Source organism: Endobacter medicaginis, from assembly GCF_014192375.1.
Lineage (GTDB): Bacteria > Pseudomonadota > Alphaproteobacteria > Acetobacterales > Acetobacteraceae > Endobacter > Endobacter medicaginis.
In genome coordinates this window covers 168,842-225,966 of the sequence record NZ_JACHXV010000005.1, presented here as the reverse complement: position 1 = coordinate 225,966, position 57,125 = coordinate 168,842, and the positions used below count along the sequence as shown (strand labels likewise).

The 57,125-nt window shown below is 68.4% G+C and carries 51 protein-coding genes (2 of these 51 running past the window's edge); 33 read left to right on the top strand and 18 right to left on the bottom strand.

The genetic code is table 11. From position 1 onward, the window contains the following. Positions 1-109, top strand: the 3' portion of a protein-coding gene (gene dksA / locus FHR90_RS08555; RefSeq protein ID WP_176622023.1) for an RNA polymerase-binding protein DksA. It extends 305 nt beyond the left edge of the window; only the last 109 of its 414 coding nucleotides appear in the window; its start codon lies beyond the left edge, outside the window; it ends in the stop codon at positions 107-109. Between the two features lie 33 nt (positions 110-142). Here the strand turns inward: dksA and flgH are convergent, their stop codons facing one another. From flgH to flgF, 4 genes are read right to left on the bottom strand one after another with little or no spacing between them, the layout of a single operon-like run. Next, positions 143-862: a flagellar basal body L-ring protein FlgH gene (flgH, locus tag FHR90_RS08550; protein WP_266152830.1), complete on the bottom strand. Its 720-nt coding sequence runs from the start codon at positions 860-862 to the stop codon at positions 143-145. Positions 863-873: 11 nt separating this feature from the next. Further along, a complete protein-coding gene (flgA, locus tag FHR90_RS08545) occupies positions 874-1,914 on the bottom strand; it encodes a flagellar basal body P-ring formation chaperone FlgA (protein WP_176622025.1) in 1,041 nt (346 codons plus the stop codon). After that, a complete protein-coding gene (gene flgG, locus FHR90_RS08540) occupies positions 1,911-2,696 on the bottom strand; it encodes a flagellar basal-body rod protein FlgG (RefSeq protein ID WP_176622026.1) in 786 nt (261 codons plus the stop codon). Before flgG ends, flgA begins: the two co-directional genes overlap by 4 nt. 23 nt (positions 2,697-2,719) lie before the next feature. Next, a complete protein-coding gene (flgF, locus tag FHR90_RS08535) occupies positions 2,720-3,448 on the bottom strand; it encodes a flagellar basal-body rod protein FlgF (RefSeq protein WP_176622027.1) in 729 nt (242 codons plus the stop codon). 166 nt (positions 3,449-3,614) lie between these two features. On the opposite strand from flgF, the gene FHR90_RS08530 reads away from it, so the two are divergent. The 9 genes from FHR90_RS08530 to FHR90_RS08490 all read left to right on the top strand — a co-directional run bounded on the left by FHR90_RS08530 (position 3,615) and on the right by FHR90_RS08490 (position 12,850). Continuing rightward, a complete protein-coding gene (locus FHR90_RS08530; protein WP_183275049.1) occupies positions 3,615-4,082 on the top strand; it encodes a flagellar basal body-associated FliL family protein in 468 nt (155 codons plus the stop codon). Then, a complete protein-coding gene (gene fliM / locus FHR90_RS08525; protein WP_176622029.1) occupies positions 4,079-5,134 on the top strand; it encodes a flagellar motor switch protein FliM in 1,056 nt (351 codons plus the stop codon). The genes FHR90_RS08530 and fliM overlap by 4 nt, the downstream gene beginning before the upstream one ends. 10 nt (positions 5,135-5,144) lie before the next feature. Next, entirely contained in the window at positions 5,145-5,645 is a 501-nt protein-coding gene (locus tag FHR90_RS08520; RefSeq protein WP_176622030.1) for a DUF6468 domain-containing protein, read from the top strand. After that, complete coding sequence (locus tag FHR90_RS08515) at positions 5,642-6,418, top strand: MotE family protein (RefSeq protein WP_183275048.1); 777 nt, start codon at positions 5,642-5,644, stop codon at positions 6,416-6,418. Before FHR90_RS08520 ends, FHR90_RS08515 begins: the two co-directional genes overlap by 4 nt. A gap of 13 nt (positions 6,419-6,431) precedes the next feature. Then, positions 6,432-6,815: a response regulator gene (locus tag FHR90_RS08510; RefSeq protein ID WP_176622032.1), complete on the top strand. Its 384-nt coding sequence runs from the start codon at positions 6,432-6,434 to the stop codon at positions 6,813-6,815. A 442-nt stretch (positions 6,816-7,257) separates the two neighbouring features. Then, a complete protein-coding gene (locus FHR90_RS08505) occupies positions 7,258-9,390 on the top strand; it encodes a tetratricopeptide repeat protein (RefSeq protein WP_176622033.1) in 2,133 nt (710 codons plus the stop codon). A 162-nt stretch (positions 9,391-9,552) separates the two neighbouring features. After that, positions 9,553-10,512 (top strand): hypothetical protein, encoded by a 960-nt coding sequence (locus FHR90_RS08500; protein WP_183275047.1) that lies wholly within the window; start codon positions 9,553-9,555, stop codon positions 10,510-10,512. 182 nt (positions 10,513-10,694) lie between these two features. Then, positions 10,695-11,819 (top strand): S-methyl-5-thioribose-1-phosphate isomerase, encoded by a 1,125-nt coding sequence (gene mtnA / locus FHR90_RS08495; protein ID WP_176624335.1) that lies wholly within the window; start codon positions 10,695-10,697, stop codon positions 11,817-11,819. Between the two features lie 161 nt (positions 11,820-11,980). Continuing rightward, complete coding sequence (locus FHR90_RS08490; protein WP_176624343.1) at positions 11,981-12,850, top strand: DUF2272 domain-containing protein; 870 nt, start codon at positions 11,981-11,983, stop codon at positions 12,848-12,850. Positions 12,851-12,857: 7 nt separating this feature from the next. On the opposite strand, the gene FHR90_RS08485 is transcribed toward FHR90_RS08490, so the two are convergent. Continuing rightward, entirely contained in the window at positions 12,858-13,262 is a 405-nt protein-coding gene (locus FHR90_RS08485; RefSeq protein WP_176624337.1) for a rhodanese-like domain-containing protein, read from the bottom strand. Between the two features lie 101 nt (positions 13,263-13,363). Between FHR90_RS08485 and FHR90_RS08480 the strand changes: the two genes are divergently transcribed. After that, positions 13,364-14,389: a cysteine synthase A gene (locus FHR90_RS08480; RefSeq protein WP_394367841.1), complete on the top strand. Its 1,026-nt coding sequence runs from the start codon at positions 13,364-13,366 to the stop codon at positions 14,387-14,389. Positions 14,390-14,392: 3 nt separating this feature from the next. Here FHR90_RS08480 and FHR90_RS08475 read toward each other — a convergent pair whose 3' ends face one another. Together FHR90_RS08475 and FHR90_RS08470 are read right to left on the bottom strand one after the other, a co-directional pair. Further along, positions 14,393-15,676: an MFS transporter gene (locus FHR90_RS08475; protein ID WP_183275046.1), complete on the bottom strand. Its 1,284-nt coding sequence runs from the start codon at positions 15,674-15,676 to the stop codon at positions 14,393-14,395. Continuing rightward, positions 15,673-16,506: a hypothetical protein gene (locus tag FHR90_RS08470; RefSeq protein ID WP_183275045.1), complete on the bottom strand. Its 834-nt coding sequence runs from the start codon at positions 16,504-16,506 to the stop codon at positions 15,673-15,675. The genes FHR90_RS08475 and FHR90_RS08470 overlap by 4 nt, the downstream gene beginning before the upstream one ends. Positions 16,507-16,764: 258 nt before the next feature. Here FHR90_RS08470 and FHR90_RS08465 point away from each other — a divergent pair, with 258 nt between their 5' ends. From FHR90_RS08465 to FHR90_RS08450, 4 genes are read left to right on the top strand one after another with little or no spacing between them, the layout of a single operon-like run. Beyond that, the gene (locus FHR90_RS08465) at positions 16,765-17,484 is read left to right on the top strand and encodes a response regulator (protein WP_176624550.1); all 720 of its coding nucleotides are present in this window, start codon (positions 16,765-16,767) and stop codon (positions 17,482-17,484) included. 59 nt (positions 17,485-17,543) lie between these two features. Continuing rightward, complete coding sequence (locus FHR90_RS08460; RefSeq protein ID WP_246330126.1) at positions 17,544-19,040, top strand: ATP-binding protein; 1,497 nt, start codon at positions 17,544-17,546, stop codon at positions 19,038-19,040. A gap of 5 nt (positions 19,041-19,045) precedes the next feature. After that, a complete protein-coding gene (locus FHR90_RS08455) occupies positions 19,046-19,381 on the top strand; it encodes a YnfA family protein (RefSeq protein ID WP_176624552.1) in 336 nt (111 codons plus the stop codon). Between the two features lie 57 nt (positions 19,382-19,438). Beyond that, complete coding sequence (locus FHR90_RS08450; RefSeq protein ID WP_176624554.1) at positions 19,439-20,017, top strand: YqaA family protein; 579 nt, start codon at positions 19,439-19,441, stop codon at positions 20,015-20,017. A 3-nt stretch (positions 20,018-20,020) separates the two neighbouring features. Here the strand turns inward: FHR90_RS08450 and FHR90_RS08445 are convergent, their stop codons facing one another. The 4 genes from FHR90_RS08445 to FHR90_RS17735 all read right to left on the bottom strand — a co-directional run bounded on the left by FHR90_RS08445 (position 20,021) and on the right by FHR90_RS17735 (position 24,321). After that, positions 20,021-20,410, bottom strand: a complete 390-nt coding sequence (locus FHR90_RS08445) for a hypothetical protein (protein WP_176624556.1) — start codon at positions 20,408-20,410, stop codon at positions 20,021-20,023. Between the two features lie 76 nt (positions 20,411-20,486). After that, positions 20,487-21,434 carry an MIP/aquaporin family protein gene (locus tag FHR90_RS08440; RefSeq protein ID WP_183275044.1) on the bottom strand — a complete coding sequence of 316 codons (948 nt, stop codon included), beginning with the start codon at positions 21,432-21,434 and terminating at the stop codon, positions 20,487-20,489. Then, positions 21,434-22,321, bottom strand: a complete 888-nt coding sequence (locus FHR90_RS08435) for a 4-(cytidine 5'-diphospho)-2-C-methyl-D-erythritol kinase (RefSeq protein WP_456305514.1) — start codon at positions 22,319-22,321, stop codon at positions 21,434-21,436. The genes FHR90_RS08440 and FHR90_RS08435 overlap by 1 nt, the downstream gene beginning before the upstream one ends. 5 nt (positions 22,322-22,326) lie before the next feature. Next, complete coding sequence (locus FHR90_RS17735) at positions 22,327-24,321, bottom strand: tetratricopeptide repeat protein (protein ID WP_183275042.1); 1,995 nt, start codon at positions 24,319-24,321, stop codon at positions 22,327-22,329. A gap of 177 nt (positions 24,322-24,498) precedes the next feature. Here FHR90_RS17735 and FHR90_RS08425 point away from each other — a divergent pair, with 177 nt between their 5' ends. Both FHR90_RS08425 and FHR90_RS17640 read left to right on the top strand, forming a co-directional pair. Beyond that, entirely contained in the window at positions 24,499-25,398 is a 900-nt protein-coding gene (locus tag FHR90_RS08425) for a uracil-DNA glycosylase (protein ID WP_183275041.1), read from the top strand. A gap of 227 nt (positions 25,399-25,625) precedes the next feature. Beyond that, positions 25,626-27,734, top strand: a complete 2,109-nt coding sequence (locus FHR90_RS17640; RefSeq protein ID WP_183275040.1) for a lytic transglycosylase domain-containing protein — start codon at positions 25,626-25,628, stop codon at positions 27,732-27,734. Between the two features lie 18 nt (positions 27,735-27,752). Here the strand turns inward: FHR90_RS17640 and FHR90_RS08415 are convergent, their stop codons facing one another. After that, a complete protein-coding gene (locus FHR90_RS08415) occupies positions 27,753-29,000 on the bottom strand; it encodes an NAD(P)/FAD-dependent oxidoreductase (RefSeq protein ID WP_176625190.1) in 1,248 nt (415 codons plus the stop codon). A gap of 253 nt (positions 29,001-29,253) precedes the next feature. Between FHR90_RS08415 and FHR90_RS08410 the strand changes: the two genes are divergently transcribed. After that, on the top strand, positions 29,254-30,150 hold the full coding sequence (locus FHR90_RS08410; protein WP_176625192.1) for an MBL fold metallo-hydrolase: 897 nt from the start codon (positions 29,254-29,256) through the stop codon (positions 30,148-30,150). Between the two features lie 23 nt (positions 30,151-30,173). Here FHR90_RS08410 and FHR90_RS08405 read toward each other — a convergent pair whose 3' ends face one another. Further along, positions 30,174-30,950, bottom strand: coding sequence for an IclR family transcriptional regulator (locus tag FHR90_RS08405; protein WP_183275039.1), 777 nt, complete (start codon positions 30,948-30,950; stop codon positions 30,174-30,176). Between the two features lie 115 nt (positions 30,951-31,065). Between FHR90_RS08405 and FHR90_RS08400 the strand changes: the two genes are divergently transcribed. Together FHR90_RS08400 and FHR90_RS08395 are read left to right on the top strand one after the other, a co-directional pair. Continuing rightward, on the top strand, positions 31,066-32,526 hold the full coding sequence (locus tag FHR90_RS08400; RefSeq protein ID WP_183275038.1) for an NAD-dependent succinate-semialdehyde dehydrogenase: 1,461 nt from the start codon (positions 31,066-31,068) through the stop codon (positions 32,524-32,526). Next, positions 32,526-33,677 (top strand): iron-containing alcohol dehydrogenase, encoded by a 1,152-nt coding sequence (locus tag FHR90_RS08395; protein WP_183275037.1) that lies wholly within the window; start codon positions 32,526-32,528, stop codon positions 33,675-33,677. Before FHR90_RS08400 ends, FHR90_RS08395 begins: the two co-directional genes overlap by 1 nt. Positions 33,678-33,692: 15 nt before the next feature. Here FHR90_RS08395 and FHR90_RS08390 read toward each other — a convergent pair whose 3' ends face one another. Further along, positions 33,693-34,085, bottom strand: a complete 393-nt coding sequence (locus FHR90_RS08390; RefSeq protein ID WP_176621894.1) for a VOC family protein — start codon at positions 34,083-34,085, stop codon at positions 33,693-33,695. Positions 34,086-34,219: 134 nt separating this feature from the next. On the opposite strand from FHR90_RS08390, the gene FHR90_RS08385 reads away from it, so the two are divergent. The 6 genes from FHR90_RS08385 to FHR90_RS08360 are packed head-to-tail and all read left to right on the top strand — an operon-like array spanning position 34,220 to position 42,913. Continuing rightward, positions 34,220-34,993: a TetR/AcrR family transcriptional regulator gene (locus tag FHR90_RS08385; RefSeq protein ID WP_176621893.1), complete on the top strand. Its 774-nt coding sequence runs from the start codon at positions 34,220-34,222 to the stop codon at positions 34,991-34,993. A gap of 28 nt (positions 34,994-35,021) precedes the next feature. Further along, complete coding sequence (locus tag FHR90_RS08380) at positions 35,022-37,532, top strand: acyl-CoA dehydrogenase (protein ID WP_176621892.1); 2,511 nt, start codon at positions 35,022-35,024, stop codon at positions 37,530-37,532. Continuing rightward, the gene (locus FHR90_RS08375; protein ID WP_176621891.1) at positions 37,532-38,941 is read left to right on the top strand and encodes a 3-oxoacyl-ACP reductase; all 1,410 of its coding nucleotides are present in this window, start codon (positions 37,532-37,534) and stop codon (positions 38,939-38,941) included. Before FHR90_RS08380 ends, FHR90_RS08375 begins: the two co-directional genes overlap by 1 nt. Before the next feature lie 16 nt (positions 38,942-38,957). Continuing rightward, positions 38,958-39,851, top strand: a complete 894-nt coding sequence (locus FHR90_RS08370; protein WP_176621890.1) for a MaoC/PaaZ C-terminal domain-containing protein — start codon at positions 38,958-38,960, stop codon at positions 39,849-39,851. A gap of 19 nt (positions 39,852-39,870) precedes the next feature. Further along, positions 39,871-41,157, top strand: coding sequence for an acetyl-CoA C-acetyltransferase (locus FHR90_RS08365; RefSeq protein ID WP_176621889.1), 1,287 nt, complete (start codon positions 39,871-39,873; stop codon positions 41,155-41,157). Between the two features lie 25 nt (positions 41,158-41,182). Then, on the top strand, positions 41,183-42,913 hold the full coding sequence (locus tag FHR90_RS08360) for an AMP-binding protein (RefSeq protein ID WP_176621888.1): 1,731 nt from the start codon (positions 41,183-41,185) through the stop codon (positions 42,911-42,913). An 18-nt stretch (positions 42,914-42,931) separates the two neighbouring features. Here the strand turns inward: FHR90_RS08360 and FHR90_RS08355 are convergent, their stop codons facing one another. Both FHR90_RS08355 and hpnH read right to left on the bottom strand, forming a co-directional pair. After that, positions 42,932-44,230: a hemolysin family protein gene (locus FHR90_RS08355; protein ID WP_176621887.1), complete on the bottom strand. Its 1,299-nt coding sequence runs from the start codon at positions 44,228-44,230 to the stop codon at positions 42,932-42,934. Between the two features lie 169 nt (positions 44,231-44,399). Then, a complete protein-coding gene (gene hpnH / locus FHR90_RS08350) occupies positions 44,400-45,590 on the bottom strand; it encodes an adenosyl-hopene transferase HpnH (RefSeq protein WP_176621886.1) in 1,191 nt (396 codons plus the stop codon). 310 nt (positions 45,591-45,900) lie between these two features. On the opposite strand from hpnH, the gene dxs reads away from it, so the two are divergent. The 7 genes from dxs (at position 45,901) to FHR90_RS08315 (ending at position 54,991) form a co-directional block, all read left to right on the top strand. After that, positions 45,901-47,922, top strand: coding sequence for a 1-deoxy-D-xylulose-5-phosphate synthase (gene dxs / locus FHR90_RS08345; RefSeq protein ID WP_176621885.1), 2,022 nt, complete (start codon positions 45,901-45,903; stop codon positions 47,920-47,922). Positions 47,923-47,943: 21 nt separating this feature from the next. Continuing rightward, positions 47,944-48,588: an ABC transporter substrate-binding protein gene (locus FHR90_RS08340; protein ID WP_176621884.1), complete on the top strand. Its 645-nt coding sequence runs from the start codon at positions 47,944-47,946 to the stop codon at positions 48,586-48,588. Positions 48,589-48,646: 58 nt separating this feature from the next. Continuing rightward, complete coding sequence (hpnI, locus tag FHR90_RS08335) at positions 48,647-49,900, top strand: bacteriohopanetetrol glucosamine biosynthesis glycosyltransferase HpnI (protein WP_266152840.1); 1,254 nt, start codon at positions 48,647-48,649, stop codon at positions 49,898-49,900. Then, positions 49,897-51,321, top strand: a complete 1,425-nt coding sequence (hpnJ, locus tag FHR90_RS08330) for a hopanoid biosynthesis associated radical SAM protein HpnJ (RefSeq protein WP_176621883.1) — start codon at positions 49,897-49,899, stop codon at positions 51,319-51,321. Before hpnI ends, hpnJ begins: the two co-directional genes overlap by 4 nt. Positions 51,322-51,461: 140 nt before the next feature. After that, positions 51,462-52,322 carry a hopanoid biosynthesis-associated protein HpnK gene (gene hpnK / locus FHR90_RS08325; RefSeq protein ID WP_183275036.1) on the top strand — a complete coding sequence of 287 codons (861 nt, stop codon included), beginning with the start codon at positions 51,462-51,464 and terminating at the stop codon, positions 52,320-52,322. Between the two features lies 1 nt (position 52,323). Next, on the top strand, positions 52,324-52,956 hold the full coding sequence (locus FHR90_RS08320; protein ID WP_176625049.1) for a glutathione S-transferase family protein: 633 nt from the start codon (positions 52,324-52,326) through the stop codon (positions 52,954-52,956). Positions 52,957-53,356: 400 nt separating this feature from the next. Next, a complete protein-coding gene (locus FHR90_RS08315; protein WP_176625052.1) occupies positions 53,357-54,991 on the top strand; it encodes an autotransporter outer membrane beta-barrel domain-containing protein in 1,635 nt (544 codons plus the stop codon). A 95-nt stretch (positions 54,992-55,086) separates the two neighbouring features. Here FHR90_RS08315 and trxA read toward each other — a convergent pair whose 3' ends face one another. Next, positions 55,087-55,413 carry a thioredoxin TrxA gene (gene trxA, locus FHR90_RS08310; RefSeq protein WP_176625054.1) on the bottom strand — a complete coding sequence of 109 codons (327 nt, stop codon included), beginning with the start codon at positions 55,411-55,413 and terminating at the stop codon, positions 55,087-55,089. Between the two features lie 64 nt (positions 55,414-55,477). After that, positions 55,478-57,125, bottom strand: the 3' portion of a protein-coding gene (addA, locus tag FHR90_RS08305) for a double-strand break repair helicase AddA (protein ID WP_183275035.1). It continues 1,913 nt past the right edge of the window; only the last 1,648 of its 3,561 coding nucleotides appear in the window; its start codon lies beyond the right edge, outside the window; it ends in the stop codon at positions 55,478-55,480.

Sequence of the window (57,125 nt, the reverse complement as noted above, 5' to 3'; positions counted from 1 at the left end):
CGGAGAACCAATCGGCCTGCGCCGACTCGAGGCCCGGCCGATCGCCACACTGTCGATCGAGGCGCAAGAGCGCCACGAGCGCTTCGAGAAGGTCCATCGGGACGATTGAAGCGTCCCGAACCTTGGCTCGTGATGTGCTGCGTCAGAACGGCAGCAGGATGTCCATGAGCTGTTGGCCGTAGCGCGGGGTCTGCAGATCGGTCAGCTGGCCCTTGCCACCGTATGAAATACGCGCTTCTGCCAACCGGTCATGGGTGATGGTGTTGTCCGCACCAATATCCTGTGGACGGACGATCCCCGAAACAAGCAGGACACGTAATTCGCTGTTGACCCGCATCTCCTGTCGTGCGGCAATCACGAGATTGCCGTTCGGCAGTACCTGCGTCACCACACCCGCGAGACGCAGTGTCACGACCTCGGCACGGGATATCTTGCCGGTGCCGGCATTGGCGTTGTTGCTGTTGGTCGAGACAAGGTCCTGGCCGGTCGCTGCCTCCAGAATCTTGAGTTTGCTGGTCAGGCCGAACAGGCTTGGAACCCCCAGCCCCTCGGAGCCTGTCCGACTGGCGGTGGTATTGTCGTTGACGGTCGCGGCATCGGTGATGTTGACCAGGATGGTCAGGATGTCACCCACCTGCGCAGCACGCTCATCCTTGAAGAATGCGCGGCTGCCGGGGCGCCAGAGGCTGGCAATTTCGGTGGGCGATGCCTGGAGCGGCGGCATCGGCATCGTCAGCGGTCGGTAATCGGGGGCCTGGGTCGGATCGGACATCTGGGTCATCGCCGGCGGCCTGCCAATATCGGACAGTCTGTCCGCGACCCCGCAGCCCGACAGGGTGACGCAGCAGATCAGCAGTGAAATCCTCGATTTGGTCACAGGCCCGCCCCCCCGCGCATGTCAGCGATCGTCGTGCCAAAACCAGCCGCGCCGCCGGCGCTCTGGAGAATCTGACCCGGCCTGGCCACTCCGATCGGCATCGAGCCGGGCTGTGCTTCCGCCGAGCCGTCGGATCGCACACGGGCCACGATGATCGCGCCGGACGATGGATTGACCAGACGGATCTCATCGCCGACCGCACCACCCTGCATAGCCTGCATCGTGGTCCCAAGTGTCAGTCCGCCGCTTACCAGCGATACGCGAACGCCAGCGCCGCGGCGCACCAATGGCAGGCGGATGGTGTCTTGCGCACGCAGCGGCTGCCCGGCCACGACCGGACGACGAAGCGAAAGGCCGATGAGAGCGCCCGGGTCCTCAGCAAACCGGTCCTCAGCCGGTCCCGGACGCTGCGAAACGGTATCTAGCCTGAGATCGGCCGGCCCCAGTGTCTCGCCTGCCTGCATGTCATGCACCGCCACCGTGACGGTCACATCACGCTCAATATGTCCGGTCAGACGGACGGCACTGCTGCCGTCGCCATCGGTGCCGATCTGCAGTCGCGCCGCGAAACGCCCTTGCCGAGGATCGTAATCGAACTGCTCCACCGCAGGCTCGGCATGATCGTCGAGCGCGACCATCGGTGCGACGAACGGATCGAGGCGAATATGCATGTCACTTGGCGCGCCAGCCCCGATCAGCGCCTCGCGCAGGGGCTTGTCGAAGGCAACGTCCCGCAAGGGGCGTCCAGACCGTGTCAGACTCAGACGCGTCGTGGGCCTCACGGCGAGATCGACCCCGAACTGCTCAGCAATCGCCGCGATCTGTTCGGCGCCTACCGAGATGCTTCGCCCGGGACCGGGCGCAGGACCAATGTCGCAGTCCTGACCGGGCTCGAGCCCGATGAACAGATCCGACAGACGTACGGTCGGGCCGACGACAGTGCCACGGTGGTTGATTTCCGCGGCGGCGGCGCCCCCAGCGAGGAACGCGCAGACGAAGGTCGAAGTCGCGATCAGAAGTCTCGTCGATGCGCTCATCGCAGGTTCGTCAGGGTCTGCAGCATCTCGTTCGATGCCGTGATGACACGACTGTTCATTTCATACGCGCGCTGCGCCGTGATCAGGCTCGTCATTTCGCTCACAACGTTGACGTTCGAGCTCTCGACGAAGCCCTGCATCACGCTGCCGAACCCTGGAGAACCCGGCGCGCCGGTCACAGGATTGCCCGATGCTGCGGTCTGCAGAAAGAGGTTGTCACCCTGGGCATCGAGCCCAGCCTCATTGGCGAATCCGGCCAGCTGTATCTGGCCGAGGGTGGACGGCGCGGTCTGGCCTGCAATCGACGCCTGCACCTGGCCGGAGGCGTTGATGGTGATGCTCTGGGCATTTGCAGGCACGACGATTCCGGGCGCCACCGCATATCCGCTCGACGTCACGATCGTTCCGTCGGCCGCCAGGCCGAACGTACCATCGCGTGTGTAGGCAGTGTCACCGGAGGGCAATGTGATCTGGAAGTAGCCATTGCCCTGGATCGCCACATCGAGGCTGTTCGACGTCTGCTGGAGGTTACCCTGTTCATTGATGCGATAGACCGCACCGGTCTTGACGCCGAGCCCGACCTGGGCACCGGACGGCAGCACCGTGTTGTTGTCGGAGCTGCTGGAGCCGACACGACGCAGATCCTGGTAGATCAGATCCTGGAACTCCGCACGCCGGCGCTTGAAGCCGGTGGTGCTCATGTTTGCGATATTGTTGGAAATGACGTCGACATTTGTCTGCTGGGCCTGCATGCCCGTAGCTGCAATATCGAGAGATCGCATCTGCCTGCTCTTCCGTGCTGTTCTCAGGTCGTCTGTCTGGTCAGCGCATCGATCGCGCTCTGTTCACGCGTCGCTTCCGACTGCACGAACTGCGTCGTGAATTCGAACTCCCGCTGCTCGCGCATCATGCGCGTCATCTCAAGCACGGGCTGGACGTTGCTGCTCTCGATGGCGCCTTGAACGACCTTGGGTGCGGCAATCGTGTCGAGTGTCGCGTTACCGGGATTGAGCAACCCGCCGCCCTCGCCTTTGATTTGCGCGGGGTCGGCCACCGAAACGATACCGATCCGTGCGATCCGTCCGTTCTCACTGCTGAGCACACCGTCTGCCGACATGCTGAGCCGAGTATCGCCGGCGGCAACCGAGATCGGACGTCGCGCGTCGTCGAGCAGGGCATTACCGGTGGCATCGGTGATGGTTCCGTCGGAGCGCAGCGTGAATTGTCCGGCGCGGGTCAGGCGCAGGCCGGCATCGGTCTGGACCGTAAAATACCCGCTTCCCTGCACGGCGAAGTCGAGCGGGTTCCCGGTCTGCGTCAACGCGCCTTCCTGCTGCTGGCGATAGGTTGCACGGTCCTGGACGAACTGGATCGGCGCGGCGCCATGGTCCTGGCGCGAGATCCAGTCGGAGAAAAGCATGCGTTCCGACTTGAAGCCGGCGGTATTCGCATTGGCGATGTTGTTTGCGGTCACGTCGATGGATCTCTGCTGGGCAACCAGGCGCGAGAGCGTGATGTAGGTCGGGTTATCCATGCCGGTTTCCTCAACGGAGGGCTTCCGGGGCATGTTGGCAGACGATTGCTACCAAATACTTACCGCCGGAGCGTGAAACGGCCATCGCTGGGGAAACGGCTCGTTAACCTTCTTGCTCCACAATGACCGCCACACCCGCTGGGGGTGCCAGATGATGGAAGCGGACATGTCGGAACAAGCCTCGGAAAATCCGGCGGCAAAAAAGAGGCCCAAATGGCTGATCATGGGTGCAGCGGCACTTGTCGTCGTCGCGCTCGGGCTCGGCGGGGCCTGGAAAGCGGGCCTGTTCGCCCACAAGGCGGGACACGAAGCGCCCAAGCTGGCGGTCGCGCCAGCGCTACTGGAGATCCCCGACATCGTCACCAACCTCGATACGGGCAGTCAGCGCACGCGATTCATCAAGCTTCATGCGCGCTTGGTGCTCCCCAGCCCGGACGACCGCATAGCTGCCGAGAAGCTGGTCCCGCAGGTCACCGACACCATCCAGACGTATCTGCGTGCAGTCACCGCCGATGATCTGCGTGGCGCGGAGGGCACCTACCGGCTGCGTACCGCCCTGCTCAACAGGATATCGGTAACGATTGCACCGGCGCACATTACCGATGTGCTGTTTTCAGAATTGCTCGTCCAATGAGCGGCAGCTCCGACACGCCAGCCGAGGCAGACTGGGGGCCGCAGGCGCTGCCCGACGACGGCGAGGGCGCGGGACGGGTACTCAATCAGGCCGAGATCGACAGCCTGATGGGCTTCGAGGTGACACCCGGCGAGACGGACCGCTCGTCCGGCATGCAGCGGATCATCAACTCCGGCCTGATCTCCTACGAGCGTCTGCCGATGCTGGAGATCGTGTTCGACCGGCTGGTCCGGATCATGTCGACCAGTCTGCGCAATTTCACAAACGACAATGTCGAGGTCTCGATCGATACCGTCAGTTCGTTGCGGTTTGGTGACTACCTCGACACTATTGCGCTCCCGGCCATGCTCGCCGTCTTCAAGGCGGAAGAGTGGGAGAACTACGGACTACTGGTCATCGATTCGACCATGATCTACTCCATCGTCGACGTCCTGCTGGGGGGGCGGCGCGGCTCGGGGGCGACGCGGATCGAGGGACGCCCCTACACGACGATCGAGCGCGGCCTGATCGAGCGAATGATCCATATCGTTCTCGCAGATCTGTCGACGAGCTTCGAGCCTCTCTGCCCGATCAATTTTCGCTTCGAACGACTGGAGGTCAACCCGCGACTGGCGGCCGTTTCCCGGCTGTCGAACGCCACGGTGCTGGCACGACTCGATATCGATATCGAGGACCGCGGCGGCCGCATCGAGCTGCTGCTGCCATATGCGACGCTCGAGCCGGTTCGCGAACTGCTGCTGCAGCAGTTCATGGGCGAGAAATTCGGCCGTGACTCGATCTGGGAGAACCACCTCGCCGATGAGCTGTGGGGCACGGAAGTCGAGCTCGATGTCCTTTTGGATGAGCAGACCATGCGTCTGAGTGACATCCTCGCACTGCAACCGGGCAGCACCATCATCCTGGGTCGGGGAAGCGATGTCGGCGTCACGCTGCGCTGCGGACCCATCGGCCTGTTCAAAGGCCAGGTCGGACGGCGCAAGGATCGGGTCGCGGTGCGTATCGGGACTCCACTGCTCCGGCAGTCCGGCCACGTTGAATCGCGCAGAAGCTGAGGGAGGCGAGATGAGTATGCTCCAATGGGGTCTTGAGGGGGCCGTTGTCGTGCTTCTTCTTGTCACCCTGCTGCATGTCAGCCGCCTTCAGCGCGCACTTGGCGTGCTGCGACGCGACCGCACCGCCCTAGAGGCGCTGATTACCGGCTTCAACGACAGTACACATCAGGCGGAACGCGGCATCGAACGCCTGCGGGCCGCGTCCGAAGGAGCGGGACGCCAGATCGTGCGTCACATCGACCAGGCCAAGGCCCTTAAGGATGATCTGATCTTTCTCGCCGACCGCGCCGAGCAGGTCGCCGACAGGATGGAAGGTCTGTTGCGCCATGGCCGACCGGGCGAGACGAATGCTGCCGTGCCAGTCCAGCCTTTACACCAGGCTTCGCCGCAGCCGCTCACGCAGTTTCAGGCCGCGGCGCCTTCGCTCGCGCGGAGTGACGCCGACGATCGCGAGCGGGTGCGCAGCGAGGCCGAACGCGATCTCCTCCGCGCCTTGAAACTTGCGAGATGACGATGAGCAACCGACTGCCGGCGATACGGCCGCTCCCTTTGACCATGCTCGCCCTCTTTGCTCTTCTGGTCTGCAAATCTGCCGGTATCGTCTATGCAGCAACCGCGCTGCTGCAGTCGGCGACCGACGGCAAGTCGGACGGGCGCGCACCGGCAGCTCCAGGCGATAGTGTCCGGGCGTCTGATGCACTGACGGGACTGCCTGCCCGGTTGGCGCCCTCACCTGCCGGCCCGGCGACAAGTCAGGGCAAGCCTGGCGCAGCTCCTGCGTCCGCTCAGCCGCCCGCGTCAGACGAGCATGAACTCGCCGATGAGCTCGCACGGCAACGCCAGGAGCTTGCCTTGCGCAGTCCGGCCGCGGATGCGCGCGACGATGTTCTGAACACCGCCCAGAGCCGTCTGCAACAGAAGCTCGATGACCTCGCGCAGCGCCAGAAAGCCGTCGATAGTGCCGAGAGCAGGCGCGCCGATGTCGACGCAGAGACGTGGACCAACCTCGCCAAAATGTACGAGGCCATGGCTCCGAAGAGTGCTGCCGGTATTTTCGACGTGACCGAACCCCGGCTGCTGGTCAACATCGTGGACCACATGAATGTCCGTAAGGCAGCCGCAATCCTTGCGGTCATGCAGCCCGAGCGGGCTCGGATTGCCACGCAGATGCTTGCGCTGAGTCAGTCGAATGCGCGTCCGGCACCCGTCGCAAGCGGGGAGAGTGCCGCCCAGACGGCCGCTGCCAAGCCTGCGACAGACGTCCAGTCTCCTACGGGACAATAAGGCGCGAGCAAGTATGTTTGACCAGAACATGCAGGTCCTGATTGTCGATGACTACAAAACCATGCTGCGGATCATCCGGTCGTTGCTCAAACAGATTGACCTTCACGATGTCGACGAGGCCTCCGACGGCAACGAGGCCCTGCGCAAACTTCGCCAGAACCGCTATGACTTTGTGATCAGCGACTGGAACATGGCGCCGGTCTCGGGCCTCGATCTGCTCCGTGAAGTCCGCCGGGAACCGACTTTGCGGCATCTGCCATTCATCATGGTGACTGCCGAGGGCAATCTGGACCGTGTGGTTGCCGCCAAGCAGGCCGGCGTCTCCACCTATATCGTCAAGCCGTTCAATGCCGAGACACTGCGTGACAAGATCGAGAAGATTTTCTGCGATGTCTGAATGCAGATGCGACCGCCATCGGCGCCGCAGGAACTTGTCATGCCTGGTCGCGATCGCCGCTGGTGTTTTCCTGGGCGGCCCGGCAATGGCATTCCCGGCTCAGACGGACGACGGTTCGGCCTTGCCGTATGCAGATACCGACGCCAGACATGCCGCTGTCGCGGGCGCACATCTCGTCTTCGTCGCCCCTGCGACAAACGATCTCGACCTTGCCGCAAGTGCCAAAGTTACGACGCCCGGATCGCCGGCCGACGCAGGGCTGCTGCCTGGTCTGCCTGAGGGATTTGTCGCGACTGTATCCAACGCCGTTTCGACGCCCCGGGCTGCGACGACGAGTCTGGCGCCCACTGAGACGCGGAGCGGGGATTCCGATTCAACAGGCGGACATGCGCAAACCGCCGCACGATCAGAACGGCCGCGGCCGCAACCCCCAGGGGCGGGCATGCTGCTGCCGTTCGGCCCCGAGGTGGGTGCGGCCATGCTACGACACGGCGACCTGTTCCTAGTCTATCTCGACACCGCAGCCGAACTCGCGCTGCCGCCGGATCATGGCCTCTTTGTGAGCGCGACGGTCGAGCGCTCGGCGAATGCGATGCTGCTCAGATTGATGATGGCCAGTGGCTCCGATCTTCGCCTGTGCAGGGTCGAGACTGGCTGGCTGCTGTCACGTGCGACGTCTGCGCCTTGCGATGCGCCACCCACCATCACGCTTGACCGTGCGGACGGAGCACTGCGCCTCCATGCAGGCCACCCGGGTCGCGTGGTTGCTGCACGCGACCCTATCACGGGCCAAGACTTGCTGATCGAAACCGCAGGTGACGAGCGCTTCGGGCGTGTAGCTGATCCGTCTCGATCACCCGCCGCGATGGTGCCGGGGACAGAACTTGGGATCATTCTGGCGGAAGCTGGGGATGCGGTCCGGCTTGACCGCCAGGCGGACGGTGCGATCGTTCGGCCATGGGGTGGAGACGCCACGGGCTTGCTGCCCGCTGACGCCATGACGCACGTTCTGGATCTGCCGCATATGGACGCATTGCAGGCACGCCAGCGTCTCGAACAAGCGCAGACCCTGCTGCGCCAGCATGCCGCGCCGTCACGCGCCATGCTGATCGAGGCAGCCGAGGCGGCGCTCGGTGCCGGGAACGGATGGCAAGCGCTTTATTTCGTTCATCAGGCCCAGGCATGGCAGACTCCCGGCGACTCGAACGAGCAACGCCGGATCGCCATGATCGATGAAGCAGCGCAGCTCCTCGAACATTTCCCCTTAGAGACGACGCGCGCATCGACAGAGGCGGCCAACTCCGCCTTTGCCGACAGGAGCGACGAGGCAGCGAGTTGGCGCGCGCTGGCCGGCTGGCAGCGCGATCCACCGGCCGGAGAGAGATGCAGCCGATTGCAGCAGGCTGTGCAGCTCCTGTCCGATTATCCGGCACCGTTGCGCGAGCGACTGCTGCCGGCGGCCGGCGAGGCGCTTTCGGCCTGCGGCACCGGGCAGGAGCTGAGCTGGCTGCAGCATCTACCCGACGATGACACATTGCGGCTGGCGAAGGCACAGGCGCAGGCGCGCGGAAATGATCTTGCCGGCCCCCTCGACGGGCTCGACAGATTGACCCGCGATCGTGACCCGGTCGTCGCCTACCGCGCCGAGAAACTGGATATCGATTATCGCGTCCGCCGCCATGAAATGGATGCGCGCCAAGCGGCCGATCGGCTCGAGCCGCTGGTGTTCGCAGCACGCATGGCCGGCGACGAGGATGCCTGGGCACGCGATCTCGCCGAATTACGCCTGCAGGCGGGACAGTTCGACCAAGCGCTCGATGCACTGAGCCTGCTCCCCGCGTCAGCAGGCGGAACGAATGAATTGCTGCTGCACCTGGTGCAGGCGCTGGCCACCGGGGATGAACCGAAGGATCTGGTCGCTTGGGACAGCCAGCTGCTGAAATGCGCGAAACTGTTGGAGCGTCAGGGCTCGAGCGACCCGCGGACCCGGGTGATGTTGGCGGAGGCGCTGTTGCGCGGCGGGCTCGCTCGCAAGGCGATCGAAGTGCTGCCGTCATCCGATGCGACGACTGACGTTGACCTGCGCCTGCGTATCCTGACCACCCGGGTCAAGGGGCTTGTCGATCTTGGCGACATCGAAGGTGCTCGGGCGGCACTGAGTGCGGCGCAGGACGCGCAGTCAAACCTGCCGAACCCGATTATCGTCCTGCAGGCCCAGATCGCCATGCGCGCTGGCGACTGTGCAGGTGCGCTGCAGAGTCTCGATCGAATGACGCAGTCTGCGAGCGGGGATCACGACCGAGAGATCTCACGACTGCGTGCGCTCTGCCAGACAAAAACAGCACGCTGGTCGGAGGCGGAGACGTCGTGGCAGGGGTTGCTGCCCAACGCAGCCCCCCGTGATGCGCTGCCCGCCGCGGACCAGGAGATTGTCTTGCGTTACCTTGAAGCAGCGACGCGCGCGGGAGATACCGCTGCTGTCGAGCTTGGCATACGACAGTTCTCCGACCGGATGACATCCGAGAACCGTATCGCACTGTCAGCCCTGCAAAAAACCGTAGTGGCTGTTCGGTAAGCCTCCTCGCAACGCACCGGTGCCGATGGTACTCACCGGTGGCGTTGGTGGACATGGGCAGGATCGCCCATGTCCACTTTCAATCAGACGTCTTCAGGTACGGTGGTCACCAGAACTTCAGTGACCGGGGCGGTGCTGTAGGACTCTTCGACGGCCGGGGTCTTGGCGACCCGCGGCGTGCGCTTGCGTGCCGTCGCCGGCGTCTTTTTCGCGGTGGCCTTGACCGTAGGCTTCGGCGTCGCAGGGGTGCGCCTTGCCGAGCTCGCCGCCTTGGGGGCAGCGCGGGATGTCGTCGAGGGCCTGGTCGCGGTCTTGCGCGCGGGGGTCGCAGCCTTCGCCGCGGCACGCGGTGTTTTCGCTGCCGCACGCGACGGCGTCGCGACCCGGCTACGCGCAGGCGCGGCCTTCGGAGCGGTGCGGGCTTTCGTCGCGGCACTCTTGCGCTTGGTCGCCGACGTCGTCTTCCGTGTGGTGGCAGCCCTGCGGGTCACGACCTTTGCAGAGGCCGCCTTGCGGGCCGCCGTGCCCTTGGTGGCAGCAGACTTCGACGCTGCACTCTTCGTCGTCGTTCGCTTGGCTGCGACCTTGCGCGCCGGCGCCTTGGCCGTTGCCGACCTCGTGGTCGCGCTCCTGACAGCCGGCGCCTTGCGGGCCGCCGTCTTGCGTGTGGTGGCGACCTTTGCCGCCGCGGCGGTCCTCGTGGTCGTCTTCCTTGCAGCCGGTTTTGCTGCTGTCTTCGCCGCGGCCGTCTTCGGCGCCGCTTTCGCCGTCCTGGCCCTGGTTGTGGTCACCTTGGGTGCGGCAGCCTTCTTCGCCACAGGCTTTTTCGTCACCGCCTTCGCCGGTTTGGCCGTGGCACGCGCAGTGCGGGTGGCGGTCGGACGCGTCGTCGCCTTGGCAGGTGCGCGACGGGTCGACGCGCGCACTGCCAATGCCTGCGCCTGCCGGCCTTCCTTGGGAAGATCGTTGCTCATGACTAAGCCTTCTTGCTGTGACAGTCTTGGATCGAGGCGGACAGGGCCACGAAGCACGACGGCGCGACACTGCTTGCGAATCGGCGTAAATGCTGCGTTTCCAAGTCTTGAATCGCTCTTCGGCGTTTCGACCCATATCTGTCAATAAAAAGCAACGGGATGAAAAAAGTTCCTTGACCGATCCGGTCCGATTGTGCGCTGCGGCAAGGGTCTTGAATGCACGCGACGAAGATCTCATACAACGCCGGCGGGATCGAACTGCGCGGCAATACAGCGCGCGTGCAGGTGTCGATCGCGATGATCTGTTCAGCAAACAGCCGGGCCCGTGACATGAAAATCGACAACGTCGCCTATCGCAGCGTCTGGGTGGATCCGCAGGACGGGTGGACCGTCCGCATCTTCGACCAGACGCGACTGCCCTGGTCGATCGACGTCCTGCGGCTGAGCACCGCCGACGAAGTTGCGCATGCGATCCGCACCATGCAGGTCCGCGGCGCGCCGCTGATCGGCGCGGTCGCCGCCTATGGGCTGGCGCTGGCGCTGCGCGAGGATGCGTCCGATACGGCGATGGAACGTGAGGCGGCGATGCTGGCCGAGACACGCCCGACGGCGATCAACCTGCGCTGGGCGATCGGGCGGATGCTTGCGCGCCTGCGCGGCGTCGCGCCGCACTCGCGCGTGCAGGCCGCCTATGACGAAGCGGCCGCGATCTGCGACGAGGACGTCGCACAGAACGAGGCGATCGGCCGCAACGGCCTGTCATTGCTGAGCGAGATTGCCGCAAGGCGCGGCAATCGCGTCGATGTGCTGACGCACTGCAATGCCGGGTGGATCGCCACGGTGGACTGGGGCACCGCGCTCGCGCCGATCTACATGGCGCATGACCAAGGCATCGACGTGCATGTCTGGGTCGACGAGACGCGGCCGCGCAATCAGGGCGCGCTGCTGACGGCCTGGGAACTCGGTCGTCATGGCGTGCCGCACACGGTGATCGCCGACAATGCCGGTGGTCATCTGATGCAGCACGGCAAGGTCGATGCGGTGATCGTCGGCACCGACCGCGTCACGCGGCAGGGCGATGTCGCCAACAAGATTGGCACCTACCTCAAGGCGCTGGCGGCGCATGACAACGGCGTGCCGTTCTGGGTCGCGCTGCCGTCGACCACCATCGACTGGACCATCGGCGATGGCGTGCGCGAGATCGAGATCGAGGAGCGCAATGCCGACGAGGTCGGCGCGATCACCGGCCCGCTGGTGGGCCCGGGCGACGTCGACCGCGAGGGCGAGGTTCGCACCATCCGACTGGTTCCGCCCGGCAGCCGCGCGGCCAATCCCGCCTTCGACGTCACGCCCGCACGTCTGGTGAGCGGGTTGATTACCGAGCGTGGCGTGTGCGCGGCCAGCGAGGCCGGGCTGCTGTCGCTGTTTCCCGAGCGGCGCCAGACGGCCGCCTGAGCGCGGCGAAACGATACGATCCCCTTCTCAAACGTTCGCACACCCCGTAGGTCAGGACGGACCATGCCGGACAGAGGACGTTCATGACCGTGTCACCCCCCTCGCCCCGCCCCCGTCATCGCACCCGCATGGCGGCCGTCGGCGGGGCGCTGGGGCTGGCGATGCTGCTGTCGGGCTGCGATGATCCCTCGACGCAGGCGAACGTCTCCGCGCGGCCGATCCCCACCCCGACGGCGCAGTATCGCAACGGCACGACCGGGCCCTATGCGGAGAACCCGCATGTGCCGGACTTCGCCAATCGCAATTTTGTGCCCTTCAACCGGCTCGATGCCGTCGCGATCGCGATGCGCGAGTGGCGCCTGTTCGGCGAGCCCGTCGACGATGACGACCCCGAGGAACGCCCCGAGCCGACCTCCGCCCTGGTCAAGCCGGAGCGGCTGCCGGGGTTGTGGGAGCGGGTCGGCGAATACTGGTGGATCGGCCAGGACCCCTACGAGACGGAGGCCTCCTGGACCGGCAAGCACAACAGTTCCGGCACGCCTTTCGCCTTCGAACATGACGGGCACTACGCCTGGTCGGCGGCGTTCATCTCCTATGTGATGCGCGTCGCCGGTGCCGGCGACCGCTTCGCCTATTCGCCCAACCACGCCACCTACATCAACGCCGCCGCCTCCGGCACCGAAAGCGGTGTACGCGCGCAGGCACCGGGCGAGTATGCGCCGAGCCTCGGCGACCTGATCTGTGCGGGGCGCGGCGGAGCGCGCGCGGTGCGCTTCACCGACCTGCCGACGCGCAGTTCGTTCCCGGCGCATTGCGGTCTGGTGGTGGCGACCGCGCCGCGCGGCCAGCCGGGACGCATCTCGATCATCGGCGGCAATGTCGATGACGCGGTGACGATGACGCATGTGCCCGTCGACGCGAAGGGCATGATCTCCGGGCCGGACGGCCAGTCCTACGACACGCGCTATCCGTGGCTGGTGGTGCTGCAGGTGCTCTACACCGCCAATGACGAGGGCGGCGGCGAGGAATAGGACTCGGTCAGCCCTGCCGCCAGGGCAGACCTTCCGCTTTCCATCCCGACACCACGCCGCGATGACCGAGCTCGTCGGCGTCGCCCTCGAACCCGCCGGCGACATTGAAACAGTGCAGGTAGCCGCCGTTCAGTGCTGCACGTGCGGCCGCGGCGCTACGCGCCCCGCTGCGACAGATGAAATACAGCGAGCGCTCCTCCGCGAGCCCGGCCTCGCGCAGCTCATCGACGAAGCGCGGATTGACCACGCCGCCCGGCCAGCCTTGCCAGGCGATCAATGCGAGCCGATTGCCCGGCGCGAGCGGCAGGCCGACGAACTGCCACTCCGCCTCGGTACGCACGTCGATCAGACAGGCGCCGGCATCCGCCTCCAGCGCCGCGTAGGTCTGGGTTGCGGAGACATGCTCGACCATCGGCTGGGTCCTCCCTTGCGGCGGTCGGGTTTGCGACCGATCCTGCCGGGTGTTCCTGTTTCGGATGTTGCGGAAGGTGAGGCCATATGGCGCCCGACACAATTGGTGAAAATGCAGACCCCCTGCCCGCGGCCGTGGACCGCGACATGCTGGCCGCGATCGGCCACACGCCGCTCATCCGGCTGCGGGCGGCGTCGGAAGCGACGGGATGCGACATCTACGGCAAGGCCGAGTTCATGAATCCCGGCGGTTCGGTGAAGGACCGCGCGGCCCTGGCCATCATCGCCGATGCGGAGGCGCGCGGCGTGCTCGCACCGGGCGGCATCGTCGTCGAAGGCACCGCCGGCAATACCGGCATCGGGCTGACGCTGGTGGGTAATGCGCGCGGCTACCGTACGGTGATCGTGATGCCCGAGACCCAGAGCCAGGAGAAGATCGACTTCCTGCGCATGATCGGCGCCGAGCTCGAGCTGGTGCCGGCGAAGCCCTATCGCGACCAGGGCAACTACGTCCATGTGTCGCGTCGCCGCGCCGAGGAGCTGGGCGGGGTGTGGGCCAACCAGTTCGACAATCTCGCCAACCGCGAAGGCCACCGCCAGACCACCGCGCGCGAGATCTGGGCGCAGACCGGTGGCCGTGTGGATGCGTTCACCTGCGCCTGCGGCACCGGCGGCACGCTGGCCGGTGTATCGCTCGGTCTCGCCGAGCTCGCCGCCGCCGAAGGTCGGCCCGCGCCGCGCATCGTGCTGGCCGATCCTGAAGGCTCGGGCCTGGCCGGCTGGATCACCTCTGGCGACCTGTCGATCGAGGGCGGCTCGATCACCGAGGGGATCGGCCAGTCGCGGGTGACCGGCAATCTCGAGGGCGTGCGGATCGACGATGCCGAGCGGATCTCCGATGCCGAGGCGTTGCCGCTGATCTTCGATCTGCTGAAGGACGAGGGGATCTCGGTGGGCGGCTCGTCGGGCATCAATATCGCATCGGCGATCCGCACCGCCCGTAAGCTCGGCCCGGGCCATACGGTGGTGACGATCCTGTGCGATGGCGGCGCGCGCTACCAGTCGAAACTGTTCAATCCCGAATTCCTGCACGGCAAGTCGCTGCCGGTGCCATCCTGGCTCGGCTGAGCGTCAGCGGCGCGCGGCCCGGCGCAGCTTCGCCGCCTGCGACCCCGGCAGCGCGAAGCCGAGCAGCACGCTGAACCCGCCGACCGCGGCCAGCAGCAGGAAGGCCTGCGACAGCGACGAATCGGCGATGTCGCCGGCGACCGAGGTCGACAATGTCGCACCCAGCCCCATGCCAAGGCCGAGGATGCCCAGGCAGAGATTGAAATGGCCGGTGCGGCGGGCGATGTCGGCGGCCACCAGCGGCATCATCACGCCGAACGTCGCCGAGCTGATGCCGTCGAGCAGTTCGATCGCCACCACCGCATAGGGATCGGTGGTCAGACTGAGCAGCACCCCACGCAACGGCAGCGCGGCGAACCCCGCCACCACCACCGTGCGCATCCCCCACACGCCTGCATAGCGCCCGATCAGCGGCGACAGCACCGCGACGATGAGCTGCGGGATCAGGATGCAGGCGCCAATCACCAGGGCTGCGACATTGCCGGCCTGCTTGGTGATCTGTCCCGCAGCGAGCGGCAGCATCGCGGCATTGGAGAAATGGTAGGCCACCGCGCAGACGAGAAACACCAGCAGGGTACGATCGGAGAGCAGATGCGGGATATGCTGCCAGAACCCCTCCTTGCCGGGTGCGGCGTCGCGGGCGGGCGGCGCGGGTGGCGGCGGCACGTCGCCGATCGCCCGCAGCGCCCACAGGCCCGGAGCAGCGAGCAGCGCCCCGAGCAGGAGGGTGGCGCGCGCCGACACCAGATAGCCCACCGCCGCCATCAGCCCGGCGGCGAAAGCGTTGCCGATCGAGGCGAAGCTGGCATTGCGGCCGAACCTCGCGCCGGTGAGGGCGACGGTGCCGTCCTGACCATCGGCGCGATGGCCGCCCACCCCGTCCAGGTGCAGTGACGCGTTGGCCTGGAGTGCGACCACGCCGAGGGTGACCGCGGCGATCGCCGGGTTGAGCATGCAGCTCGCGAACCCGTGCAGCACCTCGGCGACCGCCACCGGCAACTGCACCGGCAGGGCGGCGAGCAGCAGGCAGGACAGCATGATCGCCCCGATCGCCCACCCTGCGGCGCGGCGCTTGTTGGGCAGCGCATCGACCACCAGCCCGGCCGGAACCTGGCTCGCCATGGCGGTGATCGAGCCGATGCTCAGCGCCCAGCCGATCTGGCCCTGGGTCCAGTGCGCACCCGTCAGGTAGATGGCGATGAACGGCCCGAACGCGGTCTGCAGGTTGGCGACGAAGAAATTGAGCCAGTCCAGGGCCCTGCCGCGGGAGCGGAGGGTGTGGCTCAATCGCCGCTTCCCTTGCCGGAGGGCAATGACTGCCCCGGTGGCCTGGCTCCCGAGGCGGGCGTAGGGCTGGCGGGGGCGGACGGCGCAGGCGGCACCTTGGCCGCTGCGGGCGTTCCGGCCGGCGCCGTGACGGGGGACGCGGCCACGCCGGGCGCCGGTGTGGCCGCGGCCGGAGCGGCAGTGGGTTTCGGCGCCTCGGCATGGTCCGGATGCGGCTCGGCTGCGGTCTCGGCACCGGAGACCACGGTCACCACGCCGGGCTTCGCGTCATAGGTCGGCGCCGAGCGCAGTTGCGCCGGGCTCAGCGCGGTGCGGAGCGCTCCTTTCAGATCGGGTGGAATGGTCAGCAGGTCGATGGCCAGCGCGATATGGCGGTTGCCGACGCCCATGAAGCCGGCGATCTCGATCACCACCGCCGCGGCATCACCCTTCTCGTCGACCAGCACGTCGATGACATGGCCGATCTCGGTATGGTCCGAGCCTTCGACCGCATGGTCGACCAGGCCGAGCAGATGCACGCTGCTGACCCGTAGCGACGCCTCGGCCGCACTCGACGGCGCGCTCACCGGCACGCCGCCGGACAGCGCGGCCTGCGACGGCTGCGACGGTGCGGGGGGCTGCCAGGCGGTCTGACCGAAGACGCTGCTGATCGGGGCGGGCGGGGTCGGGGTGGCGGCCGGGGGCGCGGGAGGGCTCGATATCGCCGGTTTCGATGGTGCTGCAGTCGCATCCGGCGCGGCCGCCGATGCCGGCGCGGCGGCAGCCGACGGCTCCGCGCGTGCCCCTTCCGCGACAGCGCCCGCCAACCCGCAGAGCGACGCCGCCAGCATGCAGGCCCGACCTGCCGTCCGGACGGATCGCTGCCGTCGGCCCATCCCCATGCGACCCGTCCCGTTCGACACGCGCCCGTGTTCCTCTTCCCGACCCGGCGACACGATAGGCGTGCGGCGCCCGTCACTCAAACCGGGCTCGCGAACCCTACGCCGTGTAACAGAATCGCCGTCCGCGGAGTTTTCACAGACACGCAAAATGCAACACAACGCAACACCCACTCGCACCACGTCCCCGGGCGGCCTATTGACGATGCCATGGACAACCTTCCGCACGTTCTGGTCGTCGATGACGATCGCGAGATCCGCGAGCTGCTGGCCCGGTTTCTCGAACGCAACCGCTTTCGCGTCACCACGGCCCGCGACGGGCGCGAGGCGCGGCGGGCCTGGTCGGCGGCCCATTACCAGCTCGTGGTCCTCGACCTGATGCTGCCGGGCGAGAGCGGTCTCGACGTGGCGCGCTGGCTGCGCAGCCAGGGCAACGTGCCGATCGTGATGCTGACCGCGATGGGTGACGAGACCGACCGAATCATCGGCCTCGAACTGGGTGCGGACGATTATCTGCCCAAGCCGTTCAACCCGCGCGAGCTGCTGGCGCGCATCCGCGCGGTGCTGCGCCGGACCACGGAGCGCGACGAGAAGCGCGCCGACAACGACCAGCGCACCATCCGCTTCGCCGGCTGGACACTGGAGCCGATCCGGCGCCGGCTGCTCAACCCCGACGGCGCCGAGGTGGCGCTTACGGGGGGCGAATACGAGCTGCTGATCGCGCTGCTCGACCGCGCCAACCGGGTGCTGACCCGCGACATGCTGCTCGACCTGCTGCGCGGACGCCAGGCCGGCCCGTTCGACCGCGCGATCGACGTCGCCATCTCGCGCCTGCGCCGCAAGCTCGAGGATGACGGCCGCAACGCACAGGTGATCAAGACCGTGCGCGGCGGCGGCTATGTGCTCGCCGCCGACGTCGAACGCATCTGAAAACGTCGTTCGGGGCCGCGCAGTCTCAGCGATTGCGGGCTTATGGAGGAGGCGGCACCATGGCGGGCACGATGCTGTCGCGCCCCGATCAGGACATGCTGCCAGATGACCTGCCGCGTGGTGCGGAGCGGGGGATGGAAGCGCCTGCGAGAGGCTGGCGAAGGTTTGCGCCTCGACATTGGCCGATCTGGCCGCGCTCGCTCGCGGCGCGCACCGCGCTCGTGCTGCTGCTGGGGCTGGTGTTCATCGAGGCGATCGGGCTCGGCATCCATATCTATGACCGCATCAGCCTCGAACGCATCGCCGACCAGCGCGAGGAGGCCTCGCGCATCGCCTCGATCTATCGCGCCGTTGCCGAGACCGTGCCCGACGAGCGCGAGGCCGAGATCGTGCGGCTGCACATGCCGCCCAAATACCATGCATCCATCGGCCCGGGCCCCGACATCGGCGACCTGATGCTCGCCCCGGCCTGGGAGCAGCGCGAGCTCGACAACAACATCAACGCCCTGCCCTTTCCGGCCAGGCTGCACCCTACCCAGCGGGTGATCGGTGCCGCCGGTGTCCACCGCTTCGCCATCGCGTTGCGCCTGCCCAACGACGATCGCTGGCTCAACATCCAGTTCTACCGGCCTTCGCCCAACCCGCTGCGCGAGCCGCTCGCACCGATCACCTTCGTGCTGATCACGCTGGCCGGCGGCGGCCTGACGCTCTGGGCGATCCGGCGTCTCACCCAGCCGCTTCGCACCCTGGCCGCCGCCGCCCACCAGCTCGGCCGCGACGTCTATGCGCCTCCCCTGCCCGAGCGCGGACCGCTGGAAATCGCCACCGCGGCGCACGCCTTCAACCTGATGGCGAGCCGCATCCGTCGTTTCGTCTCCGACCGCACGCTGATGCTGACCGCGATCGGCCACGACCTGCGCACGCCGATCACACGCATGAAGCTGCGCGCCGAGTTCATCGACGACGACGATCTGCGCTCTCGCTTCCTCGCCGATCTCGACGAGCTGGAAGCGATGGTCGCCGCCACCCTCGCCTTCGGCCGCGACAGCGCCAATCGCGAGCCGATCCGCACGCTCGACCTGCGCGCGCTGCTGCGCACCGTGCTCGACGACGCCACCGACGGACGCCCCGATCTCGCCGGCTCGGTGCAGTTCGACGGCCCGCAGCTCACCATCCAGGCGCGCCCGGTGGCGCTCAAGCGGGTGTTCGCCAATCTGGTCGGCAATGCGCTGGCCTATGGCGGGGCGGCGCGGATGACGCTGCACGCGCCGACGCCCGTGGCAGCCAACCCGCGCCACCGTGCCGTCGAGCGCCATATCGTGATCACCATCGACGATGACGGGCCCGGTATTCCGCCCGAGCAGCTCGACCGCGTCTTCGAACCCTTCTACCGCGTCGAGGACAGCCGCAACCGCGAGACCGGCGGCACCGGGCTGGGCCTCGCCATCGCGCGCAACATCATCCGCGCGCATGGTGGCGACATCACGCTCGCCAACCGGCGGGACGCGGCGGGACGCACCGTCGGGCTGCGCGTCAGCGTCACGCTGCCGGCCTGAACGATTTGTGGACCGCCCTCGTCTTCGTCCCGGCAGCCTTGTGCGAGATCGGCGGCTGCTTCGCCTTCTGGGCCTGGGCGCGCCTGGGACGATCCGTGCTGTGGCTGCTTCCGGGCAGCGCAGCGCTGGTCGTGTTCGGCTGGCTGCTGACCCTGGCGCCGGCGAGCAGCGCCGGGCGGGCATACGCGGCCTATGGCGGCGTCTATATCCTGACCAGCCTGCTGTGGAGCGTCTGGGTGGAGGGCGTGCGCCCGGACCGGTCCGATCTCGCCGGGGCCGGCGTCGCCCTCGTGGGCGCCGCGATCATCCTGTTCGGCCCGCACGGCCCGAAACCGCCGTAGCGCTTCCTCCGAGCAGCCCTTGATGCCGCGCCTGCGTCGTGGCAATGCCCCGCAACCATGCTGCGCCGCCTCTACGACCGGATGATCGCCCTTGCCGCAAGCCCCCGCGCGCCCCTGTGGCTGGCGGTGGTGGCGTTTGCCGAAAGTTCGTTCTTCCCGGTGCCGCCCGATCTGATGCTGATCCCGATGGTGCTGGCGCGGCCGAGACGGGCCTGGCACTACGCGACGATCTGCACGCTGGCCTCGGTCGCGGGCGGTGCGCTGGGCTGGCTGATCGGCGCGGAGCTGTACGCCCATGTCGCGCGACCGCTGATCCATTTCTATCACTACGACGCCGCCTTCGCCGCCTTCCAGCAGCGCTTCGCGCAGTATGGGCTCTGGGTGATCCTGGTGAAGGGCCTCACTCCGATCCCCTACAAGGTGATCTCGATCGCCGCCGGGGCGGCGCATTTCGACCTGCTCACCTTCCTGGCCGCCAGCCTGGCGACGCGCGGGCTGCGGTTCTTCCTGGTCGCCGGGCTGCTGCGGGTCTTCGGCGAGCCACTGCGTCAGTTCATCGAGAAGCGGCTGACCCTGGTGACCACCGCCTTCGCGGTGTTGATCGTGCTGGGCTTCGTGGCGCTGAAATACGTCTGAGACTCAGGACAGGCGCATCTCGTCGGGCTTGGAATGCACCATGCCCATATGGGTGGTGAGCGTGCGGACCACCCGGTCGATCTCATTGGGCGCCAGCACGAAGCCGACCGCGCCATAGGCGGGATGCTGGAAGGCGATCACCGAGCCTTCCGTCAGCGCCTCCGGCTGGATCGCCCACTGGGTCTTGAACACCGGCGAGAACGGGCTCGAATCGAGCGGCGGCAGCGGCTGATGCGCCAGAAGCTGGGTCCGGGCCTGCCCGAGTGCGAAGATCAGCTGGGTCAGCTGGTCCAGCGTCAGCGGGATGTGCCCCTCCAGGCCGCTGCCCGGCAGCAGGTCGAGACTGGCCTGCTGCCGCTGCTCGTCGACCGAAACCTTCATGCGTGCGGACATCGATGCACATCTCCTCGATAGGCTCCGAATATAGGAAGCCCGACGTCGTGATGCAGCGCAAAAAAGCGACAGCGTGTCAGGACGGCGCCCCGGACACCGCCGATGGCGGCGGCCCGACCGCTTCGGGGGCGGACAGTCGGGGCACCCGGCCGTGATGGCCGAAATTGATCAGCCGCGCCTCGGCGAGATGCAGCCGGCCGAGCGCGCCCGATTTCAGCCAGGCCATCGCCAGCGCGCTGCCCGCCAGCGGCCCGAGCAGATAGATCCATAGCCAGGCGAGATGGCCGTCGAACAGGGCGGGGCCGAGAGTACGGGCGAAATTGGTGCTGTCGCCCGACACCCAGGCCACCAGCGGGTTCATGGCGAAGAAATACAGCCCGCCGATCCACGGTGCGAGCAGATGCAGCCGCTTGTGCGCCGCCCCCCAGGCCAGCGCAAGCACCAGCCCAGCCGTCGCGACCAGTTCGGCCGCCACCACCCAGCCGGCCGCGACCCCCGCAGCGGGCAGCGTCGCGGCGTAGTGCACGCTTCGCAGCTGTCCCGACAGCCCGGTGAAGGGGTGTACCGCCGCCCAGACCAGCGCGGTGCCGGCGATTGCGCCGATGATCTGCGCGGCGACGTAACCGAGCAGGTCCGGCCAGGCCAGCTTGCCTGCGAGGCCGAATGCGAGGCTGACCGAGGGGCTGAGATGCGCGCCGCTCACCCGCCCGAACGGCGTCATCGCCGCCGCCGTGCCGGCCGAGCCGAACAGCAGCCCGCACAGCGAGGTCTGCCACATCGGATGCGCGGCAAGCCTGTGCGCCAGCGGCGAACCCGGCGCGGTCAGCAGCGTGACCGCGGTGATACCCAGCACCATCAGCAGCGCGGTTGCCGCCGCCTCGCACGCATAGAGCCGCGGATGCCACCTGTGCAGGGGCACGCCGGCGAGCGGGCGATCATGCAGCTCGCGCCGGGTGAAGTGGATATGCGGAAAATGCAGATGCGGCCGACGGACGTGGTGCGCGGCCGGCGTATCGCCCGCCATCAGGCCGGATCGCCCCCCAGCCGGCCGGAGCGGGCCCACCAGCCCTGCGCCGACAGGCGCTGTGCAGAGGCGGCGGCCGAGGCGGCATCGTCGTGCAATGCGAAGCAGGTCCCCCCGGAGCCACTCATCCGCGCCAGCAGGCAGCCGGGCCCGGCGGCGAGACCGGCCAGCACCCCGGCGATCGGCGGGCAGATCGCCACCGCCGCCGCCTCGAGATCATTGACACTGTGCAGCCGCAGCCAGTCCGCCAGCGCGCGGAAGTCGGCGAAATGCGCCGGCAGACACAGCTGAGGCGAAAAGCCGGCCTTACGCGCTCGAAACACCGCCGGCGTGGCCACCGGTATGCCTGCGTTGGCCAGCACGATCCAGCCCTGCGGCAAGGTCGGCAGCGGGTCGAGGATCTCACCGATGCCGCGCATCCGGCAGGGCCGGCCATCGAGACAGACCGGCACGTCGGCGCCCAGACCGAGCGCGATACCGGCCAGCGCGGCCGGATCCGGCCGCACACGCCACAGGCGTTGCAGGGCCAGCAGGGTCGCCGCCGCATCGGCCGAGCCACCGCCGATGCCCGACGCGACGGGCAGATTCTTCTCCAGCACGATCGACGCGCCCGACGCGATCCCGGCCGCGCCGGCCAGAGAGCGCGCCGCACGCAGCACCAGGTTGTCGGCGTCCGGGGCCCCAGCGAGCGCCGCCCCGAACGGCCCCGCGACCCGCAGCGACAGCGCCTCGGCCGGCGCGACCGAGATCCGGTCGGCGATCGAGGCGAACACCACCAGCGAATCGAGCAGGTGATAGCCGTCCGCGCGGCGGCCGGTGACCTGAAGCGCGAGATTGACCTTGGCGCGCGCCAGCACGCTCAAGTCCGATGCCGCCTCGGACGTCACCGCGCTCACGGACCTGCCTTGGCCGATGCGGGCGCGGCCACGGCGGCGGCCCCCGCCTCGGCGAGCTTGCGACGCAGCACGGCCGCATCCGCCGGCTCGGGATGACACAGCAGCGCCCATTCCCACTGCTCGACGGCCTCGATGCGGCGGCCGAGCGCCATGTAGGCGTCGCCGAGATGCGCGTTGATCGTCGGATCCTCCGGCATCTTCTCCGCCGCCTGCTCGAACAGCGTCAGCGCCCGCTGCGGGTCGTGCTGGAGCAGCAGCGCAAAGCCGAGAGAATCGCGGATATTGGGGTCTTCGGGCGCCAGCGAGAGCGCCTTCTCGAGGCGCAGGCGAGCGGCGGCGACCGCGTGCGGGTCGTCGGCCTCGTGCTCGAGATCGCCATAGCCGAGAAAATTCAGCAGCACGGGCCGGTCAGGGGCGAGGGCGAGGGCGCGTTCGAGCACCGCATGCGCCGCCGGCCAGTCGCCGGCCTGTTCCTGCGCCGCACCGAGCGCCATCAGCAGCGGCCAGTCGCCCTGGGCATCATTGTCGTCGATCGTGTCGCCGAAGCTCCCGGCCGGATGACGCCGCAGCTCGGCCTGGAGATCGACCGCGCGCCGGTAGGCGGCGACCGCGGCGGGGAAATCCTTCGCCTGCATGGCAATGTCGCCGAACAGCTGCTGCGGCTCGGGGCGTGCGGGAAAGCGCTGCGCGAGACGGGTGGCAATGGCGCGGGCGGCGTCGGACCGACCGAGATCGGCCTCGATCCCGGCCTCGCTCCACAGCGCCGCCGGCGCCAGCGGCGAGGCGGGATCGACCTTCGCGAGTTCGGCGATCGCGTCCGTCTCGCCCTCGGGCCCGCGCCCGGCCCCGGCATCGGCCAGCACCTCCGCCAGGGCGATGCGCGCCGCATCGAGCCCGGGATCGATCGAGAGCGCGAGGCGCAGCCGGACGATCTCGTCGCGCTGGGCGATCCGCGACAGGTCGCGCAGCGCCGAGGGCGGCAGCCGCTCGTCGCGGGCGGCCCCGTCCTGGCCCCCGCCCTGTCCGCGCGCCGTCGTCTGCTGCTCGATCGTGTCGGCCATCATCGCGCCGACCGCGAAGCCCGCTGCGGCATAGACCTGCGCGATCATGCCGGAGGCTGTCGGTGCCGCGGCACCGCGCAGGCTGTCGGCCCATCCGGCCTCGGACAGCGCCATGCCCGGACGGCCGAACGCCATCACGTGCAGCATCCGTCGGGCCGCGGCGAACTCGCCCCGCCTGGCGGCGAGGTCGGCGGCCAGCCCGACCAGCACGATATTGCTCGTGGGCAGGCCCGACATCCCGGCATTGCGCAGGAGTTCAGCCTGCGCGGTCCGGCCTGAAGCCAGCGCGATCCGGGCGCCGAACAGCGCATAGATGCCACCGGGCGCCGTGGCCCGTCCACCGGCCCGGCCCGACGCGCCGAGCGTCGACAGCGCCGCATCGGGGTGGCCCGCCCCCCATTCGGCCGCCGCCACCAGCAGCGGCCGCAACCCGTCGAAGCCGCCGCCATTGACAGAGGCATAGGCGTGACGCGCACCGGCCCAGTCGTCGGCGCGCACGGCCGCGTTGCCGAGCACCAGCGCGGCCAGCGGCTGGCCGGCCAGACCCTGCGCGAGGGTCCGGACCCGCTCGGGCGACGTATCCGGGCCCGAGCCCACGGCGCCATCCGCCATCACCGCCGCGACGAGCGCCTCCATCGCCAGATCGCGATCCTGCGGCACCTCGGCCGCGGCCCGCAGCAGCGCGGGCGCCGCATGGGCGGCGTCGAAGCGCGCCAGCGCCACCTCGCCGATCAGGAAATCCTTCACCGGAAACGCCAGCGGCGGCCCGCCGGACAGGCGCCCCGGCCGGGTGGTGACCCCGGCTTCAGCATCGGTCGCGGCCAGAGCCGGCCACGACGCGGCAACCGCTGCGAGCACCCCGACCGCGGCGAGTGCGATCCCGCGGCGCCGGGCGCGGGCGCAGCCCGGACCCTGCGGCGATCCTGTCACGGGTCCCGAGCTGCGAAGCGGCGCATCCATGAGCGGAAGTTGAGAGCAACCGGCGCAGCCGTCAACGCCACCGCCTGGGGTGAGGGCCGGTGCCGGGCGCAAGACGCGCCCCAGGGCACGTTTCGAAACAGGCTCTTATCCCTTGCCTCGCCCGCCCCCGAGCGGTGACAAGCAGCCATGCGCAATTCCCCGCCCGGCAGCCCGACCGCGCCCGACGCCCGCCCGGCCCTCGCCTGGCTGCGCCTGCTGGTCGAGTGGGGCGCCGACGAGGCCCTCGCCGAGAGCGCGATCGACCGGCGCCTGTCCGGCCCGGCTGCCCGGAGCGTGCCGCCGCCGCCCGGGCCGATCCCGACTGCCCTGCCGGCTCCCGCGCTCGGCACACCCGCCCAGCGCGCAGAAGCCGCCGCGGCGTCCTGCCATGATCTCGACGCGCTCCAGCGCGCGATGGAGGGGTTCGACGATTTCGGGCTGCGGCAGGCGGCCTCGCATACGGTGCGCGTCAGCCTCGGCACGCGGGCGCGGCTGATCGTGGTCGGCGAGACTGCCGACGAGGACGAGGACCGCTCCGGCGAACCGTTCGCCGGCCGGGCGGGGACCGGTCTCGACCGCATGCTCGGCGCGATCGGCCTGTCGCGGGACGATTGCGCGCTGATGGCCGGCATCGCGTGGCGACCGCCCGGCGGCCGGCCGCCGGCGGGCGTGGAACTCGCCACCTGCGCCCCCTTCCTGCGCCGCCGCCTCGTGCTTGCCGCCAGGCAAATCGTCGCCCGGGGCGGCCCTGTGGCGGCAGGTCATGGCACGGGCGGGACGGACGCGGTCAGGGTGCCGGCGCTGCTGCTCGGCAAGCTGCCGCTGCGCCTGCTGCTGGCCGACGCGGATGTCGCCAGCGGCCCGCGCGGCGCGGCGCGGCGCCTCGACATCGATGCCGGCGACGGCGTCACCGTCGATGCGACAGCCCTCACCCACCCGTCGATGTTGGCCGCCCAGCCGCGCCTCCGCCGACCGGCCTGGCACGGGCTGCTGGCCCTGCGCGCACGGCTGGATTCTGCTCCCGACGGACCGATCACGAATTTGTGATAGGCTGCCGCTAAATTCCTGCCATGGCAAAGTTCTTGCCCTCTTGCGGGCCTCCTGCACGGCTGCCATTACCGCAATGATAGACAGGTTTTCACATCCGTGTGATTGCCAGCCTGCGGGACGGCCGCTATGCCCCGCCGACCATGTGGAGTTCCCTTCACAGACGCACGCCGGACACGGCCCCCCATCCCGGGGCCGTGCCGCCGGTGGGCGGACGTGCCGCCACGATGCGGACCGTCCAGCGTCCCCCCTCACGGCCACGTGCCGCCCGTGCCCTGCTGACCGGTGCGCTGCTGCTGGCAGCCGCCCTGCCGGGCGGAGGCACCGGCAGCGCCCGCGCCCAGCCGGCGCGACAGGTGGCGGCACCCGCGGGCACGTCCGACGGTGGCGCCGAATCCGGCAACCAGGTCGCCTTCGCCGTGCCACGCAGCGGGTCGGGCGGCTGGGGCGGCGTCGGCCTGCCCGAGCCGCTCAGCCCCTCCGTCGCTGCACGCATCCGCCACATCTTCATCCTCCAGGAGCAGGGTGCCATGGAGGCGGCGGCACGCGAGACCGCGGCACTCGGCGATCGCACCCTTGTCGGCGACATCCTCGCCGACCGCTACCTGCGCGAAGCCGCCGCCGGCTCGGCCGAGCCATCCCTGACCGGCGCGCTGTCCGGCTGGCTGCAGGCCTATGGCGATCAGCCGGACGCGCGGGCGATCCACGCAGCCCTGCTGTTCCGCCTGCCCGCAGGGGCCGCCGCGCCACCGGCGCCGGATGTCGCCTTCCTGGCCCCGGACGCGGCTGGCGGCACCGGTCCGACACCCGAGGAAGCCGACGCACCCACGACCGGCTACAGCCGCAATCCGTCGCTCGACCACGCCGTGCGCGAACGTTCCGGCGCGGGGCTGAAGGGCGCGGATAGCGCCCTGCGGCTGATCGCGCATACGCGCGGCCTTTCCGCCGCCTATGCCGGGCAACTCCGCTCCGAGGTGGCGCTCGACCTCTTCACCCAGGGGCTCGACCACAACGCCGCCACGATCGGCATGGACGCCTGGCACATCAGCGGCGAGCAGGCCGGGCTCGGCCCGTTCGTCGCCGGGCTCGCGGCCTGGCGCTCGGGTGACATCCACGCCGCCATTCCCCGCTTCGAGGCGGCGGCCCGCGCGAAATCGATTTCCGCCAGCCTGCGCGCCGGTGCGGCGCTGTGGGCGGCACGGGCGCACCTGCGCGCCGGCGACCGGCTCGGCTACGTGCCGTGGCTGGAGAATGCCGCGGCCCTGCCGCACACCTTCTATGGATTGTTGGCGAGCAGGATGCTGGGCCGGCCGATCGTCAGCGACCCGGCCGATACGTCGGACGACGCGCAGGCAGCACCCGCCGAGCCGGCTCCGCGCCGGTCGCATGCGATCTCGCTGCACGAGATCGCACCGCGGCTGGTGGATGCCGCGCTGGACCCGGGTCGTCACACCGGCCTGGTCCGGCTGCTCCTCGATGCCACCGATGTGTCGGCGGCACCGCCGACACGGGTCTCCAACCCGCTGCTGGGCGAGATCGACATCGAGGCCCTCGGCTGCACACCGCAGGGGCGCCGCGCGCTCGCGCTGCTCCAGGTCGGGCAGGACAGCCGCGCCGAGGCCGCGCTGCGCAATCTGTGGGGGCTGTCGGGACGTGATCCGGCACTGCGACACTCGATCATGCTGGTCGCACGCGCCGCAGGCCTGACCGGCCTCGCCGCTCAGGCGGCGACACTGATCGAGGCGCAGTACGGCCAGCCTGTCGATGCCGAGCGGTTCCCGGTGCCGCACCTGCATCCCGCGCACGGCTTCACCACCGATCCGGCGCTGGTCTATGCGCTGACCCGCCTCGAATCGAATTTCGATGCAGGCGCCGTCTCGGGTGCCGGCGCGCACGGGCTGATGCAGCTCATGCCGGTCACCGCCGGCTATGTGACCGGAGATCCGGACCGCTTCACCGGCACACCGTCGCGCCTGCACAATCCGGCCCTCAATCTCGATCTCGGCCAGCGCTACGTGAACTATCTCGCGCACAGCTCGGGAATCGACGACAACCTCATCAAGCTGCTGGCCAGCTACAATGCCGGTCCCAACGCGATGCGAAGCTGGGCGGCCACGTCGGCCGACGACAGCGATCCGCTGCTGTTCATCGAATCGATCCCGCTTGACGAGACCAGGCAATTCGTGCGGCGCGGCCTGTCATACCTGTGGATCTATGCCGCGCGCATGAAGCTTCCTTGCCCGTCGCTCGATGCGCTGGCGCGCGGCGCCTGGCCGCTCTACGCCGACGAGGGCGATCTCTCCCACCAGCCGATCCGGATGGCGACGCTCCACTGAGCGCGGTCGGCGGGGATTTCAGAAATCCCGGGGCCGGTGCGCAATGTCGAGCGTATGGCCACGCAGCATGACATCCCAGTAGAGACGCGGCACCACATGTCGCGTCAGCTCCCACATCGAGCGCCTCGGCACGCGTGGATCGAGCGGGAAGGTCGGCATGATCCTGCCGCCATAACCGAACTCCGCCATCACCACCTCATCGTAGGACACCGTCAGCGGGCAGGACGCGTAGCCGTCATAGGCGGCCTGTGCAGCGGCGTTCGAAAGCCCGTCGATGTCAGCGAGAAGATTGTCGACCACCACGCGCGACTGCATGCGCACGGCAGCCGCGGTCTTGGAATTCGGAGTCGAGGTCGCGTCGCCGAGGCCCCAGACATTTCCGTAGCGGACATGACGCAGCGAAACCTGATCGACATCGATCCAGCCGGCGGCGTTGGCCAGCGGACTGTCGCGTACGACATCGAGCGGACCCTGCGGTGGCACCGCATGCAACAGGTCGAAGGCGCGCTGCTCGTCGCGCGTGCCGTCCGCATCGCTGACGGCGAAGGTCGCGATCCTGTTGTCGCCGTCGATCGACTTCAGGTTCGAGTGATAATGCAGGTCGATACCGTAGCGCTCGATCCGGCTCTTCAGGACAGGCACGAAAAAGCCGACGCCGAACAATGCATCTCCGGCAACATGGAACTCGATCCTGGTCTGGTTGAGAATATTGCTGCGCCGGAAATGATCGGCAGCGAGATAGACGATCTTCTGCGGCGCGCCGGGGCATTTGATCGGCATCGGCGGCTGGGTGAACAGCGCGGTTCCGCCTCGGAACTGTTGCAGGAACTGCCACGTACGTTGCGCACCTTCGGCGCTGTAGTTGCTGCACACGCCGTTGCGGCCGAGCGACTTCGCAAGGCCGGGGATTGCCGCCCAGTCGGTCTTCAGTCCCGGGCACGCCACCAGCCGGCGATAGGACACGCGACGGCCATCGACGAGATCGACGCGGTCGTTGTCCGGATCGAACGCCGCTGCCGCGCTCCGCATCCAGCGCACGCCGGGCGGGATCAGCCGCACCTCCGGGCGCTCGGTCTGCGCACGGGTCATGACCCCTGCGCCCACCAGCGTCCAGCCCGGCTGGTAGCAGTGGACCGAATGCGGCTCGACGATGGCGATGTCGAGCCCCGGGCGGCGGCGGCGCAGCAGAGCCGCCGTGGCGATGCCCGCCGCGCCCCCGCCGACGATCAGCACATCACACGATACGGCGTCGCTGGTCGCGCTCATTTCTTGCTCCGGAGTTGCGTCAGACGATATCCAAGGCGCAAATCAGGTGCATACGTCGGACAACGTCAATCCTCTGACCGAGCCAGCCCATGCCGCCTGAGCCGTCCGCTGCCGCAGATACCACGAGCCCCGGACCTGTGCTGGACTCGCCGGCATGGCGCCCCGGCACAGGACTGCCGCATCCCGGGCCGCAGCACCTCGACGGGCGGGCCAATGCGCCGGGCGATGCGTGGCGCCGCGCGCCGACGGCGCCATGAGCACCGCCACGGCGCGACCGATCGTGCACGGACTGTTCGATCCGGCCACCTCCTCGATCCAGTATGTGCTCGCCTGCCCGCGTAGCGGCGCGTGCGCGATCATCGATCCGGTGCTGGATTTCGATCCCGCCTCCGGTGCGCTCGCCACACACAATGCCGAAGCCCTGCTCGGGCTGATCGCCCGCGAAGGGCTGCAACTGCGTTGGATCCTCGACACCCATCCGCATGCCGACCATTTCTCGGCCGCCGCCTGGCTGCACGCGCGAACGGGCGCGCCGACCGCGACCGGCGCGGAGGTGGTCGCGGTGCAGCGCCTGTGGAAGGACATCTACAACCTGCCCGATTTCCCCGCCGACGGCAGGCAGTGGCAACGCCTGTTCGCCGATGGCGAGCATTTCGCGATCGGCGACCTCGACGTGCGCATCATGCACTCTCCAGGACACACCCTCGCCTCGGTTACCTATGTGGCCGGCGATGCGGCCTTCGTCCACGACACGCTGTTCATGCCGGCCTCGGGGACCGCGCGCTGCGATTTTCCCGGCGGCTGCGCGCGGCGCCTGTGGCGCTCGATCGGCGCCATCCTCGCCCTGCCTGACGAGACACGTCTGTTCACCGGCCATGACTATCCGCAGCCAGGCGCGGCGGCGGCCTGGGAAAGCACCGTCGGCGAACACAAACGCAGCAATCCGCATGTCGCCGGACAGGACGAGGCGAGCTTCGTCGCCTTGCGCGAGGCGCGCGACCGAACCCTGCCGATGCCGCGGCTGATCCTCGCCGCCTTGCAGGTCAACATCGCCGGCGGCCGCCTGCCGCCGCCCGAGAGCAACGGCCGCTCCTATCTCAAGATCCCGCTCGCAACCCTCGATGGCGCCGCCTGGCCGCAACATGGCTGAGCCGGCGGCGGCCGCCCGCCGCCTCAGCCGCCAAGGCGGCGCGAGATCGTGCGTGCCGTCTCTGCCAGCATCGCGCCCAGTTCCGGCAGCCGGCCGGGAGCCGCGTCGCTGCGCAGCAGGCTGATCGCCATCCCGGCCGCCGCCTGTCCGGAATGATCGCGCAGGGCGGCGCCGAGACAGACCATGTCCTCGCGCACCTGGCCGTCATCGAGGGAGTAGCCGGCCGCGCGTGTCGCCGCGATCTCCGCGCCCAGGGCGGCGAGCCCGCCGACGCTGCGCGGCGTGAGCCGTGTCGGCCAGGGCCCCGACAGCAGCTCGGCGATCTCGGCATCGGGCAGGCTGGCCAGCAGCGCCTTGCCGGTGGCGGTGAAGGGTGCGGGCAGGCGCATGCCGATGCGGAACGTCACCCCGAGCGGGCGGTCGGAGTTGCGACAGCCGATATAGACCACCTCCGCCCCCTCGCGGACACTGAGCGTGACCGTATAGGCGGCGAGCGCCGGTCGGCTGGCCAGATGATCGTAGAACAGCGGCACCAGATCGGTCCGTGCGACGCTGCCGCCGGTCCAGCGCATCGGATGCACGCCCAGCCGATAGCTGCCGTCGGCGCCACGTTCCAGCAGGCCGAGCTCCACCATGGCGGCAAGCAGGCCGTGCGCGGTGCTTTTCGGCAACCCCAGGGCGCGGGACAGCCCGGCAGCATTCGGCCGCGCGGTGGACCCTGCGACAAGGTCGAGAATCCGCACCGCACGGCGCAAGGCCGGCACGCTGCCACCCCCGGCTCCGGGTTCGATCTCCTGCATACCGGAACTCACATCCTTTCGATCAGCGCGCAATTGACAGGCCGCCATACCATGCGCATCGTTCATCATGATGAATTCGGTTCATTATACTGAACCACGTATCAGGACCACCGACATGACCGCAACCCTGCCAGACATCCCGGACCTGCTGCGCGAGCAATGCCTCATCGACGGCGCCTGGCGCGATGCGGCCGACGGGGCGACGATCGCGGTCCGCGATCCCGCCGACGGGCGGGTGATCGCGCATGTCCCGTCACTGTCCGCCGCCGAGACGGAAACGGCCATCGAGGCCGCCCGACGCGCCCTGCCGGCCTGGTCGCGCCGGCCGGCCCGCGAGCGCAGTGCGGTGCTGCGCCGCTGGTTCGAGCTGATCGTCGCCCATGCCGACGACATCGCCGCCCTGATGACCGCCGAACAGGGCAAGCCGCTGTCGGAGGCGCGCGGCGAGGTGATCTATGCCGCCTCGTTCATCGAATGGTTCGCCGAGGAGGCGAAGCGCGTCTATGGCGAGTTGATCCCCAGCCCTTCTGTCGACCGCCGCCTGGCTGTGCTGCGCCAGCCGATCGGTGTGACGGCGGCGATCACGCCGTGGAACTTCCCCGCCGCGATGATCACCCGCAAGGCCGGCCCCGCCTTGGCAGCCGGCTGCACGATGATCGTCAAGCCGGCGGAGCAGACCCCGCTGACGGCGCTGGCGCTCGGCGTGCTCGCCATCGAGGCCGGACTACCGCCGGGTGTGCTGCAGATCATCACCGGCGATGCGCGCACCATCGGCGGCGTGCTGACCGCCTCCGACACCATTCGCAAGCTCAGCTTCACCGGCTCGACCGAGGTGGGGCGGATCCTGATGGCGCAGTCGGCCCCGACGATCAAGAAACTGTCGCTGGAGCTCGGCGGCAACGCGCCTTTCATCGTCTTCGACGATGCCGATCTCGACGCCGCGGTCGAGGGTGCGATCGCCTCAAAATACCGCAATGCCGGACAGACCTGCGTGTGTGCCAACCGGATCTATGTGCAGTCGGGTGTGCATGACGCGTTTGCAGCGAGGCTCGCCGCGCGCGTGGCGCAGTTGCGCGTCGGCGCCGGCACCGATCCGGACGTGCAGATCGGGCCGCTGATCGACGAGGACGCCGTGTTGAAGGTCGAGGCGCATGTCGCCGATGCGCTCGCCCATGGCGCGCACACGCTGCTCGGCGGGCATCGCCATGCGCGCGGCGGCACCTTCTTCGAGCCGACCATCCTCACCGGTGTGACGCAGGCGATGCGGGTGGCGCGCGAGGAGACGTTCGGTCCGGTCGCGCCGCTGTTCCGCTTCGACACCGAGGCGCAGGCGGTGGCGATGGCCAACGACACCGAATTCGGTCTCGCCGCCTATTTCTACACCGAGGATGTCCGCCGCACCTGGCGTGTCGCCGAGGCGCTCGAGTACGGCATCGTCGGCCACAATACCGGCCTGATCTCCAATGAGGTCGCGCCGTTCGGCGGCGTCAAGCAGTCCGGGCTCGGCCGGGAAGGCTCGCATCACGGCATCGATGAGTATCTGGAGCTCAAATATCTCTGCTCGGGAATCGGCTGATGGGTTTCGAATTCCGCACCGTGGCGTCGATCGCCATGGAATGGGGCGGCGCTGCCCGGCTGGGGCCGATGCTCGCCCCGCGCTGGCAGGCGCGCCGGGCGCTGGTGGTCAGCGATGCGGGGCTGGTGCAGGCGGGCCTGCTTGCCCCCGTGCTGGCCAGCCTGACCGGGGCCGGCTTCGCGGTCGAGGTCTTCGACGCGGTGGTCGCCGACCCGCCGGAGGCGGTGGTGCTGTCGGCGGTCGCGCAGGCAAGGACGTTCGATGCCGGGCTGGTGATCGGGCTCGGCGGCGGCTCGTCGCTCGACATCGCCAAGCTGGTCGCCGTGCTGCTGCGCTCGGAGCAGACGCTGGACGCGCTCTACGGTATCGGCAAGGTCAAGGGCTCCCGCGCACCGCTGGTGCTGGTGCCGACCACCGCGGGCACGGGCTCCGAGGTTACCAACATCTCGATCATCACCACCGGTGAGACCACCAAGATGGGCGTGGTGGCCGACCAGCTGTTCGCCGATTTCGTGTTGCTGGACGCACAGCTCACGCTCGGGCTGCCGGCGCTGCACACCGCGGCCACCGGCATCGACGCGATGGTGCACGCGATCGAGGCCTATACCAGCCGGCATCGTAAGAACCCGCTTTCCGACGCCTTGGCCCGCGAGGCGCTGCGCCTGCTGTCGGGCAACCTGCTCGCTGCCTGCCGCGACGGCACCGACCGCGCCGCGCGCGAGGCGATGCTGCTTGGCGCGATGCTGGCCGGACAGGCCTTCGCCAACGCCCCGGTCGCGGCGGTGCATGCGCTCGCCTACCCGCTCGGCGGCCATTATCATGTCCCGCATGGGCTTTCGAACGCGCTGATGCTGGCGCCGGTGCTGCGCTTCAACGCCGCCGCCGCGGCCGGGCTCTATGCGGAACTCGCCGACGTGGTCGGCATTTCCGGGCGTGGGACCGCCGGCGAGCGGGCCGAGGCGTTCGCCGCCCACATGCAGGCGCTGCTCGACGACAGCGGTGCTCCGCGCCGGCTGCGGGATGTCGGTGTCACAGACAACAGCCTCGCCTTGCTGGCGGCCGACGCGATGAAGCAGACGCGGCTGCTGGTCAACAATCCGGTCGAGCTCGACGAGGCCGATGCCCTCGCCCTGTATCGCGCCGCCTATTGAGCGCGCGGGTTCGGTTCAGAGGTACCGGCCGCCCCGCTGCAACACCTCGATCTTGTATCCGTCGGGGTCGGTCAGGAAGAAGAACCGCGCCAGATCGCGGCCCTGATGCTGCAGGGTCTTCAGCGGCGTCGGCGACAGGCCGGCCTCGGTATGGCGCGCGTGCTCGGCCTCCACATCGGCCACCGAGACCGCAAGATGACCGTAGCCGTCACCGATCGTGTAGCCGTCGCGTCCGGCATTGACGGTCAGTTCGAGTTCGAACTCGCCCTCCGCGTCACGCAGGTAGAGCAGCGAGAAATCATCGAAATCGTAGCGGTCCCTCACGCTCAGGCCGAGCGCGCGCCCATAGAACTCGAGCGACCGCGCCGCGTCGGCGACGCGGATCATGCTGTGGATCATCTTTGCCATCAGGGGCAGGCTATCGCGGCGCCGGAACCCCGGCAACCGGTCGCAGCATACCTTCACACAATCGTTTGAAACGACCGCTTGATCGCCCGGCCGGCCGGGTCTAGGGTCCGGACACGTTGTGGAGGAAACAACGCGTGGCCGAGAAGCGCAAAGCTCCGGAAAGCGACACCAAGAACCGCATCCTCGATGCGGCAGAGCGGCTGTATGTCGAGCACGGCGTCGACGGCGTCTCGCTGCGCCCGGTGACGGCGGCGGCCCGCGCGAACCTGGCCGCGGTCAACTATCATTTCGGCAGCCGCGACAATCTGCTGCGAGCGATGCTCGAACGCCGACTCGATCCGCTCAACGCGGCGCGCGACCGGCTTCTCGACGCCTGCGAGGCGCGCTGGGGCGAACGTCTTGCCTGCGAGCACATGCTGGCGGCGCTGTTCGTGCCGGCACTGCATCAGGCCCGGGAAGCGGGGGAATCGGGCTACGAGCGCATGCGGTTCCTCGGCCGCGTCTATTCGGACGCCTCGCCGCTGGTCACCGGGCTGCTCAAGTCGCGCTACGACGCCACCCAGCGCCGCTTCCTGGCCGGTTTCGCGCGCAGCCTGCCGGAACTCGCGCTGCCGGATCTGAAACTGCGGCTGTCCTTCGTGATGAAGGCGGTGGCAGGCGTGGTGGCCGGCAGCGGGCTGCGCGAGGTGCTGGTGGCCTTCGGGCGCGACGGCACGGACATTCCCACCGCTTCGAGCGAGATCGCCATCCTGGCCTCGTTCGGCAATCTGATGGCCGGTGCGCTGATGGCGCCGGCCCGGACGGATGCGCGGCTGCGCATCTTCGACGACGTCTTCTCGCTCTCCGGGCCGAACACGGACCGGCCCGAGGGTGTCGCAGCTTCATTGCAGATGGATGCCGCCGAGTAGCGTCTCGGCATTTTGAGGAGTTCAGGTCATGGCTGATGCTGTCTGGATCATCGTCGCCCTGCTCGGGGCCTTCGTCCTGAGTTTCGTGCAGGCGCCCGCAATCGCCTGGCTGGTCGGGATCGCGATCTGGCTCGCGGCCGGATTCGCGCTGCACCTGATCGGGCTGACGGCGCTGATCGTGCTGGCGGTGGTGTTCGCCCTGCCGGCGCTGATCCTGGCCATCAGGCCGCTGCGGCGCACGCTGATCTCGGCGCGGCTGCTGCCGACCTTCCGCAAGATCATGCCGAAGATGAGCGAGACCGAACAGGCGGCGATCGATGCCGGCACGGTGTGGTGGGATGCGGAGCTGTTCGCCGGCAAGCCGGACTGGCAGCGCCTGCTGAAGACCCCTGCCCCGAGCCTGACCGCGGAGGAGCAGTCCTTCCTCGACAACGAGTGCGAGGAACTGTGCAACCTCGCCTCCGACTGGGACGCCACCTCGATCTGGCAGGACCTGCCGCCCGCCGCCTGGGCCTATGCCAAGGACAAGGGCTTCCTGGGCATGATCATCCCCAAGCGCTACGGCGGTCGCGAATTCTCGGCCTATATGCATTCGATGGTGGTGCAGAAGCTCTCCACCCGCTCGTCGGCCGCCGCGGTGTCGGTGATGGTGCCGAACTCGCTCGGCCCGGCCGAACTGCTGCTGCATTACGGTACCGAGGAGCAGAAGAACCACTATCTTCCCCGTCTCGCCCGCGGCGAGGACATCCCCTGCTTCGCGCTCACCAACCCCTATGCGGGCTCGGACGCCGCCTCGATCACCGATACCGGCATCGTGTGCATGGGTGACTATCAGGGCCGCCGCACGCTCGGCTTCCGGGTCACTTGGCGCAAGCGCTACATCACGCTCGCCCCGGTCGCGACCGTGCTCGGCCTGGCGTTCCGGGCCGAGGATCCGGACGGCCTGCTCGGTGCGAAACGCGAGATCGGCATCACCTGCGCGCTGATCCCGCGCGATCATCCCGGCGTGGTGATCGGGCGCCGCCACTGGCCGCTGAACGCGGTGTTCCAGAACGGCCCCACCCAGGGCGACGACGTGTTCATTCCCGTCGATTTCGTCATCGGCGGGCAGAGCCAGATCGGCGGCGGCTGGCGCATGCTGATGGAATGCCTCGCCGCCGGCCGCGCGATCTCGCTGCCATCGAGCAATGTCGGCATGGCCAAGCTGGCGGTGAACGGGGTGTCAGCCTACTCGGCCATCCGTCGCCAGTTCAACCTCGAGATCGGCAAGTTCGAGGGCGTGGTCGAGCCGCTCGGCCGCATGGGCGGGCATCTCTATGCAATGGACGCCACACGGCGGCTGTCGGCCAACGCGATCGATATCGGCGAGAAGCCTTCGGTGATCTCGGCGATCGCGAAGTACCACGTCACCGAGCGCGGCCGCATCGTCGTCAATGACGGCATGGACATCATCGGCGGCAAGGGCATCTGCATGGGCCCGGGCAACTTCCTCGCCCGTGCCTATCAGCAGGTTCCGATCGGCATCACCGTCGAGGGTGCCAACATCATGACCCGCACGCTGATCATCTTCGGTCAGGGCGCGATCCGCTGCCATCCGTACGTGCTCAAGCTGATGAAGGCGGCGCGCAACGAGGACCGCAAGGCCGGCCTGGTGTCGTTCGACGAGAACTTCTTCGGCCATGTCAGCTTCGTCTTCCGCAACATCGCCCGCGCCCTCGCCTTCGGCCTGACCGGCGGACGCTTCATCGCAGCGCCCTCGAATGCCGCCGGCGCGCTCGCGACCTACTACCGCACCGCGACCCGGCTCTCGACGGTGCTCGCACTGCTGGCCGACATGTCGATGGCCAGCCTCGGCGGCGCACTGAAGAAGAAGGAGAGCATCACCGGGCGTCTCGGCGACATCCTCTCGCAGCTCTTCATCCTCACCGCCACGCTCAAGCGCTTCGAGGAGGAAGGCCGCCAGAAGGACGATCTGCCCTTCGTGCACTGGGCCGCGCAGGATGCGATCGGCCGCGCGTACGAGGCGCTGGAGGGTGTTCTCGCGAACTACCCGTCGCGTCCGGCCGCAGCCTTCGTGCGCCTGGTCGCCTTCCCGTTCGGTATCCCGCTGGTCAAGCCGTCCGACCGTCTGGCGGCGAAGATCGCGATCGCGCTGCAGACCCAGGGCGCGACGCGCGCCCGTCTGATCGACGGTTCGTGGACGCCCACGCTCGAGGTGGACCAGATCGGCGCCGGCATGGTCGCCTTCACGCTGTATCCGCAGGTGCAGGCGATCGAGGCGCGGCTCAAGGATGCGATCCGCAACAGGCAGATCCTGCGCATGCCACAGAACCTGACCCGGCTCGCTGCCTGGGCGGCGGATGCCCAGGGCAAGGGGCTGATCACGGCCGAGGAACAGGCCCTGTTGGCAAAGTTCGCCGAGCTCGGCGACATGGCGGTGCAGGTGGACGATTTCCCGTCCGATTTCGGCCTCGCCGAGAATCTGCAGAAATTCCAGCAGGGCGTGCACACGCCCGACACGCGTGAGGCTGCGGAATAATGGCGTCCCAGGACCAGTACCTCTCTTTCTCGAGCTCGGGTTTCGGCAAATGGCTGACCGGCACGCTCGGCCTGCCGCAACCGATCCCGCTGGTCCGCTACCGTCCCGGCAAGCCGGAGCTGCGCGGGCCGGTGGTGGTTGGTGCCGCTCCAGGCTCGAAGATCGAGGATTTCCTCGCCTCCGCCCTGCGGGCGATGGGCGCGGTGACGCTGTATCACCCCGACAGCGCCGACTGGCGTCTCGCCGCGGGACGCCATGAGGTGATGACCGGCCGCTTCGTGCCCGAGGATTCGGGGCGTACCGGCGCGCTGCTGTTTGACGCCACCGCCATCGCCGATACCGAGGGGCTGAAGGCGCTGTATGCCTTCTTCCACGACACCATCCGGTCACTCGCCACCAATGGCCGCATCGTGGTGATCGGCACCGCGCCGGAAGACGCCGACAGCATCGAGGCGGCGGCGATCCAGCGCGGGCTGGAGGGCTTCACCCGCTCGCTCGGCAAGGAGGTGCGCCGCGCGGTGGCGGTGCAGCTCGTCTGGCTCAAGCCCGGCGGCGAGGCCTCGCTCGACAGCACGCTGCGTTTCTTCCTCTCCGGCCGCTCGGCCTATGTCTCGGGGCAGACGGTGCGCGTCGGCGTGCCGGTGACCGGCGTGGTCGACCGGCCCGACCCGGCCAGATCGCAGGCCGGCCGCACGGTCCTGATCACCGGCGCTTCGCGTGGCATCGGCCTGTCGATCGCCGAGACCTTCGCCCGCGACGGCGCCCAGGTGGTGCTGCTCGACATTCCGCCCGCCGCCAGCGAACTCGCCAAACATGCAGAACGCCTCGGCGGTGCGGCGCTCGCACTCGACATCACCAGCCCCGACGCACAGGACGCGATCGCCGCCGATGCCGCCGGGCGTGGCGGCTACGACGTGGTGGTGCACAATGCCGGCATCACCCGCGACAAGACCATTGCCAAGATGAGCGCGTCGCAATGGGACAGCGTGCTGGACGTGAATTTCGCCGCCCCCCTGCACATCACCGAGAAGCTGCTGGTGGCGAAAGCTATCCGGCCGAACGGCCGCGTGGTGTTCGTCTCATCGCTGTCGGGCATTGCCGGCAATCTCGGCCAGAGCAACTATGCGCTGTCGAAGGCCGCACTGATCGGCGCGGTCGGCAAGCTCGCACCGTTGGCGGCGACCGAGGGCGTGACGGTCAATGCCGTCGCCCCCGGCTTCATCGAGACGCAGATGACGGCGGCGATCCCGTTCGCGATCCGCGAGGCAGGACGGCGGATGAATTCGATGAGCCAGGGGGGCCTGCCGGTCGATGTCGCCGAGACCATCGCCTGGTTCGCCCATCCGGGCAGCGGCGGCATCAACGGCGCGGTGGTCCGCGTCTGCGGCCAGAGCCTGCTCGGCGCCTGAACGGAGAGAGATGCAGATGGACGGTGAAACCTCCCTGTTGGCCGCGCCCGTGCAGGTGATCAGGGACCTGCCGACGCCGCGCCAGATCGCGCTCGCCGGCCTTCGCAGCCTGCGCCGCAAGCCGGGTCCCGGCGCCAGCCTGCCCACCACCCGTCTGCTGCGAGAGAAGACACGGCTCGACGAACGGGCAGCGACGAAATATGCCCGCGTCTGCGGCTTTGCGCCCGAGCAGGGGGTGCCGCCGACCTGGCCGCATATCCTCGCCTTCCCGCTGCACATGGCGTTGATGATGCGCGCCGATTTCCCCTATCCGCTGATCGGGCTTGTGCATCTGCGCAACCGCATCCGCCAGCACGCAAAGCTCTCGTTCGGCGAGGCGCTGGACATCGAGGTGGGTTTTGCCGGCTTTGTGGCGCATCCGCGCGGCCAGGCCTTCATCGTCGAGGCGCTGGCGCGCCGTGGCGGCGAACTGGTCTGGCAAAGCACCTCCACGTACCTCGTCCGCGGCGTCCGCAACCCGGCCGGGGAACGCGAGCAGAGCCAGACACCGGGTCCGCAGCCACTGCGTGTCCTCGCCAGGCTGCGTCTGGCCGCCAATCTCGGCCGGCGCTACGCCGCGGTGTCGGGCGACACGAACCCGATCCACACCTCGCGCATCGGCGCGCGCCTGCTCGGCTTCAAGCGGCCGATCATCCACGGCATGTGGAACGCCGCACGCTGCCTCGCCGCAGCGCTGCCCGCGCGACCGGTGACCTCCCTCGATTATGACACGGCGTTCAAGCTGCCGGCCTTCCTGCCGGGCAGCGAGATCCTGCTGTCCACCGTCGACGGCGACACCACCATCCTCGATCTGCGCGACAGATCCGCCGCCAGGCCGCATCTGCGCGGCTTGCTGACCTTCACTGCCTGATCATCGAACCGAGGAACTCATGTCCAGCGCCCCCCTTCCGCGTCGCGTCGCCATCCTGGGCGGCAGCCGGATCCCGTTCGCACGGTCCAATACCGCCTATGCCGAGCTGTCCAACCAGGACATGCTGACCGCTGCGTTGCAGGCGCTGGTCGACAAGTTCAACCTGCACGGCGAGCGCCTTGGCGAGGTCGCCGCCGGCGCGGTGCTCAAGCATTCCCGCGACATCGCACTGACCCGCGAGAGCGTACTGTCCACCACGCTGTCACACGACACACCGGCCTATGACGTGCAGCAGGCCTGCGGCACCGGGCTGGAAGCGGCGATCCTGGTCGCCAACAAGATCGCGCTCGGTCAGATCGATGTCGGCATCGCGGGCGGCGTGGATACCGCCTCCGACGCGCCGGTGGCGGTCAACGAGGGATTCCGCCGCGCACTGATGCGCGCCAATCGCGGCAAGAGCACCGGGCAGAAGCTCGCCGCCCTGTCGAAGGTCCGCCCGGGCATGCTGCTCAAGCCCGAGCTGCCACGCAATGCGGAAGCGCGCACCGGCCTGTCGATGGGCGAGCATTGCGAGCTGATGGCCAAGCGGTGGGAAATCAGCCGGGAATCGCAGGACGAGCTGGCAGTCGCCAGCCACCACAATCTCGCCGCCGCCTATGACAGCGGTTTCCTCAACGATCTCGTCGTGCCCTACAAGGGCCTCACCCGCGACAACAATCTCCGCCCCGACAGCACGCTCGAGAAGGTGGCCAAGCTCAAGCCGGCCTATGACCGCGCGGGCGGCACGCTGACCGCCGCCAATTCCACCCCGTTGACCGACGGCGCCTCGGTGGTTCTGCTGGCCTCCGAGGAATGGGCCCGCGCGCACGACCTGCCCGTGCTGGCCTATCTGCGCACCGGCGAGACCGCGGCGGTGGATTTCGTCGATGGCGACGAGGGATTGCTGATGGCGCCCGTCCATGCCGTGCCGCGCATGCTCGAAAAGCTTGGCCTCACCTTGCAGGATTTCGATTTCTACGAGATCCACGAAGCCTTCGCCGCCCAGGTGCTCTGCACGCTCAAGGCCTGGGAAGACCCGGTCTATTCGCGCGAACGCCTCAAGCTCGATGTGCCGCTCGGATCGATCGACCGCACGAAGCTCAACATCCATGGCGGCTCGCTCGCCGCCGGCCACCCTTTCGCGGCCACCGGAGGACGTATTCTCGCAACACTTGCCAAGATGATCGATCGCAACGGCGGCGGCCGCGGACTGATCTCGATCTGTGCGGCCGGGGGGCAGGGCGTGGTCGCCGTGGTCGAGAAATGATCGCCATCGGACAGGGGCTGCCGCAATGACCAGCAGTGCGATCGACAACGCGCCCGTGCAGGGCGACGAGCTCTGGACAGAGCGGTTCTGGACGGCGTTCTATCCGCCCGCGGTGCCGAAGACGATCGACGACGAGCTGGCGCGCTGGCCGTCACTGACCGCGCTTTACGAGGCGGATTCCAGGACGTTCGCCGACCGTCCCGGCTATGTCAGCATCGGCTCGACGCTGAGCTATGGCGACGCTCTGGACGAGGCGAAACGCTTTGCCACCTTCCTGCAGTCGCGCGGGATCGGGCGCGGCGATCGCGTCGCGCTGATGATGCCGAACTGCCTGCAATATCCGATCGCACTGTTCGGCACGCTGTTCGCCGGCGCGATCGTGGTGAACTGCAACCCGCTCTACACCGCGTCCGAGCTCAATCACCAGTTGCGTGACAGCGGCGCGGTCGCAGTCGTGGTGATGAACATGTTCGCCCGCACGCTGAGCGAGGCGCGCGACGGGACTGACGTCAAGCACGTCATCGTCACGGCGATGGGCGACATGCTCGGCGGACTCAAGGGTGTCGCCATCTCGGCGATGATGAAACACGTCGCCCGCGTGGTACCGAAATTCAGCATCGACGATGCCATCACCTGGCCGAGGATGCGCCGCTCGGCCAAATCTGCGGACTACCGCCCTGTCGAGAACGGCCCCGAAGACATCGCCTTCCTGCAATACACGGGCGGCACGTCGGGCGTCGCCAAGGGCGCGATCCTGACCCACCGCAACATCGTCGCCAACGTCCTTCAGGGCCGGGCCTGGGTGACCGCGGGTCTGGACAGGAACGAGGTCTTCACCAACGTCACTCTGCTGCCGCTGTATCATATCTATTCACTGACCGCGAACCTGCTGATGTTTGGCGGCATTGGTGGCCGCAACATCATGATCGCAAATCCCCGCGACACGAAGCGCGTGCAGAAGATGCTCAGGCACGAGCAGTTCGACGGTTTCGCCGGCCTCAACACGCTGTTCGCCAGCTTTCTCGAAAATTCCGAGTTCTGCGCGCGTGATTTCTCGAAGCTGCGCCTGACGGTGGCCGGCGGCATGGCAACGCAGAAGGACATCGCGGAGCGCTGGCAGAAAATGACCGGCAAGCCGCTGGTCGAGGGCTACGGCCTGACCGAGTGCTCGCCGGTGGTCACCATCGGCTATGTCGATTTCGACCATCCCGAGAAGATGGGCTTCACGGGCCGTATCGGCCTGCCGGTCCCGTCGACCGACGTGCGCATGCGCCGCGAGGATGGAAGCTGGGCCGGGATCGACGAGCCGGGCGAACTCTGCGTGCGCGGTCCGCAGGTGATGCGCGGCTACTGGAACCGCGACGACGAGACGGCGAAGGTGATGATCGGCGACGGCTGGCTCGCCACCGGCGATGTCGGCATCATGGATGCGAGAGGTGAGATCAAGCTGGTGGACCGGATCAAGGACATGATCCTGGTCTCGGGCTTCAACGTCTACCCCAACGAGATCGAGGACGTCGTCGCCGCCCATCCCGGCGTGCGCGAGGTGGCCGCGATCGGCGTCCCCGATCCCAAGGCCGGCGAGCGGGTCAAGATCATCGTCGTCAAACGCGACGCCAGTCTCACCGAGGAGGAGATCCTCGCCTGGTGCCGCAAGCGGCTGACCGGCTACAAGCTGCCGCGCGCGGTCGAGTTCAGGACCGAGGAGCTGCCCAAGACGCCGGTCGGCAAGGTGCTTCGACGTGCCCTGAAATAATCGGCACCGAACCCGCGCTCAGGCGGCGAGCGCCTCTCGCACCACACGCACGAGCTGCACGCGACGGCCATCCATTTCCAGCACCTCGAAGCTCCAGCCGCCATAGGCGACCTTGTCACCCGTCGCTGGCACGCGGTGCAGCAATGCCAGCACCAGCCCGGCCAGCGTGTGATAGGTGCCCTCGGCCGGCACGCTCTCGATGCCGAGCCGGTCGCGGATCTCGTCGATCGGCTCGGTGCCGTCGAGCGTGAATTCGGCCGGAGCCCCCTCCACCGGCGCCTCCGGCAGCAGCGAATGCGGCTTCGGCGGCTGGCCGACGATGGCGGCGAACACGTCCGCCGCCGTGACCAGCCCCTCGAAGCCACCATATTCGTCCAGCACCAGCGCCAGACCCAGCGGGTCCGCCCTCAGCCGTTCCAGCACCACAAGTGCGGAGATCGTCTCCGGGATCACCACCGGCTGGCGCAGCACCGCGTTGATCGAGATGTCGCCGCCATCGAGCAGCATGTCGAGGATGTCCTTGGCCCAGATCACGCCCACGGGATTGTCGATGCCGCCCTCGCACACCACCAGCCGTGAATGCGGCACCGTCTTGATCACCCGTGCGATCTCGCGCCGGCTCGCGTTGCGTTCGATCCAGGCCAGCTCGTTGCGCGGCGTCATGATCGCCCGCACCGGCTTGTCGGCCAGCCTCAGCAGGCGCTCGATCATCGCCCGCTCCTCGGTCTCCAGCACCCCCGCCGCAGCCCCTTCGGCGATCAGCGCGCGCAGCTCCTCCTCCGTCACCGTCTGCGGATCGATGCGAGAAATTCCGAATCCCCGCAGCACCAGCGCCGACGACCGCCCCAGCACCCACACCGCCGGAGCGGTCAGCCTCGACAACACCCCCAGCGGCCGCGACAGCGCCGCCGCGATCCGCTCCGGACGCCGCAACGCGAGCTGCTTGGGCACCAGCTCGCCCAGCACCAGCATCAGATAGGTGATCGCCACCACGGTGACACCCAGCGCGATCTCGCTGGCAAACGGCGCGAACCACGGCACCCGCGCCACATAAGGCGTCAGCAGATGACCGATCTTCGCACCACCGAACGTGCCCTCGATGATGCTGACCAAGGTGATGCCGACCTGCACCGTGGGCAGGAAGCGGTGCGGATCCTCCGCCAGCGCGGCCGCCTGAGTCGCACCGGGCACTCCGTTGCGCACCAGCACCGCCAGCCGTGCACGACGCACCGAAACGAGTGCGAGTTCGCCCATGGCGAACACGGCATTGAGAACCACAAGAAGAAGGATGACGAGAAATGCCGACAGCAGATTCATGTCGGTATCCTAACGCGGGGGCGCCGCCCCCGCACCCCCGGCAGGGGCCTCAGGCCCCTGCACCCGCGATTTATGGAAGCAGGAAAGGTGGCCAAGGCCCATCCTTCCTGCTTCTACAGCATATCGAGGTGCAGGAGGCCCAGCCGACTGCCAGGGCGCAGCCCCGCACCTACTCCGCAGCGGTGGCGGGCTCGACCTTGCGCACGACGGGAGCGACGGAAGGCTTGCCCGGCTTGCGGGAGGCAGCCTTCTCGGCGCGGATCTCGGCGAGCTTGGTCTCGACGATGTCGGTAAAGACGTAATCGGCCTTGCGCTGGTGGGTCAGGTCGATCTCGGGGGCCATCGGGCCTTCGGTCTTCGGTCCGCGCAGGGCGACGATCGCGGTGTGGATCGGGCGTTTGACGGCGGCCATCACGGCCGTCGACTCGTAGCCCGAATGCACCATGCAGTCGGCGCATTTCTCGTAATTGCCGGTGCCGTAGCTGTCCCAGTCAGTCTCGTCCATCAGCGCCTGGAAGGTCGGCGCATAGCCCTCGCCGAGCAGGTAGCAGGGGCGCTGCCAGCCGAACACGGTACGGGTCGGCTTGCCCCACGGGGTGCAGTGGAAATCCTCGTTGCCGGCGAGGAAATTCATGAACAGCGGCGACTGGGTGAACTTCCAGCCATGGCCCTTGCCGTGACGCAGGATGCCGCGGAACAACTCCTTGGTCTTCTGGCGATTGAGGAAGTGCTCCTGGTCGGGCGCGCGCTCATAGGCATAGCCGGGCGCGGTCATGATGCCGTCGACGCCCATCGCCATCACGTCGTCGTAGAACCGCGCCACGCGCTCGGGCTCGGCGCCGTCGAACAGGGTGCAGTTGATCGAGACGCGGAAGCCGCGCGCCTTGGCCTTCTTGATCGCGGCGACGGCGCGGTCATACACGCCGTCCTGGCAGACGGAGTTGTCGTGCATCTCGCGGTCGCCATCGAGATGGACGTCCCAGGAGAAGTTCGGCGCCGGCTCGAACTCGTCCATCTTCTTCTCGAGCAGCAGCGCGTTGGTGCACAGATAGACGAACTTGCCCCGGCGCAGTAGTTCGGCGACGATCTTGGGCATTTCCTTGTGCAGCAGCGGCTCGCCGCCGGCGATGGCGATCACCGGGGCCGGGCATTCCTCGGAAGCACGGATGCACTCCTCATAGGACAGGCGCTGGTTGAGGATCTCGGAGGGGTAGTCGATCTTGCCGCATCCGGCGCAGGCGAGGTTGCAGCGGAACAGAGGCTCCAGCATCAACACCAGCGGGTAGCGCTTGTTGCCGGCCAGATGCTGGCGGATCACGTAGGATCCGACTTTCCAGGCCTGCTTCAACGGAACGCCCATGACCTCTCCTCGTCGATTCCATGGAGTCGGCCGCTTTGGCACGATCGCGCTCCAGGCAAGATTAGACGCATATGGCGGCTTGCTGCTCCGCGTCAAATGAAGACCGGACGGTATTGTTGCCTCGGCGCGGTCAATTGGCCGCGGATCGTGCAGATCCTGTCGCCGATTTGCCACAGAGCCTCGGGGCGATTTGGCTTGCGTGACAGTTTGACGCTAACCTGACGCTTGCGTCCATCGCCCCCGGGGGGCATGTGGGCGCGAAATGGGGTTGGCGGCAGCGACCGCCCGCCCCGCGGACGGAGCGTGTTGAATGAGCGAGACCCCGAAGACGGCGACCAAGGCGGCATCGCTCACCCCCCTTCTGGACCGGGTCACCGTGCCTTCGGACATGCGAAACCTGTCCAACGAGCAGCTTCGCCAGCTCGCCGACGAGCTTCGCGCCGAGACCATCAATGCGGTGTCGGTCACGGGCGGCCATCTCGGTGCCTCGCTCGGCGTGGTGGAGCTCACCGTCGCCCTGCATGCGGTGTTCGACACCCCCGACGACCGCATCATCTGGGATGTCGGCCACCAGGCCTATCCGCACAAGATCCTCACCGGCCGCCGCGACCGGATCCGCACCCTGCGCCAGCCGGGCGGCCTGTCGGGCTTCACGCGCCGCTCGGAGAGCGAATACGACCCGTTCGGCGCCGCCCATTCCTCAACCTCGATCTCGGCCGGACTCGGCATGGCTGTGGCGCAGGAGTTGCGCGGTGCCACGGAGCCGGCCTATCGCGACCGCCATGTGGTCGCGGTGATCGGCGACGGCTCGATCTCGGCCGGCATGGCCTATGAGGCGATGAACAACTCCTCCGCGCCCGGCGCGGGGCGGTTGATCGTGATCCTCAACGACAACGAGATGTCGATCGCGCCGCCGGTGGGCGCGATGAGCGCATACCTGTCGCGGCTGATGAGCTCGCGCAAGTTCCTCTCCCTGCGCGATTTCGCCGGCCGCGTCGCCCGTCGCCTGCCGCCTGGCATGGAGCGCACCGCCAAGCGCGTCGAGGAGCATGCGCGCGGTTTCGTCACCGGCGGCACCCTGTTCGAGGAGATGGGCTTCTATTATGTCGGCCCGATCGACGGGCACAATCTCGACCAGCTGCTGCCGATCCTGCGCAACCTGCGCGAGGCGCCCGGCGAGGCCGACCACCGCCAGCCGGTGCTGCTGCACGTCATCACCCAGAAGGGCCGCGGCTATGCGCCGGCGGAGGCCTCGGGCGACAAATACCACGCGGTGGCGAAGTTCAACGTAGTGACCGGCGAGCAGGCCAAGACCCCGCCGGGACCGCCCACCTACACCAAGGTGTTCGGCGACAGCCTCGTCGACGCCGCCCGCGCCGACGACCGGATCGTGGCGATCACCGCCGCGATGCCGTCCGGCACCGGTCTCGACAAGTTTGCCAAGACTTTCCCCGAGCGGTTCTTCGATGTCGGCATCGCCGAGCAGCATGCGGTGACCTTCGCCGCCGGCATGGCGACCGAGGGCCTCAAGCCGTTCTGCGCGATCTATTCCACCTTTCTCCAGCGCGCCTACGACCAGGTCGTGCACGACGTGGTGCTGCAGAACCTCCCCGTGCGCTTCGCGATCGACCGCGCCGGGCTGGTGGGAGCGGACGGTGCGACCCATGCCGGCAGCTTCGACATCAATTACCTCGCCTGCCTGCCCAATATCGCGGTGATGGCGCCGGCCGACGAGGGCGAGCTGGTGCATGCGGTCGCCACCGCCGCCGCGCATGACAGCGGGCCGATCGCGTTCCGCTATCCGCGCGGCAACGGCAACGGCGTCGCCCTGCCGGCCACGGGCGAGGTATGGGAGATCGGCCGCGGCCGTATCGTGAGGGCCCGCAAGCCGGCGACCGAGCAGAGCGGGGTGGCGATCCTGAGCCTCGGCACGAGGCTCGACGAGGCGCTGAAGGCGGCCGAACTGCTGGCGGCGCGCGGCCTGCCGGTCAGTGTCGCCGACGCCCGTTTCGCCAAGCCGCTCGACACGGCGCTGATCGACCAGCTCGCCCGCGAGCATTCGGTTGTGATCACCGTCGAGGAAGGTGCGGCCGGCGGGTTCGGCGCGGCGGTCATGCATCATCTCGCCCATGCCGGGCTGCTCGACCACGTCAAGGTGCGGCCGTTGACGCTGCCCGACAGCTTCATCGACCACAACACCCCCGCTGCCCAGCTCGCCGCAGCCGGTCTGACCGCGCGCGACATCGCCCATGCGGCACTCTCGGCCCTCGGCATCGACGCGGACGCGGCATCCGCAGGGGCCGACCGCGCGTTGAGCACACCGGTCTCATAGATTTCTCGGGAGTTTCCACCAATGCGCCTGCCCCGCCTCCTGCGTTGTGCCATCGTCCTGGGTGCGGGCGCGGGAGGTCTCGCCCTGGTCGGCGCACCGGGCCTTTTCTGTGCTCCGGCCCTGGCCGCCGAGAGCGCCGACGCAGTGACCGCGCCGCTCCAGGCCCTTTCGGCCGGACTCGCGAAAGCGGAGAAGCTCAGCGACTACAAGGCCCGCGTCGCCATCGTCGGTCCGCTGATCGACCGCGCCTTCGATCTGCCGGCGGTGCTCAAGGCCTCGGTCGGGCTGCGTTACAACTCGATCCCCGCCGACCAGAAACAGGAACTGCTGACGGCGTTCCATGATTTCACCGTGGCGCGCTACCTGTCCAATTTCGCCGCCGGCAGCGACACCGGCCTTGAGGTGCATGACGCAACGCCCTATGCGGCGATCCCCGGCGCACAGCTCGTCCACACCCAGATCACGTCCGGCGGCAGCGGCACCGATGTGAATTATGTCGTCCATCAGGGCCCGACCGGCTGGCAGGCGACCGACGTCCTGCTCGACGGCACCATCAGCCAGGTGGCGGTGCAGCGCTCGGACTTCACCGCGCAGTTCGCACAGGGCGGCGCGCCGGCACTGATCGCCGGCCTGAAGAAAAAGGTTGCCGCCCTGTCGGGCTCGTAAGACAAGCGCGCGTTGGTTCGGTCTCGCAAGAACAGGTAGAGGTGTTGGGCGCGCGTCCGTGCTGAGCAGTGACGTCATCCTGCCGGAGCTCGCTCGCGCGGCCCTCGCTGCTGCCGTATTCGGCTGTCTTCAGGCCGGTGCGGGCCTCGCCGCCCTTGCCGGATTCGCTCACCGCGCGACGCGGCTGCCGCGCGCATCCGCCCTGCCGCCGGTCAGCATACTGAAACCGCTGTACGGCAACGAGCCGATGCTGGCCGCAGCGCTCGAATCGATGGTGCGGCAGGACTACCCGTCGATGCAGATCGTGCTCGGCGTGCAGTCGCCGACCGATCCGGCGATCGAGGTGGCGCGGGCATTGATCGCCGCCCATCCGGACCGCGACATCGCGCTGGTGATCGATCCCACCCCGCATGCCGGCAACGGCAAGATCGGCAATCTGATCAACATGCTGCCGGCCGCCCGGCATGACTGGCTGGTGATCTCGGATTCCGACATCCACGCGCCACCCGATACCATCGCCCGCGTCATCACGGCCGTGCTCGCACCCGGGATCGGCCTTGCGACCACCATCTATCACGGGCGCCCGGCCCGGCCCGGCTTGGCCGAGCGTCTTGCGGCAGGGCCGATCAACCACAATTTCCTTCCCGGCAACCTGATCGCCCGCTGGCTCGGGCGACAGGACTGTCTGGGTGCGACGATGGCGCTGTCGCGCGCCACCCTGACCCGCACCGGCGGGCTCGAGGGGCTGCTCGACCATGTCGCCGACGACGGAGAGCTCGGCCGACGGGTGCGTGGGCTTGGTCTGGGCGTGGCCCTGGCACCGGTGATCGTCGCCACCACCGTCGCGGATGCCTCGATCGGTGCAATGCTCAGCCACGAGCTGCGCTGGGGCCGCACCGTGCGCACCCAGGAGCCGGTCGGCTACGCGCTGTCGGTGCTTCAGCTTCCGCTCGCCTTCGCACTCCTCGCCTTGCTGATGGCCCCCGCCCACAAGGCTGTCTGGATCTGGTTCGCCGGCATCTGGGCATTCCGCTGGGCGAGCGCACGACTGACGGACCGCCTCTCCGGCGCCCCGCCCAGCACGCCGTTCTGGGCGCTGCCGCTGCGCGACGTGCTGTCGGCGCTGGTGATGGCCGGCAGTTTCACCTCCAGACGGGTGGCATGGCGCGGACACACGCTCCATATCGCGCGCAGAGGTGATGCGAGTACTGCGCTGGCGGAGACGGACTTGCCACCGCGCGGCACTGCCGCCACAACACAGACCAGAACGGCATCACTGCCGGCCGGCTCGATGAGAAAGACGCCCGTATGATGAAGACCCTGTTCCTGCAGCCTCCCTCCTTCGACGGGTTCGATGGCGGCGCAGGGTCTCGATATCAGGCCAAGCGCGAGATCAAGTCGTTCTGGTATCCGACCTGGCTCGCGCAGCCGGCCGCCCTGGTGAAGGATAGCGTGCTGATCGACGCCCCGCCGGCCCGGCTTGGCATGGAGCCGGTGATCAAGGCCGCGAAGGACTCGGATCTGGTGGTGATGCACACCTCCACCCCCTCCTTCGCCTCCGACGTGAAGGTCGCGCAGGCGCTCAAGGACGCGAAGCCCTCGCTCAAGATCGGCCTGGTGGGTGCAAAGGTGGCGGTGCAGCCCAACGAAAGCCTCGAGCGTGCCCCGGTGATCGATTTCGTCGCCCGCAACGAGTTCGACTTCACCATCAAGGAGATCGCCGACGGGCGCGACTTCAAGGATGTGGACGGCATCAGCTTCCGCGATGCGAACGGGACGATCGTTCACAATCGCGAGCGCGCGATGATCGAGAACATGGACTCGCTGCCGTTCGTCACCCCGGTCTATCATCGCAACTTGCGCATCGAGGACTATTTCATCGGCTACCTGATGCACCCCTACATCTCGATCTACACGGGACGGGGCTGCAAATCGCGCTGCACCTTCTGCCTTTGGCCGCAGACGGTGGGCGGCCACCGCTACCGTACCCGCAGCCCGCAGCACGTGGCCGAGGAGATCCGGCTGGCGAAGACGCTGTTCCCGCAGGTCCGCGAGTTCTTCTTCGACGACGACACCTTCACCGACGACCTGCCGCGCGCCGAGGCGATCGCCCGCGAGCTTGGCAAGATGGGCGTGACCTGGTCGTGCAACGCCAAGGCCAACGTGCCGCGCGAGACGCTCAAGGTGCTGCGCGACAACGGCCTGCGGCTGCTGCTGGTCGGCTACGAGAGCGGCAACCAGCAGATCCTGCACAACATCAAGAAGGGCATGCGCATCGAGGTCGCGAAGCAGTTCACCAAGGACTGCCACGATCTCGGCATCAAGATCCACGGCACCTTCATCCTCGGCCTGCCGGGCGAGACGAAGGAGACCATCCAGGAAACCATCCGGTTCGCCACAGAGATCAACCCGCACACGCTGCAGGTCTCGCTGGCCGCGCCGTATCCCGGCACCTTCCTGCACAAGCAGGCGACCGAGAACGGCTGGCTGGATGCATCGAACGCCGAACTGATCGACGAGCACGGCATCCAGATCGCGCCGCTGCACTACCCGCATCTGTCGCATACCGAGATCTTCGACAGCGTCGAGACCTTCTATCGGAAGTTCTATTTCCGCGCGCCGAAAATCGCCTCCATCGTCAACGAGATGGTGCGCTCCCCGCAGATGATGAAGCGCCGCCTGCGCGAGGGCGTGGAGTTCTTCCACTTCCTGCGCGAACGCAGCGCGGCGTAGTCAACCCCCGGCGCTGGCGCTTTCGCAGGGCTCTGCCCCGCACCCCGCCAGGCGCCGTGCGCCTGGACCCCGTCCGATTTCGGCAGGTCCAGGAGGCCCAGCCTCCTGGCGGGGTCCGGGGCAGAGCCCCGGATGAACTCATGAAACGCGTCATCATCTCCGCCGACGATTTCGGTCTGTCGGAAGGCGTCAACGAGGCCGTCGAGCAGGCCCACAAGGCCGGATTTCTAAGCACCGCGAGCCTGATGGTCGCAGGCCCGGCCGCTGCCGACGCGGTGGAGCGGGCGAAGCGCATGCCGGACCTGAAGGTGGGTCTGCATGTGGTGGCGGTCGCCGGACGGCCGGTCTGCGCGCCGCACAGCCTGCCGAAGATCACCGACGACTCGGGCGACATCCGCCACGACCAGACCGGTCTCGCCCGGTTGCTGGCGATCAGCCCGCTCGCCCGCGAGGAAATGCGGCGCGAGATCGAGGCGCAATTCAGCACCTTCGCCGCCACCGGGCTAAAGCTCGATCACGCCAACGCCCACAAGCACATGCATCTGCACCCGATCGTCGGACGGATGCTGATCGGCATCGGCCGGCGCTACGGGCTGCGCGCGCTGCGCATCCCGATGGAGCCACCCGCCCCCCTGCGTCGCGGCGGGGCGAGCCCGGGCAACACCATTCCCGCCGGGCTGCTGCGCCGCTGGACCCGGCTGCTGCGCGCCCAGGCGCATGCCGCGCGGCTGACAACCAACGATGCCTGTTTCGGCATCGCCTGGTCTGGCCACATGACCGCGCCGCGCGTGCGTGATCTCGCCGCCTCCCTGCCGGACGGGCTCAGCGAGATCTATTTTCATCCCGCCACGCGGCGCGATGCGCTGCTGGAGCGGCTGATGCCGGGTTACGAGCACGAGACCGAGCTCGCAACCTTGCTCGACCCCGGTGTTGCCGGCGCCTTCGACGCGGCAGGGGTGATCCGCACCGACTGGAGCCGCGCGGCGCGGGGTGCGGCTTGATATGCAGCTCATCGGGATGCTCGACTCGCCCTATGTGCGCCGGGTCGCCGTGTCGCTGCACGTGCTGGGACTGCCCTTCGAACACCGGCCCCTGTCGGTCTTTCGCGATTACGACGCGTTTGCCGCCCTCAATCCGACGGTCAAGGCGCCGACCCTGATCACCGACGATGGCGTGGCCATCGCGGAGTCCGGTCTGATCCTCGCTTATGCGACCCGGCTGGCGCAGACCCGCGGAATGGCGGTCACGCTCGACCCTCTGGACCTGCCTGCGTACGCGCGGGCCCAGAGACTGGTCGGGCTGTCCCTGGCGGTGTGTGAAAAGGCCGTGCAGCTCGTCTACGAGGCCAATCTCCGCCCGGCGGAGAAGCGTCACGCCCCCTGGGTCGAACGCGTGCAGGGCCAGCTCCATGGCGGTCTGCGGGAGATCGAGGCCGATCTCGACACATGGGCCGCCACCCGCGACTGGCTGTTCGGCCCGGCGCCGATGCAGGCCGATCTCAGCCTCGCCGTCGCCTGGCGCTTTGCCAGGGAAAGGCTGCCGGACCTGGTCAGCGTCGCAGACCACCCGGCGCTCGCGGACCTGTCACGACGCGCGGAAGCCACTGCGGCCTTCATCGCATATCCGTTCGCCTGACCATCCCATTGCGCAAGCGCGACAATCGGCTCTAACTCGGTCTCAAGCGGCATCACAGACCGCATTGACCGGGAGAGCTTCGTCATGTCGTCCATCATCGCGGCCCGTCGCCGCGCCCTGCTCGCCGCCACGGCCTGCCTGACCGGGCTGGCGGCCGGATCGCCCCCCGCACTCGCGAGCGGCCGGGCCACCCCCTTCGCCGGCGAGACCATCTTCGGCGACAGCCTCAGCGATGGCGGCGACTACGCGATCCTCGCCGGGCTCGGTGGGATCGCCCGCTTCACCACCAATCCCGGCCTGACCGCAGCCGAAGATACCGGCCTGGCCTTCGGGCTGGCGACGAAGGCCTCGCTGCTTGGCGGCACGAACTACGCCGTCGGCGGCGCCGGCGTACTGCACAATGCACCCGCGCAGGCCGCTTTCGTGCCGACCGAGACGCAGGAGATCACCGCCTATCTCGCCGCCCATCCGACTCTCCGGCAACCAACTCACCTGGGTCGAGGCGGGCGCGAACGACCTGTTCTATCACGGCACCGCCGTCGCCGCCGGACAGTTCGCGGCCGCGACAGGCCTGTCGCCGGCGCTGATCGCCAGCCTCGAGGGCGTGTCCGCCGTCGAGACGCCCGCCCAGGCCTCGGCTGCGATGATCGCCGCCGGCACCCAGGAGGCCGCCCTGGTCGCGCGGCTTCAGCAGGCGGGCGCGAAGGCGATCATCGTCGTCAACGTGCCCGACACCAGCCACACCATCTCCGCGGCCAACGGCGAGAAGCTGGTATCCGGCACGCTCGCGGAGCAGAGCCTGCTGTCGAGCCAGTTCAACACCGCGCTCAACACGGGGCTGGCGGGAGCGCAGTCTGGCGTCATCGCGGTGAACCTGCATGCGCTGTTCAACGAACTGGTCGCCGACCCGTCCGCCTTCGGCATCACCAACACCACCCAGACCGCCTGCACCACCGGCTCGTCGATCCAGTGCACCGCCTCGACGCTTGCGGCGGCCAATGCCGCCAGCACCTATCTGTTCGCCGATGGCGTGCACCCGACCTCGACCGTGCACAGCTACGTCGCCGATGCGATCGTCGCCGAGATCGTCGCCCCGCAGCTCGTCTCGCTGCTCGGCGAACAGCCGCTCGCCGCCCTGGACCAGGAGCGCGACACCGTGTTCGGCGAATTGCTGGCAACCCAGGCCCGTCCCCACGCCGGCCTGCACCTGTTCGCCGCCGGCAGCGGGGTGGTGCAGCGCGTCGCCGGACAGACCTATCTGCCCACCGCCCATGCGGTGACCGGAACGATGACCGTGGGCGCGATCGAGACCCTGCCGCGCGGGTTCAGTCTCGGCGTGGAAGTCACCGGCGGGGTCGGCCATCAGGATACCGCCACCGCCCCGCTGGCCTTCGACAGCGACACCGTCGGCGGCACGCTGTTCGGCCAGTATGCCGCACCGCGCGGCTTCTATGCCGCGGCCCTGGTGGGCGCCCAGCGACTCGGCTTCTCGTCGATCTCGCGCCGCTTCGCGATCGGCCCGCTGATGCACACCGAGATGGGCACGACGCACGGCACCGCGTTCCAGTCCGCACTCACCGCCGGCTGGTGGTTCGGCAATTCGGCCCTCAAGGCCGGCCCGTTCGTCGCGCTGGCCTATATGGACACCGACATCGACGGCTATGCCGAACATGGCAGCGACGCGACCGCGATGTGGTTCGGCCGCCAGCGTCGCCAGTCCCTGCCCGGCAGCGTCGGCGCGCGGCTGCAGGCCAGCATCACGCTGCGCGGTGTCACGATGCGCCCCTATGCGGAGGCCGCCTATGTGCAGGATTTCGCCGCCGAGACCCGCACGGTCGAGGCCGGTCTGGTGACGCTCAATGGCCGCTTCGCCATGCCGGGTTTCACCGGCGACCGACGCTGGGGCGAGGCGCAGGGCGGCATCGCTCTCGACTTGACGCCGCGCCTGGGCGCGCAGATCGGCTATCTCGGCCGCTTCGCCGGCCGCACCACCACCTATAACGGCGGCAATGTAAGTGTAAATTATGCGTTCTGAATGACATCGGGCGGTTCGGACCCGGCGCCAGCCACTCCAGAACCGCCCGAAAAATTCAGAAGTCCTTATGCTTCTTTTTCTTCAGAAAAAGAAGATCAGATCGCGCTTCTGACCCATTCCTTGAGCTGGCTCTTGGGTGCGGCACCCACCTTGGTCGCCGCCGGCTTGCCGTCCTTGAACAGGATCATGGTCGGAATGCCGCGCACCGCATACTTGTTCGGGGTGAGCGGGTTGTCGTCGATATTGACCTTGGCGACGGTCAGCTTGCCCTTGAACTCGGCGCCGATCTCGTCGAGTGCCGGGGCGATCATCCGGCAGGGGCCGCACCATTCGGCCCAGAAATCGACCAGCACCGGCCCTTCGGCCTTCAGCACATCGGTCTCGAACGTGTCGTCGGTCACGGCGACGGTGTTTTCGCTCATGGCGGTCATCACTCCTTGGGATCGCGATCCCGGTTTGCCGAATCAGATGCGCTCTCGACCGGCGCTAATCAAGCGTCGCGTTCCCCGCGCCGGGCGCATGGCGGTCGAGCACCGGATCGGGGAGCAGCATCGCTTCCGGCCCCGCGGTCCAGATCAGCCAGCACAGCACCTGCCGGCCGGGATGGATCGCCCGCAGCAGCGCGCGATAGGCGGCCATCTGGCGCAGATAGGCGACCGGCACCTGGTCGAGCCGCTCGGGCGGCCGCCGCCCGGTCTTGAAATCGGCGACGATCACCAGCTCCGGCGTGATCGCCAGCCGGTCCACCTGTCCGGCGATGACCAGCTCGCCGACACGGCCGGCAAGCGCCTGCTCGGCCCGCGAACCGGGTCCGAACAGCCCGGCGAGACGCGGATCGTCGATCAGCGCCAGCGCCTCGTCGATCATTCCCTCCGCAGCACCGGCGAGATCGAGCCCCGGCGAGGCCAGCCAGGCGCGCGCGGCGTCGCGGCGCATCGCCGGGGCCAGGTCGGGGAGATATTGCAGCAGCGCATGCAGGGCCGTGCCACGACGACGCGCCTCGTCACGCCCCCGCTCCCCCCCGCCGGCGAGCGCCAGCGGCGATTCGGCCACCGGTGCGGGGCCGAAGGCGACATCGTTGGGGCGTGAGGGCGCGAGCGGCTGCGGCAAGGCCGGCTCGGCCGGCGGCGGACCTGCCTGCCAGAGCGGTGCGCGCCCCAGCCAGCCCGGCAGCGGGGCGGGCACGGATGCCGCTGCGCGCGGTGCGGCCTCGGCGACATCCGGCCAGCCGGGATCGGTCAGGGCGAGTGCCTCCCCCGGCCAGAGGCCGAACCCTCGGCGCTCGATCCCGGGCGTCGCCTCGAACGCCGAGGCGACGCGGGCATACCAGCAGCGCGGATCGAGCTTGTCGGTGCCGCGCCAGCCACAGACCAGCAACTGGTCGGCGGCACGGGTCAGCGCCACGTAGAGCAGCCGGTTGTATTCACGCAATTCGGCGGCAGCGACCGCCTCTTTCAGCCGGTCGGCGGCGGGAAACCCATAGGCCGCACCGGGCAGCCAGAGCGGCAGCTCGGCCGGCGCCTGCCCGATCCCATCGGCATCCCAGCCCGTATCCGCCGCCGCATGCGTCGCCCAGAGCAGCCCGGTCTTCGACCTGTCCGGCAGCCCGGTGGTGTCGGCGAGGATCACGCAGCTCGCCTGCAGCCCCTTCGAGCCGTGCACGGTCATCAGCCGCACCGCGTCGCCGGCCGCTTCCGGCTCGGCGCGGGTCTCGGCATCGTTCTCGCGCAGCCAGTGCACGAAACCCTGCAACGAGACCGGATGGGTGGTGCTCCAGGCGAGGGCGGCCGCCATCAGCTCGTCGATCGCATCGGCCGCCTCCGGTCCCAGCCGGCGCAACAGCCGCGCCCGGCCGCCAAGCCCGGCCAGCGCCTCCGACAGCAGCGCCTGCGGCGGGTCGAAATCCACCCGGCCGAGCAGGCGCGCGATGAACGACCGCGCCGCCTCCCATTCCGGGCGCTCGGCCGACCGTCGGCCCAGCTCCTCCCACAGCGTCCGCCCCGGCGGGCGGTGCATCGCCAGCTCCATCATCTGCGCATCGGTGAGCCCGCCGAGCGGGCTGGTCAGCACGCAGGCCAGCGACAGATCGTCCTCGGGCAGCAGCAGCACGTCGCACAAGGCGAGCAGATCCTGC

What these genes read in the sequence shown, in the direction of transcription:
- FHR90_RS08440 (WP_183275044.1), bottom strand. Translation starts at nt 21,434, where the DNA reads ATGGCGGGCGATACGCCGGCCGCGCACCACGTCCGTCGGCCGCATCTG.
- FHR90_RS08505 (WP_176622033.1), top strand. Translation starts at nt 7,258, where the DNA reads ATGCTGCTGCCGTTCGGCCCCGAGGTGGGTGCGGCCATGCTACGACAC.
- FHR90_RS08360 (WP_176621888.1), top strand. Translation starts at nt 41,183, where the DNA reads ATGACCAGCAGTGCGATCGACAACGCGCCCGTGCAGGGCGACGAGCTC.
- FHR90_RS08515 (WP_183275048.1), top strand. Translation starts at nt 5,642, where the DNA reads ATGACGATGAGCAACCGACTGCCGGCGATACGGCCGCTCCCTTTGACC.
- FHR90_RS08490 (WP_176624343.1), top strand. Translation starts at nt 11,981, where the DNA reads ATGCTGCTGTCGGGCTGCGATGATCCCTCGACGCAGGCGAACGTCTCC.
- mtnA (WP_176624335.1), top strand. Translation starts at nt 10,695, where the DNA reads ATGAAAATCGACAACGTCGCCTATCGCAGCGTCTGGGTGGATCCGCAG.
- FHR90_RS08315 (WP_176625052.1), top strand. Translation starts at nt 53,357, where the DNA reads ATGCACCCGCGCAGGCCGCTTTCGTGCCGACCGAGACGCAGGAGATCA.
- FHR90_RS08370 (WP_176621890.1), top strand. Translation starts at nt 38,958, where the DNA reads ATGGACGGTGAAACCTCCCTGTTGGCCGCGCCCGTGCAGGTGATCAGG.
- FHR90_RS17640 (WP_183275040.1), top strand. Translation starts at nt 25,626, where the DNA reads ATGCGGACCGTCCAGCGTCCCCCCTCACGGCCACGTGCCGCCCGTGCC.
- flgA (WP_176622025.1), bottom strand. Translation starts at nt 1,914, where the DNA reads ATGAGCGCATCGACGAGACTTCTGATCGCGACTTCGACCTTCGTCTGC.
- fliM (WP_176622029.1), top strand. Translation starts at nt 4,079, where the DNA reads ATGAGCGGCAGCTCCGACACGCCAGCCGAGGCAGACTGGGGGCCGCAG.
- hpnH (WP_176621886.1), bottom strand. Translation starts at nt 45,590, where the DNA reads ATGGGCGTTCCGTTGAAGCAGGCCTGGAAAGTCGGATCCTACGTGATC.
- FHR90_RS08340 (WP_176621884.1), top strand. Translation starts at nt 47,944, where the DNA reads ATGCGCCTGCCCCGCCTCCTGCGTTGTGCCATCGTCCTGGGTGCGGGC.
- FHR90_RS08485 (WP_176624337.1), bottom strand. Translation starts at nt 13,262, where the DNA reads ATGGTCGAGCATGTCTCCGCAACCCAGACCTACGCGGCGCTGGAGGCG.
- trxA (WP_176625054.1), bottom strand. Translation starts at nt 55,413, where the DNA reads ATGAGCGAAAACACCGTCGCCGTGACCGACGACACGTTCGAGACCGAT.
- FHR90_RS08465 (WP_176624550.1), top strand. Translation starts at nt 16,765, where the DNA reads ATGGACAACCTTCCGCACGTTCTGGTCGTCGATGACGATCGCGAGATC.
- FHR90_RS08510 (WP_176622032.1), top strand. Translation starts at nt 6,432, where the DNA reads ATGTTTGACCAGAACATGCAGGTCCTGATTGTCGATGACTACAAAACC.
- FHR90_RS08470 (WP_183275045.1), bottom strand. Translation starts at nt 16,506, where the DNA reads ATGCTGGCGGCGTCGCTCTGCGGGTTGGCGGGCGCTGTCGCGGAAGGG.
- FHR90_RS08410 (WP_176625192.1), top strand. Translation starts at nt 29,254, where the DNA reads ATGAGCACCGCCACGGCGCGACCGATCGTGCACGGACTGTTCGATCCG.
- FHR90_RS08445 (WP_176624556.1), bottom strand. Translation starts at nt 20,410, where the DNA reads ATGTCCGCACGCATGAAGGTTTCGGTCGACGAGCAGCGGCAGCAGGCC.
- FHR90_RS08415 (WP_176625190.1), bottom strand. Translation starts at nt 29,000, where the DNA reads ATGAGCGCGACCAGCGACGCCGTATCGTGTGATGTGCTGATCGTCGGC.
- FHR90_RS08380 (WP_176621892.1), top strand. Translation starts at nt 35,022, where the DNA reads ATGGCTGATGCTGTCTGGATCATCGTCGCCCTGCTCGGGGCCTTCGTC.
- FHR90_RS08425 (WP_183275041.1), top strand. Translation starts at nt 24,499, where the DNA reads ATGCGCAATTCCCCGCCCGGCAGCCCGACCGCGCCCGACGCCCGCCCG.
- FHR90_RS08355 (WP_176621887.1), bottom strand. Translation starts at nt 44,230, where the DNA reads ATGAATCTGCTGTCGGCATTTCTCGTCATCCTTCTTCTTGTGGTTCTC.
- FHR90_RS08460 (WP_246330126.1), top strand. Translation starts at nt 17,544, where the DNA reads ATGGCGGGCACGATGCTGTCGCGCCCCGATCAGGACATGCTGCCAGAT.
- flgG (WP_176622026.1), bottom strand. Translation starts at nt 2,696, where the DNA reads ATGCGATCTCTCGATATTGCAGCTACGGGCATGCAGGCCCAGCAGACA.
- hpnK (WP_183275036.1), top strand. Translation starts at nt 51,462, where the DNA reads ATGAAACGCGTCATCATCTCCGCCGACGATTTCGGTCTGTCGGAAGGC.
- flgF (WP_176622027.1), bottom strand. Translation starts at nt 3,448, where the DNA reads ATGGATAACCCGACCTACATCACGCTCTCGCGCCTGGTTGCCCAGCAG.
- FHR90_RS08395 (WP_183275037.1), top strand. Translation starts at nt 32,526, where the DNA reads ATGGGTTTCGAATTCCGCACCGTGGCGTCGATCGCCATGGAATGGGGC.
- hpnJ (WP_176621883.1), top strand. Translation starts at nt 49,897, where the DNA reads ATGATGAAGACCCTGTTCCTGCAGCCTCCCTCCTTCGACGGGTTCGAT.
- FHR90_RS08530 (WP_183275049.1), top strand. Translation starts at nt 3,615, where the DNA reads ATGTCGGAACAAGCCTCGGAAAATCCGGCGGCAAAAAAGAGGCCCAAA.
- FHR90_RS08365 (WP_176621889.1), top strand. Translation starts at nt 39,871, where the DNA reads ATGTCCAGCGCCCCCCTTCCGCGTCGCGTCGCCATCCTGGGCGGCAGC.
- FHR90_RS08450 (WP_176624554.1), top strand. Translation starts at nt 19,439, where the DNA reads ATGCTGCGCCGCCTCTACGACCGGATGATCGCCCTTGCCGCAAGCCCC.
- FHR90_RS08405 (WP_183275039.1), bottom strand. Translation starts at nt 30,950, where the DNA reads ATGCAGGAGATCGAACCCGGAGCCGGGGGTGGCAGCGTGCCGGCCTTG.
- FHR90_RS08400 (WP_183275038.1), top strand. Translation starts at nt 31,066, where the DNA reads ATGACCGCAACCCTGCCAGACATCCCGGACCTGCTGCGCGAGCAATGC.
- FHR90_RS08375 (WP_176621891.1), top strand. Translation starts at nt 37,532, where the DNA reads ATGGCGTCCCAGGACCAGTACCTCTCTTTCTCGAGCTCGGGTTTCGGC.
- dxs (WP_176621885.1), top strand. Translation starts at nt 45,901, where the DNA reads ATGAGCGAGACCCCGAAGACGGCGACCAAGGCGGCATCGCTCACCCCC.
- FHR90_RS08390 (WP_176621894.1), bottom strand. Translation starts at nt 34,085, where the DNA reads ATGGCAAAGATGATCCACAGCATGATCCGCGTCGCCGACGCGGCGCGG.
- FHR90_RS08320 (WP_176625049.1), top strand. Translation starts at nt 52,324, where the DNA reads ATGCAGCTCATCGGGATGCTCGACTCGCCCTATGTGCGCCGGGTCGCC.
- FHR90_RS08520 (WP_176622030.1), top strand. Translation starts at nt 5,145, where the DNA reads ATGAGTATGCTCCAATGGGGTCTTGAGGGGGCCGTTGTCGTGCTTCTT.